At 71.0% G+C, this 55,891-nt stretch carries 50 protein-coding genes; 24 read left to right on the top strand and 26 right to left on the bottom strand.

Annotation, left to right across the window (positions count from 1 at the left end; genetic code table 11):
• Positions 1-97 precede the first annotated feature (97 nt).
• Positions 98-2,548, bottom strand: coding sequence for a GNAT family N-acetyltransferase (locus ABGB12_RS14145; RefSeq protein WP_347677849.1), 2,451 nt, complete (start codon positions 2,546-2,548; stop codon positions 98-100).
• A gap of 183 nt (positions 2,549-2,731) precedes the next feature.
• Between ABGB12_RS14145 and ABGB12_RS14140 the strand changes: the two genes are divergently transcribed.
• From ABGB12_RS14140 to ABGB12_RS14130, 3 genes are all read left to right on the top strand, one after another.
• On the top strand, positions 2,732-3,625 hold the full coding sequence (locus ABGB12_RS14140; protein ID WP_347677847.1) for a sugar kinase: 894 nt from the start codon (positions 2,732-2,734) through the stop codon (positions 3,623-3,625).
• A gap of 109 nt (positions 3,626-3,734) precedes the next feature.
• A complete protein-coding gene (locus ABGB12_RS14135; protein ID WP_347677845.1) occupies positions 3,735-4,061 on the top strand; it encodes a hypothetical protein in 327 nt (108 codons plus the stop codon).
• Positions 4,061-5,212: a DUF6745 domain-containing protein gene (locus ABGB12_RS14130; protein WP_347677843.1), complete on the top strand. Its 1,152-nt coding sequence runs from the start codon at positions 4,061-4,063 to the stop codon at positions 5,210-5,212. Before ABGB12_RS14135 ends, ABGB12_RS14130 begins: the two co-directional genes overlap by 1 nt.
• Positions 5,213-5,390: 178 nt before the next feature.
• On the opposite strand, the gene ABGB12_RS14125 is transcribed toward ABGB12_RS14130, so the two are convergent.
• The 5 genes from ABGB12_RS14125 to ABGB12_RS14105 form a co-directional block, all read right to left on the bottom strand.
• Positions 5,391-6,230 carry an STM4011 family radical SAM protein gene (locus ABGB12_RS14125; RefSeq protein WP_347677841.1) on the bottom strand — a complete coding sequence of 280 codons (840 nt, stop codon included), beginning with the start codon at positions 6,228-6,230 and terminating at the stop codon, positions 5,391-5,393.
• A gap of 109 nt (positions 6,231-6,339) precedes the next feature.
• Positions 6,340-7,635, bottom strand: a complete 1,296-nt coding sequence (locus tag ABGB12_RS14120) for an STM4012 family radical SAM protein (protein WP_347677839.1) — start codon at positions 7,633-7,635, stop codon at positions 6,340-6,342.
• Positions 7,632-8,399 (bottom strand): STM4013/SEN3800 family hydrolase, encoded by a 768-nt coding sequence (locus ABGB12_RS14115; protein WP_347677837.1) that lies wholly within the window; start codon positions 8,397-8,399, stop codon positions 7,632-7,634. Before ABGB12_RS14115 ends, ABGB12_RS14120 begins: the two co-directional genes overlap by 4 nt.
• A gap of 30 nt (positions 8,400-8,429) precedes the next feature.
• Positions 8,430-9,488, bottom strand: a complete 1,059-nt coding sequence (locus tag ABGB12_RS14110) for an STM4014 family protein (protein ID WP_347677835.1) — start codon at positions 9,486-9,488, stop codon at positions 8,430-8,432.
• 17 nt (positions 9,489-9,505) lie between these two features.
• Entirely contained in the window at positions 9,506-10,435 is a 930-nt protein-coding gene (locus tag ABGB12_RS14105) for an STM4015 family protein (protein WP_347677833.1), read from the bottom strand.
• 166 nt (positions 10,436-10,601) lie between these two features.
• On the opposite strand from ABGB12_RS14105, the gene ABGB12_RS14100 reads away from it, so the two are divergent.
• Positions 10,602-12,662: a RecQ family ATP-dependent DNA helicase gene (locus tag ABGB12_RS14100; protein WP_347677831.1), complete on the top strand. Its 2,061-nt coding sequence runs from the start codon at positions 10,602-10,604 to the stop codon at positions 12,660-12,662.
• Positions 12,663-12,713: 51 nt separating this feature from the next.
• Here the strand turns inward: ABGB12_RS14100 and ABGB12_RS14095 are convergent, their stop codons facing one another.
• From ABGB12_RS14095 to ABGB12_RS14075, 5 genes are all read right to left on the bottom strand, one after another.
• On the bottom strand, positions 12,714-13,343 hold the full coding sequence (locus ABGB12_RS14095) for a hypothetical protein (protein WP_347677829.1): 630 nt from the start codon (positions 13,341-13,343) through the stop codon (positions 12,714-12,716).
• Between the two features lie 149 nt (positions 13,344-13,492).
• Positions 13,493-14,104 (bottom strand): response regulator transcription factor, encoded by a 612-nt coding sequence (locus ABGB12_RS14090; protein WP_347677827.1) that lies wholly within the window; start codon positions 14,102-14,104, stop codon positions 13,493-13,495.
• Positions 14,101-15,231 (bottom strand): sensor histidine kinase, encoded by a 1,131-nt coding sequence (locus ABGB12_RS14085; protein ID WP_347677825.1) that lies wholly within the window; start codon positions 15,229-15,231, stop codon positions 14,101-14,103. Before ABGB12_RS14085 ends, ABGB12_RS14090 begins: the two co-directional genes overlap by 4 nt.
• A 209-nt stretch (positions 15,232-15,440) precedes the next feature.
• Positions 15,441-16,007 (bottom strand): ATP-binding cassette domain-containing protein, encoded by a 567-nt coding sequence (locus ABGB12_RS14080; protein ID WP_347677823.1) that lies wholly within the window; start codon positions 16,005-16,007, stop codon positions 15,441-15,443.
• 120 nt (positions 16,008-16,127) lie between these two features.
• Positions 16,128-17,276 (bottom strand): alpha-hydroxy-acid oxidizing protein, encoded by a 1,149-nt coding sequence (locus ABGB12_RS14075; RefSeq protein WP_347677821.1) that lies wholly within the window; start codon positions 17,274-17,276, stop codon positions 16,128-16,130.
• Positions 17,277-17,328: 52 nt separating this feature from the next.
• On the opposite strand from ABGB12_RS14075, the gene ABGB12_RS14070 reads away from it, so the two are divergent.
• A complete protein-coding gene (locus ABGB12_RS14070; RefSeq protein WP_347677819.1) occupies positions 17,329-19,800 on the top strand; it encodes a DNA topoisomerase IV subunit A in 2,472 nt (823 codons plus the stop codon).
• Positions 19,801-19,984: 184 nt separating this feature from the next.
• Here the strand turns inward: ABGB12_RS14070 and def are convergent, their stop codons facing one another.
• Positions 19,985-20,536 (bottom strand): peptide deformylase, encoded by a 552-nt coding sequence (gene def, locus ABGB12_RS14065; RefSeq protein ID WP_347677817.1) that lies wholly within the window; start codon positions 20,534-20,536, stop codon positions 19,985-19,987.
• Positions 20,537-20,581: 45 nt separating this feature from the next.
• Between def and ABGB12_RS14060 the strand changes: the two genes are divergently transcribed.
• The 3 genes from ABGB12_RS14060 (at position 20,582) to ABGB12_RS14050 (ending at position 22,428) form a co-directional block, all read left to right on the top strand.
• Positions 20,582-21,133, top strand: coding sequence for a helix-turn-helix domain-containing protein (locus ABGB12_RS14060; RefSeq protein WP_347677815.1), 552 nt, complete (start codon positions 20,582-20,584; stop codon positions 21,131-21,133).
• Between the two features lie 217 nt (positions 21,134-21,350).
• Positions 21,351-21,677: a hypothetical protein gene (locus ABGB12_RS14055; RefSeq protein ID WP_347677813.1), complete on the top strand. Its 327-nt coding sequence runs from the start codon at positions 21,351-21,353 to the stop codon at positions 21,675-21,677.
• A gap of 523 nt (positions 21,678-22,200) precedes the next feature.
• Positions 22,201-22,428: a hypothetical protein gene (locus ABGB12_RS14050; RefSeq protein ID WP_347677811.1), complete on the top strand. Its 228-nt coding sequence runs from the start codon at positions 22,201-22,203 to the stop codon at positions 22,426-22,428.
• Positions 22,429-22,565: 137 nt separating this feature from the next.
• Here ABGB12_RS14050 and ABGB12_RS14045 read toward each other — a convergent pair whose 3' ends face one another.
• On the bottom strand, positions 22,566-22,928 hold the full coding sequence (locus ABGB12_RS14045) for a nuclear transport factor 2 family protein (protein ID WP_347677809.1): 363 nt from the start codon (positions 22,926-22,928) through the stop codon (positions 22,566-22,568).
• A gap of 92 nt (positions 22,929-23,020) precedes the next feature.
• Here ABGB12_RS14045 and ABGB12_RS14040 point away from each other — a divergent pair, with 92 nt between their 5' ends.
• A complete protein-coding gene (locus ABGB12_RS14040; RefSeq protein ID WP_347677807.1) occupies positions 23,021-23,587 on the top strand; it encodes a thioredoxin family protein in 567 nt (188 codons plus the stop codon).
• Positions 23,588-23,593: 6 nt separating this feature from the next.
• Here ABGB12_RS14040 and ABGB12_RS14035 read toward each other — a convergent pair whose 3' ends face one another.
• Entirely contained in the window at positions 23,594-25,675 is a 2,082-nt protein-coding gene (locus ABGB12_RS14035) for a DNA topoisomerase IV subunit B (protein ID WP_347677805.1), read from the bottom strand.
• 409 nt (positions 25,676-26,084) lie between these two features.
• Here ABGB12_RS14035 and ABGB12_RS14030 point away from each other — a divergent pair, with 409 nt between their 5' ends.
• From ABGB12_RS14030 to ABGB12_RS14020, 3 genes are all read left to right on the top strand, one after another.
• Positions 26,085-27,026 carry an alpha/beta hydrolase gene (locus ABGB12_RS14030; RefSeq protein WP_347677803.1) on the top strand — a complete coding sequence of 314 codons (942 nt, stop codon included), beginning with the start codon at positions 26,085-26,087 and terminating at the stop codon, positions 27,024-27,026.
• A gap of 132 nt (positions 27,027-27,158) precedes the next feature.
• On the top strand, positions 27,159-27,386 hold the full coding sequence (locus tag ABGB12_RS14025; protein WP_347677801.1) for a hypothetical protein: 228 nt from the start codon (positions 27,159-27,161) through the stop codon (positions 27,384-27,386).
• A gap of 124 nt (positions 27,387-27,510) precedes the next feature.
• The gene (locus ABGB12_RS14020; RefSeq protein ID WP_347677799.1) at positions 27,511-28,251 is read left to right on the top strand and encodes a peroxide stress protein YaaA; all 741 of its coding nucleotides are present in this window, start codon (positions 27,511-27,513) and stop codon (positions 28,249-28,251) included.
• 7 nt (positions 28,252-28,258) lie between these two features.
• On the opposite strand, the gene ABGB12_RS14015 is transcribed toward ABGB12_RS14020, so the two are convergent.
• The 4 genes from ABGB12_RS14015 to ABGB12_RS14000 form a co-directional block, all read right to left on the bottom strand.
• Complete coding sequence (locus ABGB12_RS14015) at positions 28,259-29,245, bottom strand: hypothetical protein (RefSeq protein WP_347677797.1); 987 nt, start codon at positions 29,243-29,245, stop codon at positions 28,259-28,261.
• A gap of 150 nt (positions 29,246-29,395) precedes the next feature.
• Positions 29,396-31,012, bottom strand: a complete 1,617-nt coding sequence (locus tag ABGB12_RS14010) for an RNA polymerase sigma factor (protein ID WP_347677795.1) — start codon at positions 31,010-31,012, stop codon at positions 29,396-29,398.
• Between the two features lie 144 nt (positions 31,013-31,156).
• Positions 31,157-33,259 (bottom strand): SpoIIE family protein phosphatase, encoded by a 2,103-nt coding sequence (locus ABGB12_RS14005; protein ID WP_347677793.1) that lies wholly within the window; start codon positions 33,257-33,259, stop codon positions 31,157-31,159.
• A gap of 336 nt (positions 33,260-33,595) precedes the next feature.
• The gene (locus ABGB12_RS14000; RefSeq protein WP_347677791.1) at positions 33,596-34,171 is read right to left on the bottom strand and encodes an HhH-GPD-type base excision DNA repair protein; all 576 of its coding nucleotides are present in this window, start codon (positions 34,169-34,171) and stop codon (positions 33,596-33,598) included.
• A 74-nt stretch (positions 34,172-34,245) separates the two neighbouring features.
• On the opposite strand from ABGB12_RS14000, the gene ABGB12_RS13995 reads away from it, so the two are divergent.
• From ABGB12_RS13995 to ABGB12_RS13955, 9 genes are all read left to right on the top strand, one after another.
• On the top strand, positions 34,246-34,950 hold the full coding sequence (locus ABGB12_RS13995) for a molybdopterin-dependent oxidoreductase (RefSeq protein ID WP_347677789.1): 705 nt from the start codon (positions 34,246-34,248) through the stop codon (positions 34,948-34,950).
• Positions 34,934-35,602: a cytochrome b/b6 domain-containing protein gene (locus tag ABGB12_RS13990; protein ID WP_347677787.1), complete on the top strand. Its 669-nt coding sequence runs from the start codon at positions 34,934-34,936 to the stop codon at positions 35,600-35,602. The genes ABGB12_RS13995 and ABGB12_RS13990 overlap by 17 nt, the downstream gene beginning before the upstream one ends.
• 34 nt (positions 35,603-35,636) lie before the next feature.
• Positions 35,637-37,139 carry a hypothetical protein gene (locus ABGB12_RS13985; protein ID WP_347677785.1) on the top strand — a complete coding sequence of 501 codons (1,503 nt, stop codon included), beginning with the start codon at positions 35,637-35,639 and terminating at the stop codon, positions 37,137-37,139.
• A gap of 101 nt (positions 37,140-37,240) precedes the next feature.
• Positions 37,241-38,344, top strand: a complete 1,104-nt coding sequence (locus ABGB12_RS13980; protein WP_347677783.1) for an SseB family protein — start codon at positions 37,241-37,243, stop codon at positions 38,342-38,344.
• Between the two features lie 5 nt (positions 38,345-38,349).
• Positions 38,350-39,858 (top strand): hypothetical protein, encoded by a 1,509-nt coding sequence (locus ABGB12_RS13975; RefSeq protein ID WP_347677781.1) that lies wholly within the window; start codon positions 38,350-38,352, stop codon positions 39,856-39,858.
• Positions 39,859-40,224: a hypothetical protein gene (locus ABGB12_RS13970; RefSeq protein WP_347677779.1), complete on the top strand. Its 366-nt coding sequence runs from the start codon at positions 39,859-39,861 to the stop codon at positions 40,222-40,224.
• 53 nt (positions 40,225-40,277) lie between these two features.
• On the top strand, positions 40,278-41,036 hold the full coding sequence (locus tag ABGB12_RS13965) for a 5-oxoprolinase subunit PxpA (protein WP_347679167.1): 759 nt from the start codon (positions 40,278-40,280) through the stop codon (positions 41,034-41,036).
• Positions 41,036-41,626, top strand: coding sequence for a 5-oxoprolinase subunit PxpB (pxpB, locus tag ABGB12_RS13960; RefSeq protein WP_347677777.1), 591 nt, complete (start codon positions 41,036-41,038; stop codon positions 41,624-41,626). Before ABGB12_RS13965 ends, pxpB begins: the two co-directional genes overlap by 1 nt.
• A 51-nt stretch (positions 41,627-41,677) precedes the next feature.
• Complete coding sequence (locus tag ABGB12_RS13955; RefSeq protein ID WP_347677775.1) at positions 41,678-42,745, top strand: winged helix DNA-binding domain-containing protein; 1,068 nt, start codon at positions 41,678-41,680, stop codon at positions 42,743-42,745.
• An 83-nt stretch (positions 42,746-42,828) separates the two neighbouring features.
• On the opposite strand, the gene ABGB12_RS13950 is transcribed toward ABGB12_RS13955, so the two are convergent.
• From ABGB12_RS13950 to ABGB12_RS13935, 4 genes are all read right to left on the bottom strand, one after another.
• Entirely contained in the window at positions 42,829-43,677 is an 849-nt protein-coding gene (locus ABGB12_RS13950; RefSeq protein ID WP_347677773.1) for a biotin-dependent carboxyltransferase family protein, read from the bottom strand.
• A gap of 9 nt (positions 43,678-43,686) precedes the next feature.
• Entirely contained in the window at positions 43,687-45,927 is a 2,241-nt protein-coding gene (locus ABGB12_RS13945) for an AAA family ATPase (protein ID WP_347677771.1), read from the bottom strand.
• 207 nt (positions 45,928-46,134) lie between these two features.
• Positions 46,135-46,851 carry a ribonuclease HII gene (locus ABGB12_RS13940; RefSeq protein ID WP_347677769.1) on the bottom strand — a complete coding sequence of 239 codons (717 nt, stop codon included), beginning with the start codon at positions 46,849-46,851 and terminating at the stop codon, positions 46,135-46,137.
• 9 nt (positions 46,852-46,860) lie between these two features.
• On the bottom strand, positions 46,861-48,114 hold the full coding sequence (locus ABGB12_RS13935) for a TerD family protein (protein WP_347677767.1): 1,254 nt from the start codon (positions 48,112-48,114) through the stop codon (positions 46,861-46,863).
• A 221-nt stretch (positions 48,115-48,335) separates the two neighbouring features.
• On the opposite strand from ABGB12_RS13935, the gene ABGB12_RS13930 reads away from it, so the two are divergent.
• The gene (locus tag ABGB12_RS13930) at positions 48,336-49,202 is read left to right on the top strand and encodes an oxygenase MpaB family protein (protein WP_347677765.1); all 867 of its coding nucleotides are present in this window, start codon (positions 48,336-48,338) and stop codon (positions 49,200-49,202) included.
• A gap of 423 nt (positions 49,203-49,625) precedes the next feature.
• Here ABGB12_RS13930 and ABGB12_RS13925 read toward each other — a convergent pair whose 3' ends face one another.
• Complete coding sequence (locus ABGB12_RS13925; RefSeq protein WP_347677763.1) at positions 49,626-50,417, bottom strand: IS200/IS605 family accessory protein TnpB-related protein; 792 nt, start codon at positions 50,415-50,417, stop codon at positions 49,626-49,628.
• An 873-nt stretch (positions 50,418-51,290) separates the two neighbouring features.
• On the opposite strand from ABGB12_RS13925, the gene ABGB12_RS13920 reads away from it, so the two are divergent.
• Entirely contained in the window at positions 51,291-51,818 is a 528-nt protein-coding gene (locus tag ABGB12_RS13920) for a hypothetical protein (protein WP_347677761.1), read from the top strand.
• On the opposite strand, the gene ABGB12_RS13915 is transcribed toward ABGB12_RS13920, so the two are convergent.
• Together ABGB12_RS13915 and ABGB12_RS13910 are read right to left on the bottom strand one after the other, a co-directional pair.
• Positions 51,815-52,720, bottom strand: a complete 906-nt coding sequence (locus ABGB12_RS13915; protein WP_347677759.1) for a MerR family transcriptional regulator — start codon at positions 52,718-52,720, stop codon at positions 51,815-51,817. The genes ABGB12_RS13920 and ABGB12_RS13915 overlap by 4 nt on opposite strands.
• Positions 52,721-52,841: 121 nt before the next feature.
• A complete protein-coding gene (locus ABGB12_RS13910) occupies positions 52,842-53,675 on the bottom strand; it encodes an NAD(P)H-binding protein (RefSeq protein WP_347677757.1) in 834 nt (277 codons plus the stop codon).
• A gap of 89 nt (positions 53,676-53,764) precedes the next feature.
• On the opposite strand from ABGB12_RS13910, the gene ABGB12_RS13905 reads away from it, so the two are divergent.
• A complete protein-coding gene (locus ABGB12_RS13905) occupies positions 53,765-54,709 on the top strand; it encodes an AraC family transcriptional regulator (protein WP_347677755.1) in 945 nt (314 codons plus the stop codon).
• 35 nt (positions 54,710-54,744) lie between these two features.
• Here ABGB12_RS13905 and ABGB12_RS13900 read toward each other — a convergent pair whose 3' ends face one another.
• The gene (locus ABGB12_RS13900) at positions 54,745-55,755 is read right to left on the bottom strand and encodes an alpha/beta fold hydrolase (protein ID WP_347677753.1); all 1,011 of its coding nucleotides are present in this window, start codon (positions 55,753-55,755) and stop codon (positions 54,745-54,747) included.
• Between the last annotated feature and the right edge of the window lie 136 nt (positions 55,756-55,891).

The raw sequence follows: 55,891 nt of genomic DNA, 5'->3' as shown, positions 1-55,891 counted from the left end.
CCCCATCCTGCCCTGTCCCCGGCGCCCGGCGCACCCCGGGAGGGATCGCCTGTGGAGAGTTTTCGCGCTTTCAGCGCGTTTCCCGGGACTCAGACCCTCACAGCCTCCTCGGCTCCAGCTCCGGCCGGTACCCGACGGGCGCGGCCAGGGTCAGCCGGGCGTCCGTGACGGTCACGCCGGTGGCGTCGGCCATCACCGGGTCCAGCTCCAGCCGGGCGGCCTCGGGCAGGTCGGAGGCGAGCAGCGACACCCGGATCAGCAGCTCCTCCAGGGCGGGCAGCGCGATCGGCTCCGAACCCCGGTGGCCGAACAGGAGGGGGGCCATCCGGATGGCGCGGACCATGTCGGCGGCCTCCAGATCGGTGAGCGGCGCGAGCCGGTAGGCGCGGTCGTCGAGCAGCTCTGCGGCCACATCCGCCAGGCGGAAGGAGATCACTCCGCCGAAGGACGTGTCCTCCTGGGTGGCGATGTGCAGGGCCAGTCCGTCGCGGGAGCCCCCGACCTTCACGCCGTAGCAGGAGAGGAGCTCGGCTGCGTCCCCTTGCGCGCCGTCCCGCATCCACTCGGCGACCAGGTCCTTGGCGCGCTCGCGGTCCAGCCCGTCCAGCTCGGGGGTCCGGCCGCGGGGGCGGCGGCGCCAGGACGCGTACCGGGTGGCGTAGGCCAGGGCGCGCATGGCGTCCTCGGGACCGAGGTAGGACGGGACGGAGCCCGGGCCCGGCCCGCCGTCGGGGGTGGGGGTGCGCAGCGCGCGCGGCATGCCCTTGGCGCCCAGGTAGTTGGCCAGGACCGGTTTCTCCGCTCCCCCGGCCAGCCGGACGATCACCTCGGCCACCGGGTCGATGTCCCGTCCGTGGCCGAGGACGAGTTCGGCGCCGCCGATGACGGGAGGGGTGTAGAGGACGGCCACCGAGTCCGTCGACGGGTCGGCGAGGGCCTCGGTGATGGCGCGCTCGTATTCCTGCGCCCCGGCGAAGGGGCCGAGGCTGGCCGAGGCGCGTACCACCAGGCCGAGCGAGGCCGCGGCGTCCTGGGCCAGCAGGCCCAGCGAGTCGGCGTTGTGGATGATCGCGACCCTGTTGCCGGGCGGCAGCGGCTGGTAGGCCAGCAGTTGGGCGACGTCGAACAGCTCCGACAGGTTCTCCACCCGCAGCACGCCGGCCTGTTCGAACAGGGAGCTGACGGCGTGGTCGGGCAGCTGGATCCGGCGGACGGCGTGGCCGAGCGGGACGCCCTGCAGGGTTCGGCCGGTCTTCACCGCGACGATCGGCTTGATCCGCGACAGCCTCCGGGACAGGCGGGTGAACTTGCGGGGGTTGCCGATGGACTCCAGGTGGAGCATGACGGCGTTGGTGGACGGGTCCTCCTCCCAGTACTGCAGGAGGTCGTTGCCCGACACGTCCGCCCTGTTGCCGGCCGAGACGAACGTCGACAGGCCGAGGCCGCGCTCGGCGGTGCGCTGCAGGATCGCGATGCCCAGCGCGCCGGACTGGGAGAAGAAGCCGACGGGGCCGCGTCCGGGCATCACCGGCGCGAGGGTGGCGTTGAGCCGGACGTCCGGGTCGGTGTTGGCGATGCCCAGGCAGTTGGGGCCCACGACCCGCATGCCGTTGGCCCTGGCCAGCCGGACGAGTTCCTGCTGGCGTTCGCGGCCTTCCTGCCCGGTCTCGGCGAAGCCGGAGGAGACGACGATGAGCCCGTGCACGCCCTTGGCGGCGCACTGGTCGAGCACCTCTTTGACCTTGGCCGCGGGGACCGCCACCACCGCCAGGTCCACCTCGTCGGGGATGTCGAGGACCTGGGCGTAGGCGCGGACTCCCGCGACGGCCTTGGCGGTGGGGTGCACCGGGTAGACCGGGCCGGTGAAGTCGCCGCCGAGCAGGTTGCGCAGGACCGTCTGGCCGACGCTGTGCGAGACCCTGCTTGCGCCGATCACCGCCACCGAGCCGGGGAACAGCAGCCGTTCGATCGAGCGCGACTCGGCCCGGTGCTCGCGGGCCGCCATGACCTCGCGGGAGGTCTCGGTGGGGGAGAGGTCCAGGGTGAGCTGGATGATGCCGTCCTCGAAACGCTGCTTGGCCGCGTATCCGGCGTCCCGGAAGACCTTGGTCATCTTGCGGTTGTCCGGCAGGACGTTGGCGACGAACCGCTCCACTCCCCGCTCGCGGGCGGCGGCGGCGATGTGCTCCAGCATGACGGATCCGACACCGCGCCCCTGGTGAGCGTCTTCGATAAGGAAGGCTACTTCCGCCTCGTCCGAGACATTTGTACGGTCATAGCGAACGATGCCCACCATTTGATTGCCAATGGTGGCGATCAAGGCGACACGATCGGAATAATCAACGGTCGTGAAATGTTGAATCTCCCGCTCGCTCAGCCGGGGGCGGGGCGAGAAGAACCGGTAGTAGATCGACTCCGCGGAGACCCGCGTGTAGAAAGCGCGCAGGAGTTCGGCGTCCTGCTCGCGGATCGGACGCAGGTGGGCGGTCCCGCCGTCGGCGAGGACGACGTCGGCCTCCCAGTGGTCGGGGTAAGGATGATCGGTCACGCCCTCGAGCGTAAGCGACATCCGAATGATGGTCACGGGAGGGTCACAGCACCCTCCCGCCCCGTCCGTTACCTGTTTCGCTGCGAGTTCGAGACCAAATCCGAGGGTTGAAGCTGTTACGGTCGACGGCACGCCCAGGCAGAATGGTGCGGACCAGTCAGGTACGAGCGAGGTGACAACGTCATGACACGCGTGGTCGTGGTCGGCGATCTGATGACCGACGCCGTGGCCCGCGCCGCGTACCCCCTGGCCAAGGGGAGCGACACCCCGGCCAGCGTGACGATGCACGGCGGGGGGTCGGGGGCCAACGTGGCGGCCTGGCTCGCCGTCGAGGGGGTCGCGGTCGCGTTCGTGGGCCGGCGCGGTTCGGACGTCACGGGCCGCAACCGGGACATGGAACTGATGGGGTACGGCATCGAGGCCCGCCTCGTCATGGACCCCGAGCGCGCCACCGGGACCTGTGTGGTCCTGGTCACACACAAGGGCGACCGGACCATGATGTCCGACCCCGGCGCCAACGCCGCGCTGCTGCCCGAGGACATCCCCGCGGACCTCTTCACCGCCGGGACGCACCTGCACCTGTCGGGGTACTCGCTGCTGAACGAGGGCTCCCGCAACGCCGCGCTGCACGCGATGCGCATGGCACGGGGCGCGGGCATGTCGATCTCCGTGGACGGCGGCTCGTCCTCACCTCTCAAGCGGGCCGGCGCCGAGCCGTTCTTCGAGTGGACCCAGGGCGCCAAGCTGCTCATCGTCAGCGCCAGCGAGGCCGAGGCGCTCACCGGCCGGGAGGAGCCCGAACTCGCCGCCAAGGTGCTGACCGCCTGGTACCCCCAGGTCGTCATCAAGATGGGCGAAGACGGCGCGCTCTGGTACACCAACGGCCGCCCGGAACCGATCATCGTCCCGGCCGAGCCGGTCACCAAGGTCGTGGACGGCACCGGCGCGGGCGACGCGTTCGCCGCCGGCTTCCTGCCGGCCTGGCTGGACGGCAAGCCGCCCGCCGAGGCGCTCGCCGCGGGCTGCCGCCTGGCGGCCAAGGCCGTCGGCCATCTCGGAGCCCGTCCGGCGCTCTGACGTCCCCCGCTCGGATCTGAAAAGGCGAGGCCCCGTGCCTCGCCTTTTCGCCCTGGCTCCCGGCCGCCGGGAGCCTCTTTCTGTCAGTGGCCTCCGCTACGTTCGGATCATGTTCCGACAGGGAGACATCCTCATCCAGCCGGTCGCCGAGGAGGCCGTACCCGCCTCGACGCGCACCCTGCCGCCCGCACCCCGTGACGGCCGCGGCCGCATGGTCCTGGCCCTGGGAGAGGCCACCGGCCACGCCCACGCCGTACGCGCCCCAGGCTCCCTGCACCGCTCCGGCCATCCCTTCGTGCCCGACTACCTGCACCTGCCGTCGGGCGGCCGCCTCGTCCACGAGGAGCACGCGGCCATCACGCTCCCCACCGGCTGGTACCGCGTCATCCGCCAGCGCGAGTACATTCCCGGAGCCGTCCGAGTGGTCGCCGACTGATGCCGTTCACCGCCCTCCCCGCCGACCGCCCCCGTGCCGAGGCCGGAGTCCGCGCCGCCTACACCGCCGCCGGACTCACCCCACCCGCCCGTTTCCTCTGGGTCTCCTCCCCCGCCGCCGGAGCCCTGCTGTCGGTCCTCCTCCGGCCCGACCGCTCCGCCCTCCGCGTCGTCCTGCTGGCCGCCCCCTCCCTCCGCTCACTGCTGCCCGCCGAGCCTTCCGCGCTCCTCGGGCCGGCGAGCGCCACTTCCTCCGGCGGGCCTGGCCAGGATGCGCCGAGATCCATGGAGTCCTGGCTCTCCTGGCTGTCGGAGACCACGGCCGGGGCGAGCGTGCGCGAATCGGTGCGAACCTCACCGTGGGAGCGGGAACGGGCAGCCGCCCACGCCGAACTGGGCCCCCGCGGCTGGGCCGAGGCCTGGTCCCGTACCGGGGCGTTCACCTGGGACCGGGTGAACGAGCTGGTCACCCGGCTCAGACGGGCCATCGGGGCCCTGGGAGATCCGGAGGACCCGCACGGCCCGCTGCTGCGCGCCGCGACACTCGACGCGGTACTCGGCCAGCACGACGCCCCCTGGCTGGAGCTGTTCGCCTCCCTGGGCCGCTCGCAGCCCCTGCACGGCCTGGCCGAAGTGGCCGCCTCCGCGGGCTGGTGGTGGCCCTACGAGAACCTCGTGATCCTCAGCGAGCGCCCCGCCGAACTCCACCGCGACGAGCCCGGCCGCCTGCACAACGGCGCCGGCCCCGCCCTGGCCTACCCCGACGGCTTCGCCCTGCACGCCTGGCGCGGCATGCCCATCCCCCCGGGCTTCCTGGAAACTCTCTCCGGCCTGACCGCCCACCGGATCCTCGACGAGGAGAACGCCGAACTCCGCCGCGTCATGCTGGAGCACTTCGGCTACGACGACTACCTCAGAGAGGTCGGCGCTCGCCCTCTCCACAAGGACGAGACGGGAGTCCTGTGGCGCATCGACCTCCCCGGCGACGAACCCGTCGTCATGGTCGAAGTCATCAACTCCACCCCCGAACCCGACGGCACCTACCGCACCTACTACCTTCGCGTCCCGCCCCACATCTCCACCGCCCGCGCCGGTGTCGCCTGGACCTTCGGCCTCACCGAGGACGAGTACCGGCCGGTCAAGGAGACCTGATCTCCGGCACGGCAGCGGCCCCGGCGGCCGTCGACGGCCTCGCCCGACCGCTTCCATGGTCGACCGGATGGCCGCCGGAGTGAACCGTGCCCTGTGTCTCGTGCCCGGCAGATCGCAAACCCCGCCGGCCGTCCCTCCCAGAAGGATCGGGAACCCGAGACGGTCGGCGGGACACGGGTCAGAACAGGGTGGGGATGCGTTCCAGGACGCCGTCGGCGAAGACGTCGTAGAGGCGCAGCGGCTCGAAATGGACGTAGCCGATATGGCAGTCGCACCAGGCGTTGGGGCAGGCGGGCGGTTCGGGGGCCGGCCGGAAGGTGCCGTCGTAGAGGTTGCCCAGCGGGGTCTTGGCGAAGTGGCAGCGCGTCACGGTGCCGTCCCCATCGACGGAGACCACGTCATGGCCGGTGCGGCAGGGCAGCCCGAGGGTGCGGTGCGGATGGCGGCTGTAGGAGAACAACGGGTCCAGAGCCGCCCACTCGGCCGCCTCCGCGTCGGTGTAGACCCGGCCCTCCGCCGCGTTGACCCACAGGTAGACCGAGGACGACAGTTCCTCCCTCAGCCGCCGGGCATGGGGCAGGTGCTCCGGCAGGCCGACGATGCCCACGCTGTGCCGTACGCCCCTCTCCGCCAGCTCGCGCGACCTGGCGAGGAACCTCTCGTGCGTGACCTGACCCGGATGGAAGGTCGTCCACAACGCCAGCTTCGCCAGATCAGCCCGCTCCGTCCAGGCCGTCCGGCCGCTGAGATTGGTCTGGATGGCCGCTTTCCGCACCTGGGGCATCCGGCTCAGCTCCACCAGCGCCTCCCGGTACCAGGAGCGCACCAGCCCCTCTCCCCAGGGCGTGAACAGCACGGAGATCTCCCGCTCCTGAGCCGCCACCCAGGAGGTGAACCGCTCGAGCGCCGCCCGGTCCGCCCGCAGCTGCTCGGGATTGTCGCGACGCTTGGCGAACGGGCAGTACGGGCAGTCGTAGTCACAGCTGGCCAGCGGCCCTCGATACAGCAGCGTCAGCATCCGACCGCCTCGCCGCGACTCGTCGTGGCTCTTTCGGGGGTGAGCAGAGGATCGTCATATCCGTCGGCCTTAACAAAGTAAGGACGAAGGAGGCGCGGCGGCAGGGGCATCAGCGGGCCTCATAGGTGTCCATGAGGGCGCGGACCTCGGGCGAGAAAAGGGCCGGACCCAGGGCGTCGGAATACGCCAGGCCCTCGGGCGTGAGGGTGAGGGCGTCAGAGGTCTCCTCCAGCCAGCCGCGGGCGGCGAAGGGGGAGAGATCGAAGTCGGAGAGGACATCGGTGCCGAAGCGGACACGGTAGGCGCGGCGGTCCAGCCCCTCGGCCTGGAGGAGGGACTGGAGGAGATGCCGGCGGCGGCGCTCGCCGTCGGTCATGGTGAAACCGACACGGGCACGGGTGAAGTCCTCGGTACGGACGTAGTCGTCGATGATGGCCCGCACCTCGGTCGCGTGGACCGCGTACTCGAAGGAGTAGTGGAGGCCCGCGGTGTAGGAGCGGGCGCCGCACCCCAGCCCGACCATCCCGTCCTCCTGACAGGAGTGCTCGCCGCCCCCCGCCCCCGAGCCGGGAAGCCGGAACATCCGCATCGAGACCTGCTCGTAGCCCTGAGCCAGCAGATGGTCCCGCCCCAGCCGGTAGAGCCGCGACCGCTGGTCGTCCCAGTCCCCCTCCCGGCGCCCCAGCCCCGTCAGCGGCCGGACGTACAGGGGGTACAGGTAGAGCTCCTCGGGCTTCCACTCCAGCGCCCGGTCGATCGACCTGAGCCAGGACTCGGCCGTCTGCCCGTCGATCCCGTAGATGAGATCGAGGTTCAACGTGGAGAACCCGACGTCCCGGATGGTGTCGAGCGCTCTGACCACCTCCTCGGTCTTCTGCGGCCGCACCGCCGCCCGGGCCTCGTCCTCCACGAAACTCTGCACCCCGATCGAGACCCGGCTCGTCCCGTACTCCCGCAGCACCTCCAGCCTGTCGCGGGTCGCCGTCCCGGGCGACGTCTCCACCCCCAACGGCACAGGCGGCGCCCCCTCCAGGGGTCGGGAGGAGAGGAGACGGACGGTGAGCTCGCAGAGGCGGGTCAGCTCGGAGGCGGTGAGGTAGGTGGGAGTGCCGCCGCCGAAGGCGGCCTGGGAGAAGCGGGCTCGGGGGCCCAGGGCGTCCGACACGGCTTCGGCCTGGCGTTCCAGGGCGTCCAGATAGGCGGTGGTGAGCTCCCCGGGAGCACCGGTGCGGGTGAAGAGGTTGCAGAAACCGCAGCGGATCTCGCAGAAGGGGATGTGGAGGTAGAGGAACAGGCGGGACTTGTCCTCATGACGCCAGACGTCCCGGAGGGCGGGTGCGGGGTCCAGGGGGCGGTAGGCGGTCTTGTGGGGGTAGGAGTAGACGTACCCCTGGTAGGGCTTCATTCGATCACGAACTCCGCGTAGGGCACGGTCCAGACGACCCGATGGCCGAGGCGGTGGCCGGTGTGGCCGTCCTCCCCGTAGGCGGTGCCGTGGTCCGAGCAGACGATGACGAAGGTGGGGCGGCGCAGGGCGGCGAAGAGCCTGCCGATACGCGAGTCGACGTATTCCAGGGCCGCCGCGTGGGTCTCCAGGGTGTCGCCGGACGCTCCGGGGAGATAGTGGTGGTTGGGCTGGTGCAGGGCCGAGACGTTCAGCAGCAGGAACAGCCGCTGCTCCGTCCGCCCGAGGACCTCCACGGCGCGGTCTGTCTGGTGGTCCAGGCTGTCCGGGCAGGTCACCCCGAATTCGGGCTCCCAGTGCGCCTCGGCGAACATGCCCGGCAGCACCGCTCCGAGGGCCGTCTGCCGGTTGAAGAAGCCCACCCCGCCGATGCACGCGGTGTGGTATCCGGCCTGAGCCAGCCCCGCGGGCAGATCCGGCGCGTCATACGTCCAGGTGGACGGGCTCGTCGTCTCGCTTCCGGGAAAGGCCGAGGCGAACAGCCGCGGATGCGGCCCGGGAACGGCCGGCGTAGGAAGGAACCCGGCGAGCATCGCCAGATGCGAGGAGAAGGTGAAGTTTCCCGGCGCGTGCCGCTCCTCCCAGGTGAACCGGCTCGAGAACTCGGGCGTCCGCCCTGCCTCGGCCGAGTGCACCGCCACGTCATAACGCAACGTGTCCAGAGTCACCAGCACGATGTCGTGCGTACCGACGACCTCATTCATGTCCCGCACGGAACACCCCCGCTTCCCGTCTCACCGACGTCCCGCCATCGCGTCCGGCCGGGGATCGGCCAGAGCGGACCGGAGCTGGGCGGAGTAGGTGTCCAGGCCTTCGGCTCTGGTGCCGGGCAGACCCGTCAGGCCCGGCAGGAGATCACCGAAGGCGTTGACCTCGCCGACGGCCAGGCGGCGCCAGCCCAGGCCGACCAGAAGATCGACGCCGACCATGAGGCTGCGGGGGAAGCAGGCCGCGGCGCGGGCGCACACCGACATCGCCTCGTCCCAGTCGATCCGGCTCCGGACGGCTTGCAGGTCGCCTCTGCGGCCGCCCAGGTGGAGGTTGGTCATCGGGGCGGTGCCGGTGCGGACCACGGCGTGGGCGGGCTCGCCGTCGATCACGACGACCCGCAGGTCGAGCAGGCGGCCGTCCAGGGCCGCCTTGGGGAACCACTGCTCGACGTGCAGGCCGTCGGGTGCGAGGGCGTCGATCAGGCGGGCGACCTCGTGTTCGGACGTGTAGGCGCGGACGCGCAGGGAGTTGCGCCAGCCGTCGCCGTCGGGGACCGCCGAGCTCACCGCCTTGACGCGGCCGGGCGCCGTCTGCAACGCGACCACACCCGAGGCCGACGATCCGTGCGCGGGCTTCACGAAGACCCGGCGGACACCCCGCTCGGCCATCCGCTCGCGAAGCTCCCGGTAGCCGCCGACCGGGCCGAGCGCGGCGGGGACCGGGACCTCGGCCGCCTGCAACCGCGCGTGGCAGGCCCTCTTGTCGAACATGACGGCGATGTCGTCGACGTCATTGATCGAGGGGAACGTCCGGAGCCGGCCCAGGCCTCGGAGCAGCGTGCGGTACCAGCGGGCGCCTCCGCCGACCCGCGTCGGATCTCCAGGCCCGCGCATCAGGGCGTCGACCGCGGCATCCTCACCGGGCGAGTCGATCCGCAGCAGCCCGTCCACCTCCAGGGGAACGCCGCCCAGCACGTCCGTCCAGGGCAGGAGCCGGGGCCGGGGCACGCCGAAAGCGGCGCAGGCGGCGGCGAACGCCTCGACCCGGCGGTCCCCCGGCGTCCCGACGACCGTGAAGCCCATGCTCGTCCTCTCCCGCCCTATTCGCCCACGGCCACGTAGCGCCAGTCGTCCGTCTGCAGTTCGCCGAGGTCGACCTCGACGCCCGGGAGCGCCGCGCGGATCCGCTCGGTCATCTCCGCGGACAGGTAGTGGTGGTGCAGGTCGAGCCGCTTCAGGTGGCCGAGTGGCTGGCCGGACAGGAGCGCTTCGGCGCCCTCGTCGGTCAGGACGCCCATCGACAGGCTGAGGGACTCCAGCCGCGCCACGACGGGCGCGCCCGCGACGGCCGCGGCGATCTCGTCCTGGTTCTCGGCGTTCTGGAGCCCGAGGTGCCGCAGCTCCGGGAACCTCTCCCCGCTCAGCAGGGGGCCGAGGTCAGCGACGGTGGTGTCGCCGCCGTACTCCTCCACTCCGAGCCACAATTCCAGCGACCGCAGCGCGGGCAGGTCGGACCCGCCGAGCGCTCGCGCCACCGCGCCGGGCAGGCCGCCCGTCTCCAGCTTCAGCTCGCGCAGCACGGGGTTGCTGATCGGTGACAACTCCATCCCGCTGCCGCCCCTGATGACGACCGTCTCCAGGCCGGGGAAGGCGGTGAACAGCGGGGTGACGTCCCCCTGCTCGATCCAGGAGATCTCCGTCTCCTCCTGCAGCCACTCGCCGAAGAACAACGCCTTCAGAGCCGGGAACCGCTCCGCCGCACCGGTCAGCAGCTCCAGCACCCGAACGGCCGGCACCTCGTAGGTGGCGCCCCAGTTACCCACGATCAGCGCGGTCACGGACGAGGCGTCGACGGCTTCGAGGAACCGGGAGAACAGTTCCTGGAAGGGAGCGAACTCCTCGATGAAGTCGTCGAGCCGCACCCGCCAGGCGACTTCGGACGGCCCGGGCAGGCCGGTCGTCTCGGTCTCCGGGGTGAAGTCGAACACGGGAAGTCCCCCGAAGGCTTCCACGTACTCGTAGTGGGACATCTTCGTCCTCTCGCTGGTCGTTCTCGATGCTCCGCTGTGGTGTGACCGTCCTATCACCACAGGCCGACAACCCGAGAGTCGTCCACAGCCCCTACCGGGAGTCCGCTCCTCCACAGCCCGCCCCGAACCGGACCGGGACGTCGGCCGGCGGTGATAGTGATGGGGCATGGACTTGCGGACGGAAGCCGAACGGTGCCTGCGGGCGCTGGCGGGAGAGCACGCCCGGTTGCGGGAGGACCAGTGGACGGCGATCGCCGCCCTGGTGGAGGAGCGGCGCCGCGCCCTGGTCGTGCAGCGCACCGGCTGGGGCAAGTCCGCCGTCTACTTCGTGGCCACCGCGCTGCTGCGGGCGCGCGGCGCGGGCCCGACGGTGATCGTCTCTCCGCTGCTGGCGCTGATGCGCAACCAGATCGACGCCGCGGCCCGCGCGGGTATCGCCGCCCGGACGATCAACTCGGCCAATCCAGAGGACTGGCGGCAGGTCTACGCCGAGGTCGCGGCGGGCGCCGTCGACGTTCTGCTGGTCAGCCCCGAACGGCTGAACAACCCGGAGTTCCGCGATCAGGTGCTGCCCGAGCTCGCCGCGACGGCGGGCCTGGTCGTGGTCGACGAGGCGCACTGCATCTCCGACTGGGGCCATGACTTCCGGCCGGACTACCGGCGGCTGCGCACCCTGTTCGGGGAACTGCCCGCGGGCGTCCCGGTGCTCGCGACGACGGCCACCGCCAACTCCCGGGTCACCACCGACGTGGCCGAGCAGCTCGGCGAGGGCACCTTGGTGCTGCGCGGCACGCTGGAACGCGACTCGCTGCGCCTGGCCGTGGTCCGGCTGAGAACCGCCGAGGAGCGGCTGGCCTGGTTGTGCGAGCGGCTGGAGGAGCTGCCGGGCTCGGGGATCGTCTACACCCTGACGGTCGCCGCCGCCCACGAGGTCGCCGCGATGCTGCGGGACAGGGGTTTCGCGGTGGCCGCCTACTCGGGCCAGACCGAGCCCGCCGAACGACTGCAGGCCGAACAGGACCTCCTGGACAACAAGCTCAAGGCGCTGGTGGCCACCAGCGCCCTGGGCATGGGTTTCGACAAGCCGGATCTGGGATTCATCGTCCACTTGGGCGCGCCTTCCTCCCCTGTCGCCTACTACCAGCAGATCGGCAGGGCCGGCCGTGGTGTCGAACGGGCCGAGGTGATCCTGCTGCCCGGCCCGGAGGACCGGGACATCTGGTCCTACTTCGCCTCGCTGGCCTTCCCGCCCGAGCCCGTCGTCCGGAACGTGCTGGCGGAGCTCGGTGAACGCCCCCTGTCGACGGCCGCCCTCGAGCCGCGGGTCGACCTGTCCCGCAACCGCCTGGAGATGATGCTCAAGGTCCTCGACGTGGACGGCGTGGTCCGCAGGGTCAAGGGCGGCTGGGTCGCCACCGGCGAGCCCTGGGAGTACGACGCCGACCGCTACGCCCGGGTCCAGGCCGCCCGCGAGCACGAGCAGCAGGCGATGCTCGACTACCAGAGCACCTCCGAGTGCCGGATGCTCTTCCTCCGCCGCTGCCTGGACGATTCCGCCGCCGAACCCTGCGGCCGCTGCGACAACTGCACCGGCGAGCACTGGCCGTCCGAGCCCTCCGCCAAGGCCGTCACCCGGGCCAGGGAACGCATGGCCCGCCCCGGCGTCGAGCTCGCGCCGCGCCGCATGTGGCCCACCGGCCTCAAAGACGAACTCGGCCTTTCAGGGCGTATTCCCCCGGCGTTGCAGGCCGAGCCCGGCCGCGCCCTGGGCCGTCTCACCGACATCGGCTGGGGCTCGCGCCTGCGCGCCCTGCTCGCCGACGGCTCCCCCGACCAGCCCGTCCCCGAGGAGATCGCCGCCGCGGTCGTCCAGGTGCTCGCCGCCTGGGACTGGCCCGAACGCCCCGTCGCGGTCGTCTCGATCGCCTCCCGCACCCGCCCCCTCCTCGTCTCCAGCCTCGCCGAGCACATCTCCCGGGTCGGCCGCCTCCCCTACCCTGGCGCCCTCGTCTCCCAGGGCCCGCCCTCACCGCCCCAGCACAACAGCGCCCAGCGCCTGCGCACCGTCCTGCGCTCCCTCACCCTCGACTTCCCCGTCCCCCCGGGCCCCGTCCTGCTCGTCGACGACCGCTCCGACTCCGGCTGGACCCTCACCGTCGCGGCCAAGCTCCTGCGCGAGGCCGGTGCCACCGCCGTCCTCCCCCTCGTCCTGGCCGTGCCCACCTGACTTCCCCCCGGAAAGGAGTTCTCCCGCAAAGCCGCCTGGACCCGGAGACGATCACAGCTCCTGGCGGACAGGTTCGGGCTGGACCGCGGAAATGCCGGCCTGCGGACGACGGCGAAAAGCGGTGAGGAGGCCTGCGGTGACGGCGCCCAGGAGACCGAGGGCCTCGTCGCCGAGGGTGTCGCGGTAGATGCCGACGGATTCAGGGGTGTCGAGGATGAAAGCACCGTATTCGGCGATCTCCCAGGCGATGGCGGCGATGGCGCCGACGCCCGCCACCAGCAGGACGGTCACCCAGCGGGGCAGGGCGGGGCCGCGCAGGAGCGCCGCGCCCGCGGCGCCGCCGAGCAGCGCCCAGTTGCCGAAGTGGCAGGCGTCGTCGAACCAGCTCACCGAGTCGTACAGGTCGAGGGCGTTACCCGCGACGTCGATGACGAAGGGTGCGGTGAGCAGGGCGTCGACGTCCCAGGGGAACGGACCGGCCCGGCCGAGCCGGCGCCGGACCAGCCAGATCGCGGGCACGAGCAGCGCGGCGAGCGGGTAGGCGACGGCACGGGCGCCCATGGCCTTGTCGGCGAAACGGTCCCACTCGGGGAAGACCAGCGCCAAGACCAGCAGCGCGGCCAGTACGACTTTGAGGAGGATCGCGGTGTGACGCCAGAAAGCGCGGTGTGCCAGTTCCATACGATGCAGCCTGCGCCATCGGCCCTCCCCCGGCCAAGGGGCGGAGTACTCAGCCTCGGAGGCGGATTACTCAATCCGGAACCGGAGCTCTGGCGAAGGGCTCTTCCTTCCGGCCGCGGACCTGAGCGCGGTCGGCCGCGCGGCCGGGATCACAGCCAGCCGCGGTCCCGGGCGGACTGGACGGCGGCGTGGCGGTTGTCGACGCCCAGCTTGGTGACGGCGGAGGAGAGGTAGTTGCGGACGGTGCCTTCGGAGAGGCCGAGGGCACGGGCGATGCGGCTGACGGGGGAGCCTCCGGCGGCGGCGCGCAGGGCGTCGAGCTCACGGGGGGTGAGGGGGCACTCCTCGGCGGCGAGGGCGTCGGCGGCGAGCTGGGGGTCGATGTAGCGGGCCCCGTCGTGGACCTGCCTGATGACCTCGGCGAGGCGGGAGCCGGGGGTGTCCTTGCCGAGGAAGCCGCGGACGCCCGCGGCCATGGCGCGGCGGAGGTTGCCGGGACGGCCGTGGCCGGTGACGATCACGACACGGCAGGACGGCAGTGCGGCGGACAGGCGCTCGGCGGCGGACAGGCCGTCCAGCCCCGGCATGTCGATGTCGAGGATCGCCACGTCCGGGCGGTGCGCCAGAGCCCGGTCGACCGCCTCGTCGCCGCGCCCGACGTCCGCGACGACCTCGATGCCGTCCTCGGTGCCCAGCAGCAGTGCCAGCGCCTCCCGGACGAGATGGTGGTCGTCGGCGAGCAACACCCTGATCGCGGTCAACGCCCCTCCTTCTGTCCCGCGACGGCCTCGGCCAGCGGGACGGTCGCCAGCACCTGGAACGTACCGTCCGCGATCAGCCCGGACTGCAGCCGCCCGCCCACCGCGGCGAGCCGCTCCCGCAGCCCGGCCAGCCCGCTGCCGGCCCCCTCGGAGCGGCGGGCCCCGTCGTTCACGATCTCCAGCCGGGCGTCCGCTCCGTCGGTGCGCAGGGTCATGCTGCACCGGGTGGCCCCGCTGTGGCGCAGCACGTTCGTGACGGCCTCGCGCGCGACCCAGCCCAGCGTCTCGTGCACGTGCCGGGGCAGCCGGTCGGGCAGCGGCGGCGTCTCGCAGGAGATCCCCGCCGCGCGCAGCACGGCCGTCGCCCCGTCCAGCTCCGTGCGCAGCGACGTGACGCGATACCCCCGCACCACGTCGCGCACCTCCTGGACGGCTCCTCGCGCCATCCGCTGGATCTCCGCCAGCTCCTTGGCCACCCGTTCCGGATCGCGGGTGAGTAGCCGCTCCGCCAGCTCCGCCCGCAGGGCCACGGCTTGAAGGCTGTGGCCGAGCACGTCGTGCAGGTCCCGGGCGAAACGCATCCGCTCCTCCCCCACCGCACGGCGCGCCAGCTCCGCCCGGGCGTCACGCAGCTCCTTCACGGCCAGGCTCAGCCAGACCGTCGTGTACGCCGAAAGCCCGGCGACGGGGAAGCTCAGCGCCAGCAGCACCGCCTGCGGCCCGTTCGCCCCCGCCAGCATCGCGACCGCCGACGCCAGCAGGGCCGCGCCTCCCACCAGAGGCACCGACCAGCGCTCCGGCAGGGTCACCGCGATCATCCCGGACACCGCGACCATCGCCGAGAGCCAGGCGACTCCGAGCAGCAGCGGCAGGGGGAAGCACACCAGCGCGATCACCCCGAGCACGACACGGCTGCCCGGCGTGATCTCCCTCCGCGCGGACTGCCACATCAGCCGCCCCTGCAGGCTCGCGACGAGCAGCGCCGCCATCGTCCCCACGACGAACCGCCACGGCTCGCCTCCGGCGGCCTCGATGACCCCCTGCGAGAAGAGTCCGCATGTGGCGACGGTCGACAGGAGCACCACGAACGTGACGATCGTCATCTCGCCGGGAAGCCTGGGCTGCATCGACCACCTCCTCGTCCGGGGGTCCACAGCGTATGCGCTGCCCCGGCGGCCGGGGGCCGTTGTCCCGCAGAAGACGCGCGCCTGACGGCGCCCTATCCGCGGCTGAACGTGCGCTGACGCCCACTGAACGATCCACAGGAAGACGTGCGCCTGACGGCGCCCTATCCACGGCTGAACATGTGCTGGCGCGCGCTGGACGATCCGCACGCTCAAGCCGCGAGCAGGTCGACCGGCGAGTCCAGCAGCACCGTCCGATCCGCCTTCAGCGCCTCGGCGGGGCATCGGGCCGCGATGAGGACGGGGATGCCGAGGGACTTGACGAGCCTCCACACCTGCCGCGCCTCCTCGGGATCGAGCCCGGTGGCCGGCTCGTCGATCACCAGCACGTCCGGCTGGGAGATCAGCACGAGCGTCAGGTCGAACCTGCGCCGCTCCCCCGACGTCAGCCGGGAGTAAGGGACGGACTCCCGGCCCTCCAGCGCGGCCAGGGCGGTGACGGTGTCCCGGTCCAGCGGCCGTGACGACCACCTCCGCCAGGCGCCGATGATCTCGTCGAGGGTGAGCTCCCCGTAGAGCCCGCCGTCGGCCCACAGCGCCCCGACGCTCACCCGCGCCCGCTGCCGGTAGGGGTCCAGACCGCCGACCGTGATCCGCCAGCGCGCGGGGAGCCGGTCCCCGCTGACGGCCTCCAGCAGGGCGGTCGTGTCCCTGCCGCACACCGCGACCACCTCGCCCGCCCGGACGGTGAACGCGACCGGCCCCGACACCTCGATCATCCCGACCTCCTCGGCATTGCTCCTCACCTTGGCCAAGAGTGCCGCGAGCGGGGGCGGGACGGTCAGTGCCGGGCGTCAGGAACCTGTGCTGAGACTTTCACCTGAGTGCGATGACAAATGTCACGCCAGCAGGTCGCGGCCGAGCTCCCCGACCCGGCTCACGCCGCAGAGCGTCAGCGTCAGCTCCAGTTCGGCCAGCAGGCAGCGCAGGACGTGACGCACGCCCGCCTCCCCGCCGAGCCCCAGCCCGTAGGCGTACTGCCGCCCCACCAGCACGGCCTCGGCCCCCAGCGCCAGGGCCTTGGCGGCGTCTGAGCCGGTGCGGACCCCGCTGTCGAACAGCACGCTCAACCTGTCCCCGACCGTGTCGACGATCTTGGGGAGCTGGTCGAGCGCCGCGACGGCCCCGTCCACCTGGCGTCCGCCGTGGTTGGAGACGACGATCCCGTCCATGCCGGCGTGCGCGGCGCGGCGGGCGTCGTCGGGATGCTGGACTCCCTTCACGACGATCGGCCCGGCCCAGCGGCCGCGCAGCCACGCCAGGTCGTCCCAGGTCAGGGACGGGTCCCCGAAGTTGGCGACCCAGTGCAGGATCGCGTCGATGCGGTTCTCCTCCGTGATCTCCCCTCCCAGCGCGGAGAGGAAGACGGGGTCGCTGAAGTAGTTCTGCACGCCGATCCCGCGCAGGAACGGAAGGTAGGCGGTGTCGAGGTCGCGTGGACGCCACGCCAGTTTGAAGGTGTCCAGGGTGACGACGAGTGTGCTGTACCCGGCGGCCTCGGCACGCCGCAGGAAGCTCTCCGCCAGGCCCCTGTCCTTGGGCCAGTACAACTGGTACCAGCGCGGCCCGGCCGCTTCGGCGACCTCTTCCATGGTGCGCGACGCGGCCGTACTGAGAATCATGGGGACGTCCAGGGCCGCCGCGGCGCGTGCGACCGCGACCTCCCCTTCCGGGTGCAGGATCGACAGGACGCCGACGGGGGCGAGCATCACCGGGGCCGGCATCCTCGTGCCGAGGACGTTCACCGAGAGGTCGGGCCGTGAGACGTCGCGCAGCATCCGCGGCACCAGCCTCCACCGGTCGAAGGCCTCCCGGTTGGCGCGCGCGGTGGCGCCGCTCCCGGCCGCTCCGGCGACGTAGCCGAACGCCTGGGGGTCCAGCCGCTCCTCGGCCACCGCCTCCAGGGTGGAGAGGTCTGTGGGAAATTCCGGTCTTACATCCCCCAAACCCCCCAGGTAGATCTCGTTCTGGAAGTCCGAGAGGCTCATGTCTCCCCCTCCTGGTACGAAACTGTCGTCAGGACCCGCGAGAATGGCGAGCATGGCACGTCGGACTGGTCAGACTCCACCCCCGGAAGACTTCGAAGAGAACATCATCGACATCGATGTCGCCGAGGAGATGCGGGGCAGCTTCCTCGAGTACGCGTACTCGGTGATCTACTCCCGGGCGCTTCCGGACGCGCGCGACGGCCTCAAGCCGGTGCAGCGCCGCATCCTCTACTCGATGAGCACGATGGGGCTGCGGCCCGACCGCGGGCACGTCAAGTGCGCCCGGGTCGTCGGCGAGGTGATGGGCAAGCTGCACCCGCACGGCGACACCGCGATCTACGACACCATGGTCCGGATGGCCCAGCCGTGGGCGATGCGGATGCGCATGGTCGACGGCCACGGCAACTTCGGTTCCCTCGGCGGCGACGACGCGCCCGCCGCCATGCGGTACACCGAGGCCCGCATGTCGCCCGAGGCGCTCCTCATGGTCACCGGCCTGGACGAGGAGACCGTCGACTTCAGGCCCAACTACGACGGCCAGGAGCTCGAGCCCGAGGTCCTGCCGGCGGCCTTCCCCAACCTGCTGGTCAACGGCGCGGCGGGCATCGCGGTCGGCATGGCCACCAACATGGCCCCGCACAACCTCGGCGAGGTCATCGCGGCCGCCCGGCACCTGCTGAGCCACCCCGACGCCTCCCTGGACGACCTGATGAGGTTCGTCCCCGGTCCCGACCTGCCCACCGGCGGCAAGATCGTCGGCCTGAACGGCGTCCGCGACGCCTACGCGTCCGGCCGCGGCACGTTCAAGACCCGCGCCACCGTGCACATCGAGAACGTCACCCCGCGCCGCAAGGGCCTGGTCATCACCGAGCTGCCCTACAACGTGGGCCCCGAGCGGGTCGTCGCCAAGATCAAGGACCTGGTCCAGGCGAAGAAGATCCTGGGCATCGCCGACCTGAAGGACCTCACCGACCGCACCGTCGGCCTGCGCCTGGTCATCGAGATCAAGAACGGCTTCCACCCCGAGGCGGTGCTGGAGGAGCTCTACCGGCTCACGCCGATGGAGGAGACCTTCGGCATCAACAACGTCGCCCTGGTCGACGGCCAGCCCAAGACCCTCGGCCTGCGCGAGCTGCTGCAGGTCTACGTCGACCACCGCATCGAGGTCGTGCGCCGTCGCTCGCTGTACCGGCGCCGCCGCCGCGAGGAGCGCCTGCACCTGGTCGAGGGCCTCATGGTGGCCCTGCTCAACATCGACGAGATCATCCAGGTCATCCGCAGCTCCGACGACTCCGCGCAGGCCAAGTCCCGACTGATCCAGGTCTTCGAGCTGTCGGAGATCCAGGCCCAGTACATCCTGGACACCCCGCTGCGCCGGCTCACCCGCTACGACCGGCTGGAGCTGGAGAAGGAGCAGGAGACCCTCCGCAAGGAGATCGCCGCCCTCACCGAGATCCTGGAGTCGGAGAAGAAGCTGCGCTCCCTGGTGTCCAAGGAGCTCGGCGAGGTCAGCAAGAAGTTCGCCACGCCTCGCCGCACCGTGCTGCTGGAGGCCGACGGCGCGCCCAAGCCGGTGATCCCGCTGGAGGTCGAGGACGACCCCTGCCTGGTGCTGCTGTCCACCACCGGCCTGGTGGCCCGCACCACCGACGCCTCTCCCCTGCCGGACGACGGTCCCCGAGCCCCGCACGACGTGCTCCATTCGGTGATCGCCACTTCCGTGCGGTCGGAGTTCGGCGTCGTCACCTCCGCGGGACGGCTCCTCAAGGTCGAGGTGGTCGACCTCCCGCTGCTGCATCCCTCGGACGCTCCCCCCTCGCTGGCGGGCGGCGCCCCGCTGGAGGAGTACGTCACCCTCGCCGAGGACGAGCAGGCCGTGGGCCTGGCGAACCTGTCCGAGGAGGGGCCCGGCCTGGCGCTCGGCACCGAGCAGGGCGTCGTCAAGCGGGTCGCCAACGACTACCCGGCCAACCGCGAGGAGTACGAGGTCATCACCCTCAAGGAGGGCGACAGGGTCGTGGGCGCGGTCCAGTTGGAGTCCGAGGAACAGGACCTCGTCTTCATCACCGACGACACCCAGCTGCTGCGCTACCCGGCGTCCAACGTCCGTCCCCAGGGCCGTCCCGCGGGCGGCATGGCGGGCATCAAGCTCGGCCAGGACGCCAAGGTCATCTGGTTCGGCGCGGTCGACCCGTCCCGCCCCTCCGTGGTGATCACCGTTTCGGGCTCCGCCACCGCCCTGCCCGGCACCCAGGCGGGCAACGTCAAGGTCAGCGACTACGCCGACTACCCGCCGAAGGGCCGCGCCACCGGCGGCGTCCGCTCCCACCGCTTCCTGAAGGGCGAGGACGTCCTGATCGCCGCCTGGGCCGGGCCCGCCCCCGCCAGCGCCACCGACATCGCCGGCGAGCCCGTCGACCTCCCGGAGGACCTGGGCCGCCGCGACGGCTCCGGCACCCCCCTGCCCTCCCCCATCGGCGCCCTGGGCGGCTCCATCGGCCCCCGCATCGACGAGACGGGCTGACCCGCCGCGGTCTCTTCAGAGCCGGTGCCCTTCATGTCTTCGCGGAGGGGTACCGGCCGCTCCACCGGGTCGTCACTCGGGTTCGCAGCGGCTCGCATGGTGCTCTCTTTTCCCGGCCTAAGCGGCGACGAACCCCAACGGACACGAGGTGGAACCACGGCCGCGTTCGTGGCGGGACGGTGCCCTACCTCCAGCCGTAGGGGGATCCCCCGCCATGGGGGTCGAGTTTGACGCGGGGCGGGGTGGAGAACCAGGGGGCCTCGCGGATCGCGCGCAGGGCCGCCTTACGGCGGGCGGTGTCCATGCGGTCGAGGAAGAGGACGCCGTCCAGGTGGTCGGTCTCGTGCTGGAGGCAGCGGGCCAGGTGTCCTCTGCCGACGACCTGCAAGGGGCGACCGTGCATGTCGTAGCCCTTGGCCACGACGTTCTGGCGGCGTTTGGTGTCGAAGTACAGGCCGGGCATGGACAGGCAGCCTTCGGGGCCGTCCTGCTCCTCTTCGTCCGGGAAGTGAAGGACGGGGTTCACGAGATGGCCCGAGGCGTCGTCATCGTGGAACGCGAACACACGCAGGCCGACACCGAGCTGGGGCGCGGCCAGACCGGAGCCCCGCTGCTCGGTGAGGGTGTCGTCCAGGTCCTTGACGAGCTTGTGGAGCTGGGCGTCGAAGTCCACGACCTCGGCGGCGGGTGTGGTGAGCACCGGGTCTCCGAACAGGCGGACCGGCATGACGGTCATGGAGATTCCTCCTCACGGATCTTTGCAAAGCGTACACTTTGCAAAGTGAATGAAGCACGTCATCCGATGAGCGCGCACCCCGTCCGCGCAGCCCTGCTGGAGCTGATCGGCCGCGAGGGCGCAGTGACGGCCACCGACGCCGCCCGCGAACTGGGCGGCAACACCGGCCTCTACTCGTTCCACCTGCGCCGGCTCGCCGAAGCCGGGCTCGTCGAGGAGGTGCCCACCTCCGGCGGACGTGCCAAGCCCTGGCGCCTCGCCGAGGCTCCCACCGAGACCGCGACCGCGGCACCCGTCGGCCCGTCCGCTCCCTCCGACAGCGAGATCACCCTCGTCACCCGCGGCCTGGAGGACGAGAGCTACCGCCAGTGGCTCGAACAGCGCGACGAGGCACCCGAGGAATGGCGGCATGACGAGGCGTTCAGCCAGGTCGTCTACCTGACACCCGAGGAGATTGCGGGCGTCGCCGAGGTGATCCGCGCCGTCATCGCGCAATTCCGGTACCGCGAGACCACCCCGTCCACCCGGCCCGAAGCCGCCAGGCCGGTGGCCGTCATGGCACGGCTGTTCCCTCTGCTCCGACCCGGATCCGAGTGAAATCCCCACCCGAGAACCATCATCCATATCCGACTTGCTGGAAATCGGAGACTTCCCAAGCCTTTCACCAGAACTCGGAATCCTCCTTTCAATCACTTGACCCGATCTTTCTTTTGTCCTAAAAGAATCGGGAGTGACGAGGCGAATCCGACTGACTAATCTGCTTGACAGTCGGTTGTCGACAAGGGCACCCGAATACACAACGGGGGAAGACTCAATGCGATTCACCGCCCGGGCGCTCGGCGCCCTCGCCGCTGCCGGAATACTTGTCATCACCCATCCAGGAGCCGCTTTCGCCTCAGACGGATACCTCCGCATCGGCAAGAGGATATACGGAGAACCGAACAACGGCGACTGCCACGGATACAACCGAAACCTCATCAAGAACGCCACCGACGGATACGTCGCCATCTACTCCGGCTACGGATGCAAGCGTAAGATAAAGGCAGTCCTCACGCCATATTCCTACGCAATCGGCATCTCAGGCAAAAGCGTCTGCTTCTTCCAGGGCATGCCAGAAAACCGCAATGAAAAGTGCGAATAACCCGGAACAGGCAGAAAAGGAATCAAATTGAAGCCGAAGCACCCCTCAGCTATCGGTAGATAGTACAGAGCGGATGCTATGCGGCCGGATCTCGCTGGTCACCGGGGTCAGCAGAAGGCAGGGCACCGGATTCGCCATCACGCGGCGGCCGGCCATGATGGGATCCAACCTGTTCCTCATCCGCTTCCAACCGCATGACGCATTGCAGCCGTGGGGGGCCGCTGAGCTCCCCACGCTGCTGGCGGAACCGAAGGACGACGTTCCTTCGGGGACGGCCATCGCAGACATGGGCACCGGCCTCGACGAAGCTCTGGCCTGTCAGGCGACCGTCGGGGCCGCGGTCGAGCGGGTTCTGGCACCTCGACATCCCGGTCTGCAGCCATGCGCAGCGGCGGGGACGGCTCGCCCCTGGAACTGACGCCGAAAGTCCGGATGAGTGCTGACGCGTCAACACACGTGCGACGTCGCCGCCCACCCGGGCTTTCGCGCATCATGACAGGCGGCCCGGAGGCCAGGTCATCTGATGACCTCCGGGCAGCGTCTCAGCCCGAGCGCGGAAAGGTCGCCTACTCGGGCTCTGGCGGAAGTGCTCGCCACCGTCTCCGACAAGACCATCGACTGCGGCATCCTGGTGAACGCCGTCAATCCCGGCTCCGTGAACACCGGTTACCTGAACTCCGAGACCTCCGACCGCGACCAGAGCATTCTGGACGAAATCATGGCTGCGTTCCCTCAGGTGCGGCGAGCCTGACGACCCGGACCGTCTCGTCGCCTGGCCGGTCTCCGACGAGGTCCGCTGGGTCGCCAGGCAGGTCATCGACTCCGAAGGCGGTTTTCGGCGTTCCCGCCGGTGAGCCGAGAGACGGCGGGCCGACCCGGTCTGCCCGGTCAGCCCTGGATGAGGTCGTCGGGGCCCCAGTAGGCGCGCATGCTGGTCACCTTGCCCTCGTCGTCGAAGGTGAAGGCGTCGATCACGAAGATCTTCATGCCGGGCATCTCGACGGTGAAGGCCATGGCGGCCGACGAGCCGTGGGAGCCGCGGATGGGGCCCTCGAGGATGAGCTTGGCGCCGGCGCCCACGGCGTTGCGGTAGAACTCGGCGATCTCCTCGCCGCGCTTCTCTGGGGTGCCGACCGGGTCCTCGACGACGGCGTTCTCGGCGAAGAGGGCGATGACGGACTCGGCGTCGCCCTTGGCGAAACCGTCGACGTAGGCCTGGAGGGCCACTTTCATCTGCTCCTGGCTCGGCATGGGGTCTCCTTTCGAGGGGTGGATCTGCAGGCTACCAAGCGTTAGAGCAAACGATCTCGAGCGGGGACGGGACCCGATGACACCATGGGGGCATGGCCATTTCCTCGTTCCTCGTCCCGCTGGGGACTCCCGCCCCGGACTTCACGCTGCCCGCGACCGACGGAACACCGGTTTCTCCGGGCGACTTCGCCGACGCGCCGGCGCTGCTCGTGGTCTTCCTCTCCAACCATTGCCCTTACGTCCGGCGTGTCGAGAACGCCCTCGGGGCTCTGACCGCCGAGTACGCCGCCAAAGGACTGGCGACGATCGGGATCGGCTCCAACGACGTGCAGAACTATCCGGACGATTCCCCGTCCAACCTGGCACAGCAGGCCGAGCGGGCCGGTTTCGCCTTCCCGTACCTGTACGACGAGTCCCAGGACGTGGCCCGCGCCTACCGTGCGGCCTGCACACCCGACTTCTTCCTGTACGGAGCCGACCGGAAGCTCGCCTACCGGGGCGAGTTCGACGGCGCCCGGCCGTCCAACGACGTCCCGGCGGACGGCGCGAGCCTGCGCGCCGCCCTCGACCTCGTCCTGGCGGACAGGCCCGTGCCCGAACCGCACAACCCCAGCCTGGGCTGCGGCATCAAGTGGCGGCCCGACCCGCTCGAGGACTGACGCGGCTCAGGTGTCGATGCGGCTCTCGTCGATCTCCGAGGCGCCGGCGATGATGAACTGGCGGCGCGGCGGCACCTCGCTGCCCATGAGCAGGTCGAACATGCGGTCGGCCTCGGCGGCGTCCTCGATGCGGATGCGGCGCAGGGTGCGGTGGCGCGGGTCCATGGTCGTCTCGGCCAGCTGGTCGGCGTCCATCTCGCCCAGGCCCTTGTAGCGCTGCGGGGGTTCCTTCCAGCGCACGCCCTTGCGCTCCAGTTCCACCAGCTTGCGGCGCATCTCGGCGTCGGAGTAGCAGTAGATGTACTTCTCCTGGCCCCGCTTGGGGTTGATCAGCTGGATGCGGTGCAGGGGCGGGACCGCGGCGTAGACCCGGCCCGCCTCGATCATCGGCCGCATGTAGCGGTGCAGCAGGGTCAGCAGCAGACAGCGGATGTGCGCGCCGTCGACGTCCGCGTCGGCCATCAGGATGATCTTGCCGTAGCGGGCGGTCTCCACGTCGAACGTGCGGCCCGAGCCGGCCCCGACCACCTGGATGATCGCCGCGCACTCGGCGTTCTTCAGCATGTCGGCGACCGACGACTTCTGCACGTTGAGGATCTTGCCGCGGATCGGCAGCAGCGCCTGGAACTCGGAGTTGCGGGCCAGCTTGGCGGTGCCCAGCGCCGAGTCCCCCTCGACGATGAACAGCTCGCTGCGGTCGTCGGTGGTGCGGCAGTCCACCAGCTTGGCCGGCAGCGCCGAGGACTCCAGCGCGGTCTTGCGCCGCTGGGTGTCGCGCTGGGTGCGGGCCGCGATGCGGGCCTTGGCCGCCGCGACGATCTTCTCCAGGACGGTGCGCAGCTGCTGTTTCTGCGCCCGGCCCGGGTTGTCGAAGATCTCCTTGAGCTGCTTTCCGACGACCTGGTTGACGATGCGGTTGGCGTCGGAGGTGCCCAGGATCTCCTTGGTCTGCCCCTCGAACTGCGGCTCGGGCAACCGGACCGTCACCACGGCCGTCAGGCCCTCGAGGATGTCGTCCTTGACGACGTTGTCGTCGCTGTTGCGCAGCAGCTTGACCGCCCGCAGCTGCTCGTTGATCACGCGCAGCAGCGCCTTGTCGAAGCCCTGTACGTGGGTGCCGTGCTTGGGGGTGGCGATGACGTTGACGAAGCTGCGGACCGTGGTCTCGTAGCCCGTTCCCCAGCGCAGGGCGACGTCCACCTCCAGGTCGCGTTCGATGTCGGTGGGCACCAGGTGGCCCAGGTCGTCCAGGACCGGCACGGTCTCGGTGAAGTGGCCCCGGCCCTGGATGCGCAGGACGTCGCAGATCGGCGGGTCGGTGGCCAGGAAGGTGGTGAACTCGCTGATGCCGCCGTCGAACCGGAACCGCTCGTGCAGCGGCTGCTCGGGGCGCTCGTCGGTGACGGAGATCTCCAGCCCCGGGACCAGGAACGCCGTCTGGCGCATCCGGTCGAGCACCAGGTCGGTGGAGATCGTGGCGTCCTTGAGGAAGATCTGGAAGTCCGGCCAGAACCGCACCCTGGTGCCGGTGCGGGTGCGGGGGATCTCGGCGCCCTCGCGCACGCCCGACTTCTTGCGGAACGAGGCGGTGGGGCCCTCGCCGGAGAAGACGCCGGGGAGGCCGCGCCGGAAGGAGATGTGGTGGGTGTTCCCCGATCTGTCCACCTCGACGTCCAGCCTGGCCGACAGCGCATTGACCACCGACGCGCCCACGCCGTGCAGACCGCCCGAGGCGGTGTAGGAGACCCCGCCGAACTTGCCGCCCGCGTGCAGCCGCGTCATCACCAGTTCGACGCCGGGCAGCTTGGTCTTGGGCTCCAGGTCCACCGGGATGCCGCGCCCGTTGTCGGCCACCGAGCAGGAGCCGTCGGCGTGCAGCACCACCGCGATCTTCGTGCAGTACCCGGCGAGCGCCTCGTCCACGCAGTTGTCGACGATCTCCCACAGACAGTGGATCAGGCCTCTGCTGTCGGTGGAGCCGATGTACATGCCGGGCCGCTTTCGCACGGCCTCGAGCCCCTCCAGCACCGACAGGTGCCGGGCGGAGTACCCGGTCGCGTCCACGTTTTCCTCGACAGCGGTGGTCAACGGTGCTCCTCAACACATTCGAACATGCTTTGCAGTGTTCGTCGCAAGACTGTACCCCGTCGGACGGACACAGGAGCGTCTGAACGGGGCTCAAGGCGCATCCGATACGGGGCTCATGGCATACCCGGCGGGCTCCGGCGCTTTCGTCCTACGTTGCACCCTATGGCCATCGCACGTTTCAAGGACCTGTGCATCGACGCCCTCGACCCCGTTCTCCTCGGAGGCCTCTGAGCCAAGGCCGTCCGAAGACGGACACCACGAACTGCGGGACGTTCCAGGAACCCCCTTCTCCATGGCCTTCCGAGCCTCTCGGGGCCCAAGGGAGTTCTGCGCCTTCCTCCCCTGAGGCCCGCCTTCCCGGACTCTGTGATGATGGTCTAGACCGCTCACCCCCCGGAAGGACGAGCCCGTGGCCCTCGATCCGCTCTCCCAGAAGATCGTCGACGTGATGAGCGCCGGTTTCCCCAGGTTCGGTGAAACGGTGTTCGACGCCGCCGAGGCACGGGCCCGCCTCGCGGCCCTGCCGAAGGCCGAGGTCCCCCGGACCCCGGTCGCCCGGGTCGAGGACCGGACGGTCCCCGGTGCCGCCGGGCCGATCCCGGTCCGCCTGTACTGGCCCGGCGAGGACGAGCACGGCCTGCCGATCGTCGTCTTCTTCCACGGAGGCGGCTTCGTGCTCGGCGACCTCGACGGCCACGACGCCATGGCCCGCGACCTGTGCGCGGGCGCCGGCGTGATCGTGCTCTCCGTCGACTACAGGCTCGCCCCCGAGCATCCCTGCCCGGCCGCGGCCGACGACGCCTACTCCGCGCTGCTGTGGGCCCACGAGAACGCCGCGTCGCTCGGCGGCGACCCCGCCAGGATCGGCGTCGCCGGGGACAGCGCGGGCGGCAACCTGGCCGCGGTGACGTGCCTGCGCAGCCGGGACGAGAAGGGCCCTGCCATCTCCCACCAACTGTTGATCTACCCCGTGCTGGACTCCGCCCAGAACACCGCCTCCTACTCCGTCCACGCCGAGGACGGGTTCCTCACCGCCAAGGCGATGGCCTGGTTCTGGGAGCAGTACCTGGGCCCGGCGGGCGACGGAGGTCACCCGTACGTCTCCCCGCTGCGCGCCCCCGACCTGTCCGGGCTTCCCCCGGCCTGCGTGATCACCGCCGAGCACGACCCGCTCCGTGACGAGGGCGAGGCCTACGCCATACGGCTCGCCGAGTACGGGGTCGGCGCCGAAGTCCACCGTTTCGACGGCGCCTTCCACGGCTTCCTGTCCGTGAGCCATATCCTCGGATACGCCCGCGAGGCCCTGAGTCTCGCCGCTTCAGCCCAGCGCAAAGCACTGGGCATGGAGTGATCATCAATGGGTGTGACCTGGGTCACGTCCCGGGGCGTTCTGCTGTCGGCGTAGCGGAAGAGGTTTTGGGAACGCCCAGGTCGGGTTAGATGTTCTCCTAAGTACCGACCCCCGAGTACAGAGGAAGGTGCCGTGACTGGAACCCTTGCCCCGACCAAGCCGCTCACCGCGCAGGACCGCTGCGACCGTTGTGGGGCCCAGGCGTATGTTCGCGCGACTCTCTCCGGTGGCGCCGACCTGCTGTTCTGCGCTCACCACGGCCGCAAGTACGCGGAATCGCTCCGCGCTTCGGGGGCTGAGATCTACGACGAAACCGACAAGCTAACCGAGAACCGGCTCCGCGGCGAGGACCACGCTTGACCGCTCCGACCTCGTAACGAAGAGTGACGATGGAGGGTCGCCCCTGAGGGGCGGCCCTCCATCGCCTGTTCCCAAGCCGTCGACTTCACCTCTCACCAGGACCGGAGCCCGGCATAATCACCGGGTGCTCATCCTGCTTCCCCCCTCCGAGGGCAAGGCCTCCGCCGCCGACGGCCCCCGCCTCGACCTGGGATCCCTCTCCCGTCCCGTTCTGACGCCCGTACGGGAGCACGTGCTCCAAGCCCTCATCGACCTCTGCCGGGGCCCGGAGAAGACGGCTCTGGAGGTCCTGGGCCTCTCCGAAGGACAGAAGGACGCCCTGGCCCGCAACCGGGAACTGCGCGAGGCCCCCGTCCTGCCGGCCCGCGAGCTCTACACGGGCGTCCTGTACGACCACCTTCGCCTGAACGAGCTCGACGACGCCGCGCGCGCCAAAGTGGTGATCTTCTCAGGGCTGTGGGGGGTGCTGGGCGCGGACGATCACGTGCCGCCCTACCGGCTGGCGATGGGAGTGAGACTGCCGCCTTCGGGGGCGCTGGCGAGCGTGTGGCGTCCCGCCCTGACGGAGGCGCTCGAGCCCTCCGGGCTGGTCGTCGACATGCGCTCCGCACCGTACGCGGCCGCGTGGAAACGGCCCTCCGTGGGCGTACGGGTGCTGAGGGAGCGGGTCGTCGACGGCGCCGTCAAGCGCTCGGTGGTGAGCCACATGGCCAAGGCCACCCGCGGATCCATCGCCCGCGACCTGCTGGCGCACGGAATCGAGGCGCGCACCCAGGAGGAGCTGGCCAAGGCGCTGGGGGAACTCGGCCACACGGTGGAGTCGAACCGAATTGGAACGATTGAAGTAATTATCAGCGACGAGTGATGCTCGGTCAGTGATCGATGATGTTGAGGTGCTTACACGCCTTGACGTACTGATCGGTCTCGTTGCCGCCCAGGTAGGTCCACGGCAGCGAGGAGGGCCGGCCCTGGGTGCGCAGTAGGTGGTTGCGGGCCGGGCGGCGGGCGTCGGCCAGGTGGAAGGCCGCGCCGAAGAGGTTGTGCGCCTCCAGCGTCCGGGGATGCGGGCGGTGGCCTTCGTGCCAGCCTCTGGCCGCGGCCTCGACGTCCCGGATCTCCTCCACGCTGAACCACGAGGACGAGCCCTTGATCAGCCCGGAACGTTCCTGGACGAAATACTCGAAGTAGGCGAGCGGCACCAGTGCGGCCCTGGGGTCCTCCCGGCTCGACATGCTCATCGCCACCCGGGCGAAGTCGAACATCTCCTCGGCGAGCCCGCCCCACTGGGGCGAGAGGCTGATGACCCGGGCGACGTGCGCCCCGTAGAGGGTGGGCCAGCGTTCGGACGCCCGTCTCCAGAGCGTTTCCTTGTCCGCGGCGTCGGTGTCCAGGCCCAGCGCCAGCCACTGCATGGACTCCCAGGGCACCGGATCGTCCTTGAACAGCTCCGAAGCCGTCTTCAGCGGCTCCCTCGCGTTGTGCAGCGCCTTGGTGAAGGCCTGGTAGCCCCCGGCCTGCTGCGACCGGGAGCGGGCGGCGGGACGGATCCGCCAGGCCTCCTCGATCAAGGTGCGGCCCAGCCAGAGGTGCAGGTCGGGGTTGTGGGGATCGGTGGCCAGCAGCGCCTCGATGCCCTTGCTCAGGCCGACTGCGGCCTTGGCCAGGTACTCGACGCGGAGCGAGCGCAGCTCGAAATCGGTTCGGGTCTCCCAGAGGACTGGGATCGCGACTCTCAGGTAGCGTTCGCGGACGGCGTCGCAGGCCCGGTCCAGTGCCGGGTCCCGCCAGGGACGCCCGCTGATCACGCGTGCCGCGCGGGGGCGGTGGCCACCCGTCGTCAGCACCCGGTCAACCTCCATCACTCCCATGTTCTGGAGAGTAGGGAAGGACGACGCAGCGGTAGCTACCTCTAGGTAAATACCATGTTAAGTGGCGACATTTCGGGGGCAAAAGCAGTCAAAACACGACGGACCGTCGCAAGAGACGGCCCGTCGTGCTCACATCGTGTTCTAGTCCAGATAGTCGCGCAGCACCTGGGAGCGCGACGGGTGGCGCAGCTTCGACATGGTCTTGGACTCGATCTGCCGGATCCGCTCACGGGTCACCCCGTAGACCTTGCCGATCTCGTCCAGCGTCTTGGGCTGGCCGTCGGTCAGGCCGAACCGCATCGACACCACGCCCGCCTCACGCTCCGAGAGCGTGTCGAGCACCGAGTGCAGCTGCTCCTGCAGCAGCGTGAAGCTGACCGCGTCGGCCGGGACGATCGCCTCGGAGTCCTCGATCAGGTCGCCGAACTCGCTGTCGCCGTCCTCGCCCAGCGGGGTGTGCAGCGAGATCGGCTCCCGGCCGTACTTCTGGACCTCGACCACCTTCTCGGGGGTCATGTCGAGTTCCTTGGCCAGCTCCTCCGGAGTGGGCTCGCGGCCCAGATCCTGGAGCATCTGCCGCTGCACGCGGGCCAGCTTGTTGATCACTTCCACCATGTGGACCGGGATGCGGATGGTCCGCGCCTGGTCGGCCATGGCCCGGGTGATCGCCTGCCGGATCCACCAGGTGGCGTACGTGGAGAACTTGTAGCCCTTGGTGTAGTCGAACTTCTCGACCGCGCGGATCAGACCGAGGTTGCCCTCCTGGATCAGGTCCAGGAAGAGCATGCCGCGGCCGGTGTAGCGCTTGGCCAGCGAGACCACGAGCCGGAGGTTGGCCTCCAGCAGGTGGTTCTTGGCGCGGCGGCCGTCCTCGGCGATCCACTCGAGGTCTTCCAGGTCCTCCTCCGAGAGCCTGCCTGCCTCGTTGGCCAGCCGCTCCTCGGCGAACAGACCGGCCTCGATGCGCTTGGCGAGCTCGACCTCCTGCTCGGCGTTGAGCAGCGGGACCTTGCCGATCTGCTTGAGGTAGTCCTTGACCGGGTCGGCGGTGGCGCCGGCCGCGACGATCTGCTGGACGGGGGCGTCCTCGTCGTCGTCGGTGTCGGTGAGGACGAAGCCCTCCTCCTCGGAGGCCCCCCCGGCGGCGCGGGGCTTGGGCACCTCGGCCTGGGGCTCTTCCTCTTCCTCGGTCTCGTCCTCGACGACCACGACGACGGGGTCGTCCTCGACCTCCAGGTCCTCGAGGTCGATCTCCTCGATCTCCTCGAGTTCTCCGGCCTCGTCGTCCACCGCGCCCTTCTTGGCGGGGGCCGCCTTCTTGGCGGCGGGCTTGGCAGGAGCGGCTTTCTTCGCCGCGGCGGCGGGCTTGGCCGCCGCGGTGGCCCGCGGCTTGCGGGCGGCGCGCGCGGGTGCGGCGGAGGCCTCTTCCTGGCCCTCCTCCACCACCGTGGTCACCGTCTCCGGCTTCTCCTTGGCGGCGGCCGCGGTCTTGGTCTTGGATCGGCGCGGGGCGGCGGCGGTCTTCCGCGGGCGTTTGGGCGCCGCGGAATCAGCAGCTGTCACCATGACGGTCACACCCTCCTTGCTGAGGCTCCGCAGGATGGCGGGGGCTTTCGACACCGGAATGTCGGCCTCCTCGAAGGTTCGGCGTACATCATCGGCCTCGATGTAGCCCTGCGTCCTGGCACGTTCGAGGAGCTGCTCGATCACGAGGTCGTGCAGCTCGGACGGCTTCGAGGTAGAACTGGCAGGCGACACAAATACCTCTCGAACGAACGTGTGGCTTCTACGGCCCGACCCCCGGGGCAGGGGGCGCGAGTCTCAGGCCCGTAAGGGAAGGAGCATCGTACCCGGAGCCCTAACACAACACCTTAGGGGGAGTCCAGTGGTCCTTCGTACGGACTACGCCGAGTTTCTGGGCGGAACATGGAGCGCGAGTACCGTGACGTCGTCGTCCTGGTCGTACCCGGCGAGCATCTGATCGACCAGATAGTCCACCAGAATCTCCGGATCCCTGACCACTTCGGACGGGGCGTTCCCGGCTACCGCGACCAATTCGTCGAGGCCCGCGTCCACCCCGCGACGACGGTTCTCCACCAGTCCATCGGAGTAGAACACCACAGTGTTGCCGGGTTCCACGGAAAAACTTGACTGTTGTCTCTGACTGGGCCATCCCAGCGGGGTCCCGGGCTCGGAGAGGCCGAGCGTCGGCGGCCCGTCCGGACGGACCACCAGGGCGGGCGGGTGGCCGGCGTTGGACACCACGGCGGCCCCCGTGTCGGGGTTGATCACCGCGTAGGCGAGGGTCGTGAACTGCTCCTCGTCCTCCGTGGCGCTGAAGACGCGGTCGAGCCCGGCCAGCACCGCGGCCGGGCGCGGGTCGTTCAGGGCGAGGGCGCGCAGGGCGTTGCGGACCCGTCCCATGACCGAGGCGGCCAGGACCCCCTTGCCCATGACGTCGCCGACGGCCACCGCGAGCCGGTCGTCGGCGAGCTTGAAGGCGTCGTACCAGTCACCGCCGACCTGGACGTGCCGGGTGGCGGGGTGGTAGCGGGCCGCCAGCTGCATCTCGGCGAGCTGGGGCAGGCTGTCGGGCAGCAGGCTGCGCTGGAGCTGTTCGGCGGTGTTGTGCTCCTGCTCGTACAGGGTGGCGCGACCCACCGCCAGGGCGCACTGGCCGGCCAGCGCCTCCAGGAAGACCCGCTCCTCCTCGGTGATCTCCCGGGGCCGGGTGAAGGCGAAGCGCAGCGCGCCGATCGCCGAGCCCGCCATGAGCAGCGGCAGGCCCACCCAGGCGCGCTCATCGGTACGCTCCAGATAGCGTTCCAGGTCCTCCTCGCCGCCGAGCTGGCGGCGCAGGCTGTCGGGCGTGGCGGCCAGGAACGGACGGCTCTCGCGCACCGCCACCGACATCGCGGTCGCGGCGCTGACCGGGACGACCTGGGAGTTCTCCCCCTCCTGCTCGGTCCCGGGCGTGATCACCGTGAGCTTGAGGCGGTTGTGGTCCAGCAGCGCGACCGCCGAGCGGTCGGCGCCGATCGCGGAACGGCCCACCTCGGTGATCACCGAGACGACCTGGCCGACGGTCAGCGCCTCGGCCAGCATCGAGGTGGCCTGCTGCAGCCGCGCGGTGCGCAGGGCCGCCGCGGACAGCTGCTCGGTCAGGCGCCCGCGCATCTCGTCGGCCTCGCGCTGGCCGGTGACGTCGGTGTTGGCACCGACCCACTCCACCACGCGCTCGCCTCGCTTGATCGGCACGGCCCGCACCTCGTACTGCCGGTAGGCGCCGGTCCTGGTGCGCACCCGGTAGCCGGTCTGGAAGGTCCGCTCGTCCTGCAGGCACTCCTGCCACTCGGCCCCGACGCGCTGGCGGTCCTCCTCATGCACCACCGCCAGCCAGCCGCCCTCGCGGTAGTCCTCCAGGCTCTGGCCGGTGATCGCGCGCCACTCGGGCGCGTCGTCCACGGCCTCGCCGGACGGGGAGGCCACCCACACGACCTGGGAGCTGGCCTCCACCAGGGAGCGGTACCGCTCCTCCTTGCGCCGGATCTGCTCCTCGTCCAGGCGCCGCTCGGTGACGTCCACGGCGATCAGGGCGACGCCAAGGATCTTGCCGTCGGCCCCGTGCGAGGGGAACCAGCTCGTCGCCCAGCAGCGGGTCTCCGGGGCCTCCCCCTGTTCACCGCCCCCGTCCGGCGGGGGCGCCGCGAATCTGAGGTCCTTGTCGGCCACCGAGCGGTCGGTGGAGAGCACCTCGCGCAGGTAGCCGCTCACCGCGGCGGCGGTCTCCGCGGGCAGGATCTCCTCGGGGACGCGGTCGACCAGTTCGGCCACGGGCCTGCCGAGCAGGCCGGCCAGCGTGTCGTTGATCCGGTGACAGCGCAGTCCGGTGTCGAAGAAGGCGAAGCCCATCGGGGCTTCCTTGATCAGGGTCGCGAACAGCGCGGAGTCCGAGGCGGCCAGGCCCGAGACACGCGGGCCGGGCACGGACGTATCAGTGCTCATCGCCGCCACCTCCGGCGCCCCTCAGGCCCTACTGCGAGGCAAATGGTCATCACTATGGGTGAATGGGAGCAGGCTAGTGCCCCCGCCTCCATCACAACAGCGGTCGGAGTCAGGTCTCATCATTCCGGGGGCGACACGGTTTCCACAACCGTCTGCCCCCTTCAGCTCAGCCTGTAAGGAACACCCTATGCGTCCCCTTCTCCAGGCGTCCATGGTGCGAGCCGCCCCGAGATCCTAAGGGCTCGGACCGCGCCGTGGACCCTAACTCGCCGGTATCCCTTTCCCCTCCTGCGGGCCGGAGACGGCTCACGGTCGCGGAACCTCCCTGGGGCAGGGCTATTTCGCGGCGGCGGCGGCCTTGGCCGACCTCTTGTACTCCCGGACCTTCACCAGCGCCTCGGGCCCGGTGATGTCGGCGACCGAGCGGTAGGAACCCTCCTCGCCGTAGGGCCCCGCGGCCTCCCGCCAGCCCTCGGGGGCGACCCCCAGCTGCTTGCCCAGCAGGGCCAGGAAGATCTGTGCCTTCTGTTTGCCGAATCCCGGCAGCGCGTTGAGCCGCTTGAGCAGCGTCCGGCCGTCGGGCACGTCCTTCCAGACCAGCTCGGCGTCGCCCTCGTAGTGCTCCACGAGGTACCGGCACAGTTGCTGGATCCGCTTGGCCATCGATCCCGGGTAGCGGTGGATCGCGGGCTTCTCCGACAGGAGCGCGGCGAACGCCTCCGGATCATGGGCGGCGATCTCGTGGGCGTCCAGGTCCGGCCTCCCCAGTCTCCGGGCGAGGGTGAGCGGCCCCGCGAACGCCCGCTCCATCGGGACCTGCTGGTCGAGCAGCATGCCCACGAGGGCGGCCAGGGGGCTGCCCGCCAGCAGCGCGTCGGCCTCGGCGTCCTGGGTGAGTCTCAGTTCCGGCATGCGGACCATTATGGATCCCTTACGGGTCCGTGCACCCTGTGGTCAGAGGGGTGTCCACCTGGTGGAATGCGAGGGTGGACGCAGAGGAGACGGAACACGGGAAGGGCGCTCCGGTCGGGCGCCGGATCGTGCTGGGCATGCTGGGCCTCGGCGCCTTCGGCGTCGCGGCGGGCGCGTACCTGCAGGAAGGCGTGAACGAGGCGCTCGAGCCGATCAGCGACTTCGTGCCGGTGGGCGGCGGGTTCCGGTACTACTCGGTGGTCTCGTCGGTGCGGCGCCGGACGGCGCGGGACTACCGGCTGAAGGTCTCGGGGCGGGTCTCGCGGCCACGGACGTTCACCATGGCCGAGCTGGCGGCGCTGCCGCAGACCTCGCTGACCCTGGACTTCCAGTGCGTGACCGGCTGGCGGGTGCCGGACGTGCCCTGGAGCGGGGTGGCGCTGCCCGACCTGCTGGAGGCCTGCGGCGCCGATCCGGCGGCCAAGGCGCTGACGATCACCTCCTTCGACGGGGCCTACACCGAGTCGCTGACCATGGAGCAGGCCCGACGCAGAGACGTCCTGGTCGCGACGTCCATGTACGGCAAGCCGGTCACACACGACCATGGCGGGCCCGTCCGGCTCTACGTGGCCCCCATGTACGCCTACAAGTCCCTGAAATGGCTGGGGGGCATCGAGGTGGTCGACGAGGTCGAGCCGGGCTACTGGGAGCTGCGGGGCTACGACGTGGACGCCTGGGTGGGCCGGTCGAACGGGAGGACCGATGCGCCGACTTCCTAGGTTCGGGGCGCCGGAAAGGGCGGTCCACCACGTCACGGCCCTGCTCATGTTCGCCTGCCTGGTCACCGCGGTGTGCCTTTACTTCCCCTCCGTCTCCACGCTCGTCGGCCGCCGGCATCTGCTGAAGACGATCCATGTATGGGCGGGTTTCGCATTGCCCGTTCCGATCCTCCTCGGCCTGCTCTCACGCGGCTTCCGGGAGGACCTGCGGCGCCTCGACCGGTTCACCCCCGTCGACCGGCAGTGGCTGCGCCGCCGCGACCGCCGTGACGTCCGGGACGGTACCGGCGTGCTCCCCGTCGGGAAGTTCAACGCCGGCCAGAAGATCAACGCCGCCTTCGTCGCCGGATCGCTCCTCGTCATGCTGGCGACCGGGACGATGCTGGCCTTCCCCGGCCCCTGGCCCGTGGACCTGCGCACCGGGGCGACCTTCGTCCACGACTGGCTGTTCCTCGCCGTCGCCGTGATGACCTGCGGACACCTCTGGTACGCCCTGCGCGACCGCGAGGCGATGGCCGGCATGCTCACCGGCTCGGTGACCGCGCGGTGGGCCGCCGAGCACCACGCCGGATGGCTCGCCGAGGAGACCTGCCAGACGGACCACGAGGAATCCCCCCGGAACGAACGGCCATCCGGGCCGGTTCGTCCCTAAGGGTCCCCGCTGCGTGCGGGTAAGGTGGCTGAACGTGAGTCCGCGCCCCGCCAGGGAGATCTCCGGGATCTTCGACGACATGCTCCTGCACGCACGGGAACTGCTGGCCGTCCGCAGCCCCCTGGACGCCGAGCTGATCGTCAGTGAGATCCTCGGCGCCTGGTACGGCCGCAGGACCGGGAACGGCGACGTCGAGGAACTCGTCGGTGAGGCCCTGCTGGAGTACGCCTCCGGGCGGGGGACCCCGGCCGCGCTGGCGCTGCTGGCGGGAGTCGCCTACCTCGGCACGCCCCGGCAGGCCGCGATGGCCGAACGCGACGCGCTCCGGCTGATCGACGAGGGCGTCGCCCGCCCGCCGTGGGCCGACAGGGTCGGCCTAGTCCAGGCCGAGGAGTGCTACGTCTCCCGCGACGTCTACGGCGACCAGGACTCGGTGATCTGCACCTACACCTACGCGGGGAGCGAGCGCCACGCCCTGGTCGTCGTGGTCGACAACAACCTCGGCGGACGCTGGGACGTGCCCTGCGAGAGCGGCCTCGTCCGGGACGCCTGGGTCACCTCCAAGGTCGACAGGCTGCTCGACCACTGCCGCACCGAGGCGGCGGGCGAGCTCACCGAGTTCACCGAGCTCGACCCCGCGCAGGCCAGGGCGCTGCTGGAGCCGGCGCTCGCGTTGACCGACTCGCTGGCCGACGCCCCGGTCGGCGACACCTTCGCCTCCTACCACGCGTTCCTGCGCGCCCGGGTGCGGACGCTCCCGCCCGGCGGGCGCAGGCCGCCGATCCCGTCCTACGGCACCGACCGGCGGGCCACCCTCGCCGCCCGCTTCCTGGCCTCCCGCGAGGCCGAGGAGCTGTCGGACCTGTCGGCCGCCGGCAAGTGCGTCGACCGCATCATCGACTACGGCTGCGCCCGCGACTTCGGCAGGCCGCTGCGGGTCAGCCCCGTCAAGTGCGAGATGTTCCTGCTGGACTGGCTGCCACGGAAGATCTTCCTCACCCCGCCCGAGCAGGACGCCATGCCGCACGTGCTGGCCGCCTGGGTGCGCTGGGCGGGCCGCCGCACCGGCCTTCCCGAGGTCGGGATCCGCGCGACCCTGGACGCGGTGTGGGACGCCACCAACAAGTTCGGCGAGGCCTACCGCGACCCGGTCACGTCCGGACTGGACCGCGCCCTGGTGGAGAAGCTCCTGCCGGACGGCGACCTGGAGGCCCTTCCGCGCCGGGCGTTCGCGCTGCCCTTCCTGACCGGCTCCCTGGCCTCGCTCGACCCGTCCGACCCCGCCGACCGGCGGGAGCTGCTGGCCTTCGAGCACCCCGGCGCCACCGAGGCCGAACTCGACGGCTACGAGCGGCTGGCGGTCCGGTTGTGGCGCGGCGACCCGCCCGACCTGTGGGAGACCGCCCAGCACCTGCTCGACCGGGGAGCCGAACGCCACCTGCTGGTGCACCGGCTGATGCTGCTCGTCGTGGAGCACGACCGGAACCGGCGGGCCCTGTGCAGAGCTCTTCGAGACCTTCGCGCCGACGGGCTTTAGACTGTGTCCCCTGCCCGTCCTCTGTTTGCGAAGGGACGGCAGGGCAGGGATCATGCGCAGGCAGGCCGGGGGCTCCCCGCGACGGAAAGTGGAGTTTCACCTTGGAGTGGTCGGAGTTCGCCCAGCGGTTCGCCCTCGAGCTCGCGAACCTCGACCGCGACACGATCCTGATCGTCCGGGAGCGTGAGGAGAGCAGGCATTACGTCCAGGCGATGCGCGAGCCCGACCGGCTGTACGCCGAGGCGGTGAGCAACAACTTCCTGGAGGGCCCGCTGCTGCTCGGCCCCTCTGACGAGGAGGTCCTCACCGAGGCCGGATGGCGCCCGCCGACCCCCGACTGGTCACCCGCCAACTGGTGGACCGAGCTGCCGCCCGACGCCGGGCCCGCCGGGTTCGCGCTGCTCTCCGACATGATGGTGACCGCGCTGCGCGACGTCCAGGGCGTCCGGCGGCCGCTGGACCTGGTGTACGAGTCCTTCCACCGGCAGGGGGCCGGGCTGATCGAGCTGACCGGTTTCGGCATCGAGCCGGCCGACCCCCGGCGGGTCGCCGACCGCAGGCCCAGCCCGATCGCCGCGCCGGTGAACGACTCCCCGCCGTCCGTCCCGCCCACGCTGGAGGACCGGCTCGCCGACGCGCGGACGCGCGGCGACCACCTCGGCTACTTCGACCTGCTGCTCGGCGCCGAGCTGCTGCTCCCCGCGGGCGGCCCGGGCACCGACGGCATGGTGTCGGCGGAGTTCCAGACCGTCCAGCGCGACGGGGTCGTCCATGTGCTGGCGTTCACCTCCGTGCAGGCGCAGGGCGCCGCCGGGTACGCCGGTCTTCACCGCCGGACGACGTTCGCCGCGCTCGCCAAGGCCTGGCCGGACCCGTCCTGGTACCTGACCATCAACCTGGACCTGCCCAGCGAGATCCAGCTGGACGCCGCGATGATCCTGCGCCTGGACACGATGCACCGCACGTCCCCGCAGACCACGCTGGTGGAGCCCGTCACCGTCCCGCCGGCGCCGCCCGCGCCCGTCGCCTCGGTCCCCGCGGCCGAGTCCCCCGCCCCGCCCGCGCCCGTACCCTCCGCTCCCGCTCCCGCGCCCGACCAGGCGATCAGGCTGCCGCACGGCGCGCAGCTGTGGTCGGCGCAGGGCCTGCTCGCGGTGTTCGACGCCGTGAGCGGCCGGTGGGCGCCGGCCGGCCGGGCTCTCTGATCACCATGGACTGGGCGGACTTCACCGAGCGGCTGGCCCGCGAGCTGGCCGGGCTCCACCCGCAGATGGTGCTGGTGGTGCACCGCAGGGTCCAGGGCAGCCACTACGTGCAGGCGTTCCGGACCGGGGACAACGTGCACGCCGAGGCGGTCAGCAGCGAGGTCCTCGTGGCCGACCTGCGGTTCGACCCCGTGAGCGAGGACCGGCTCGCCGAGCTGGGCTGGCAGCGGCCCGAGGCGTACGGGAACTGGACGTTCGACCTGCCGTTCGGCTCGCCCCCCGAAGCGTTCCGGCGGCTCGCCTCGATCATGGTGATCGCGCTGCGGGACGTCCAGGGAGCGGGCCTGCCGTCCGAACTCGTCTACGAGGCCTTCCGGGACACCGTCTTCCTCGACCTGGCCGATCTGGGTCTGGAGCAGTCGGATCCGCTGCGGCCGGCGGAGAAGCACGTCTCACCGCCGCTCGCCCCGGTGCCCAAGCCCACTCCCCCGACCGAGCCCCCGCCGCTCGCGCTGCAGACGCAGCCCCTGCCGCCGGAGCGGTTCCCGGCCGAGCCTCCGCTCGCGCCGGTCCCGGTCCTCGAGCCGGAGCCGGAGCAGCCCCTCCAGCCTCCGCCGCCCGAACCTCCGCCGCTCCGGCCGCAGCCCGCCGAGCCCGTCCCGTACGGGTTCGCCCCTGGAGAGCCCGAGCCGACGGCTCCCCCCGCCGCGGAGTCCGGGCCCGGCGCGTCCGGGTCGGCGCGGTCCCGGCTCAACAAGACGGCGATCCGGCTCGCCGAGGCCAAGGCCAACGGGGACAGGGAAAGCTATCTGTCGGTCCTACTGAAGGCCGAGCTGTACGTCGCGGGCACCGTCGTCTACGGGGACGGCGTCTACGTGCGGGCGTTCACCGCGCCGCCGCCCGAGCCGCACCGGGTCACCGACCTGCAGACGCTGGCGAACTCCTGGCCGCAGCCCCACTGGCAGCTGGCGATCGACGACGGCCATCCGGACGCGGGCTACCTCGACCCCTTCACCATCGCCAAGATCGGCGGCGCGCCGGTCCGGTCCGTCATGCAGAAGGTGCTGCCGCATCCGCTGGTCGTGCACTACCTGGAAGGGGGATACGACCGGGTAGCCGGGTATGTCCACCGGGTGTCCGACGTCCTCCAGCTCACCACCCCCAAGCAGATGTACGCCGCGCTCGGCCTCGGCCACCGCGGCTCCTCCTTCTCCCCCGACGACGAGTCCGTGCACGTGCTGCGCTGGCACGCCCGGTTCGCCGAGACGCTGCGCCCGCCCTACGGCGGAGTGGACGAGACGGCGATGGCGGCGATGCCCGGCGGCTGGGTGATCGAGCACCCGCCGTTCGACGGCACCGGGTTCGCGCCCGGCACCGGCCTGGCCATCCCCGAGTTCAAGGTCGACAGCCAGCGACTGCCGCACGCCGCGGAGATCTACCGTTTCGACAGGTCGGGGCGGCGTAAGCTGGTGGCACTGTTCGACGCCGATGGCACCCGATGGGTGGCGGTCTGAATGAGAGACGGCTACTACGCCCGGTGGAGGGGCGAGGAGTTCCCGTGCGGCCCGGACCACGAGGAGGTCAGGCTGTACTCGGCCGACCCCCGGATGGGATTCGTCGCCGCCGAGCCCGGCAGGTTCGTGAAGGTCGTCCCGGCGGCCGAGGTCGAGCAGCTCTACTACGTGGTGACCCGCTGCCGGTGGCGCGACGAGCCGTTCCTCATCCTCGGCGAGCACGAGGGCTGGCTGCGGGTGGAGTACACCGGCGGCCGGGCCCCGGTGGCCGAGGCTCTCGGCCTCGAGCACTTCGACCGCGGCGTCTACCAGGCCTGGGCGCCGGTCACCGAGGTGCGGGACGTCCGCGAGGAGGTGTACCGATGATCGACCGGCTGGTCGCGGGGCCCTCCATGGAGTCGGGAAGGAGACCCACCGTCATGGACCTGCGCACCATGGATCTCAACGCCGACCTCGGCGAGGGCTTCGGCGCCTGGCAGCTGGGCGAGGACGCGGCGCTGATGACGGTGGTGACCAGCGCGAACGTCGCCTGCGGCTTCCACGCCGGAGACCCGCTGATCATGCGGATGACCTGCCGGGCCGCGGTCGCCCGCGGGGTGGCGATCGGCGCCCAGGTCTCCTATCGCGATCTGGCCGGATTCGGGCGGCGGCCGATGGACGTGCCGTTCGACGAACTGGCGGCGGAGATCCTCTACCAGCTGGCCGCGCTCGACGGGATCGCGCGCAGCTGCGGGGGCCGTGTCGCCTACGTCAAACCGCACGGCGCGCTCTACAACCGGATCGTCCACGACCCCGAACAGGCCGCCGCGGTGGCCGAGGCGGTGCTGTCGTTCGACCCGTCCCTGCCGGTGCTGACCCTCCCGGGCTCCGCCCTGTTCGACACCCATGAGGAGCTTCAGGTCGTCGCCGAGTGTTACGCCGACCGCGCCTACACCCCCGAGGGCACGCTGGTGCCGCGCCGTTCGCCGGTCGCGGTGGTCCAGGACCCGCAGGAGGTCGCCGAGCGGGCCGTGCGGATGGCGGTGGCCGGCGAGGTCGAGGCGATCGACGGGACGATCGTCCCGGTCAGGGCCCGGTCGATCTGCGTGCACGGGGACACCCCCGGCGCGGTCGATCTGGCCAGGTCCGTGCGCAAGGCGCTGAACGACGCGGGCGTGAAGCTCATCCCGTTCGTCTGATGGAGATCCGGCGGGCGGGCGACAGGGCGCTTCTGGTGGAGACGACGCACCCGCACGCGCTGCGTTCGGCGATCCTGGCGGCCGGGCTGCCGGGCATCGCCGAGGTCGTCCCGGGCGAGACGACGGTGCTGGTCGTCGTCTCCGGGCCGCCCGAGCCGGTGGAGCGGCGGCTGCGCTCGCTGGAAGTCGACGCGGCGGAGTTCTCCGGGCGGCTGGTGGAGATCCCCGTCGTCTACGACGGGGACGACCTGGCCGAGGTCGCGGAGCTGACGGGCCTGGCGGTGGCCGAGGTCGTCGAGCGGCACAGCGCCACCGAGTACGCCGTGGCCTATCTGGGATTCTCTCCCGGCTTCGCCTATCTGACGGGCCTCGACCCGGTCCTGCGGGTGCCGCGGCGGACGTCTCCCCGGACGGCCGTGCCCGCCGGGTCGGTGGCGATCGCCGGGCCGTACGCGTCGGTGTACCCGTCGGCCTCGCCGGGGGGCTGGCGGCTGCTGGGACGCACTGCGCTGGCGCTGTGGGACGTGCGCCGGGAGCCGCCCGCGCTGCTGGGCCCCGGCGACAGGGTCAGGTTCGTCCCCGGTCGATGACCTTTTCCGACCGTCCGTGGAATGTCGGTGGGGCGGCGTAGTGTCGCGGGCATGCGGAACGTGAGCCGATCACAGGTCCTGGCCTGGCGGATGCGCCGTCAGTTCCTGCTCGAGCCCGAGAAGAACGGCGACCCGGTCGCGGTCGCCCGGCGGCTGGGCGGGGCTCAGGCCCAGGTGGCCTCCGCCGCCGCGCTCACCCTGGCGATACGCGGCGCGGCCCCGCCCGGCCCGCCGGACGGGGCCGGTCTGATCGGGCCGGGACTGATCAGGACCTGGGCGATGCGCGGCACCCTGCATCTGCTCCCCCGCGACGAAGCCCCCGCCTACCTGGCGTTGTGCGCGACCGTCCGCAACTGGGAGAAGCCCAGCTGGATCAAGGCCTCCGGCGCGACCCCCGCGGATCTGGAGGCGATCGCCGGGGTGGCCCGCGAGGTCCTCGACGGGGCCGCGCTCACCCGCGAGGAGCTCATCGAGGCCGTCGTGGAGCGCACCGGCTCCGAGCACCTGCGCGAGGCGCTCGGCTCCAGCTGGGGCCCCCTGCTCAAACCGCTCGCCTGGTGGGGCGTGCTCTGCCACGGCCCGTCCCGCGGCTCCAAGGTCACCTTCACCTCGCCCGGCTTCGGGCCGCTCCCCGCCGCCGAGGAGGCCGCCAGGGTGGTGGTGCGCGCCTACCTGGGCGCGCACGGCCCCGCCACCCCCCTCATGTTCGACAACTGGCTCATGCGCAGGACCAGCCGCAAATCCGACCTCAAGCGCTGGTTCGCCGCCCTTGACGGCGAGCTGTCCTCCGTGGCCGTGGAAGGCGAGGAGATGTACGTCCTCACCGAGCACCTGGACGAGCTGGCGGACACCGAGCCCTCCCCCTCCGTCCGCCTGCTCGGCCCCTTCGACCAGTACGTCCTGGGCGCGGGCACCGACGCCGCCTATCTGATCCCGCCGGCCCACCGCGCCGAGGTCAGCCGCACCGCCGGCTGGATCGCCCCGGTCGTCCTGCACGAGGGCCGGGTCGCGGGCACCTGGGATCCGGGGACGAAGGAGACCTCCCTGTGGGAGGAGGTGCCGGCCTCCCTCCTGGCAGAGGAGCTGGAACGCTGGCGGCGCCTCACCCTGTCCTCCTGATCAGCCGGGGCGGAACCGCGCCGCGGAGTCCGTGACGGCGGTGGCCCGGCCGGAACTCGGGGCATCCCGTCCGGCCTTTCACCTCAGGCGAGACGGAAGCGGAGGCGGTCGCCGGGGCGGAGCTGGGCGGCGAGCGGGAGGTCGTCGGTGACGACGACGGCGATGACCGGGTAGCCGCCGGTGGTGGGGTGGTCGGCCAGGAAGAGGATGGGCAGGCCGCTCGGCGGGATCTGGAGGGCTCCGGTGACCATGCCCTCGCTGGGCAGCTCGCCCTCGCGGCGGCGGGCGAGGGCGGGGCCGGCGAGGCGGACGCCCACCCGGTTGCTCTCGGCGGTCGCCTCGTAGCGGGAGCCCGTCAGCAGGCTCAGCGCGTCGGAGGCGAACCAGCCGTCGCGGGGGCCGGGGATGACGCGCAGGACGGGTTCGGCCGGCGGGCCGGGCACGGCCGCCACGTCCACCTCGGGGAACCCGCCCGCCTCGTCGCCCAGCGGCAGGCGGGTGCCGGGGGCCAGCGGCGCCGGGCCGAGGCCGGACAGCAGGTCGGTGGCGCGGCTGCCCAGGACGGGCTCGACCGCGATGCCGCCCCGGACCGCCAGATAGGTGCGCAGGCCCCGGGACGGAACGCCGAACTCCGCCGTCGTCCCGGCGGGGGCGAAGCAGGGGGCGTTGCACGGCCGCGGGCTCCCGTCCAGGGTCCAGGGCGCGGGGGCTCCGGTCACCGCGATCCATGACGGGCGGGTGAAGCGCAGGCACGCGCCGCCGAAGGTCAGTTCCAGGGCGGCGGCGCCCTCGGGGTTGCCGACCAGCCGGTTGGCCAGGGTGAAACTCCTGCGGTCCGCGGCCCCGGAGCCCGGTACGCCCAGCGCCGCCAGCCCGGGGCGTCCCAGGTCCTGGACGGTCGTCAGCGGGCCGGGCCGCACCACTTCGAGCATGGTTCGAGGTTAGTCCTGGTGGATGTCGGGCTGCGTCAGGGTGATGAGGTCGGCGGTGGTCGGGGTCTTCTGGGAGGAGACCCGCACATCCCTGGAGGTGCACGCCCGCTCGTAGACGCTCCTGGCGAACCGGGCGTTGCCGAGGCCGTCGATCGCGCCCCGGCCGCAGGCGCGCTGGAAGAGCAGCGCCAGGTCGTCCAGCGCGTCGTCGTCCCAGCGGTCGCCGTGCTCGGCTGCGATCGCGACGGCGATCCGCAGCAGTTCGTCCGGACCGTAGGAGGGGAAGGGGATCCGGGTGTCGAAACGGGAGGCGAGCCCGGGGTTGGCCGCCAGCAGCCGGTCCATGTCGGCCGGGTAGCCGGCCAGGATGACCACCAGCCGGTCCCTGTCGTCCTCGGCCCGTTTCAGCAGGGTCTGGACCGCCTCCTGGCCGAAGGCGTCGCCGCCGGAGTAGCCGGTGCCGACCAGGCCGTAGGCCTCGTCGATGAACAGCACGCCGCCGAGCGCCGAGTCGATGACCTTGTTGGTCTTGATGGCCGTCGCGCCCAGGTGCTCGCCGACCAGGTCGGCCCGGGAGACCTCGATGACGTCGGGGCGGGCCAGCAGGCCCAGCGCGGCGAAGATCCGGCCGAGCACCCGGGCCACCGTGGTCTTGCCGGTGCCGGGCGGGCCGGTGAAGACGAAGTGCCGCATCGGCGGCTGGGCGGGCAGGCCCTGAGCGGTGCGCAGCCGCCGGACCTGGAGCTGCGCGGTGATCTCGCGGACCTGCTTCTTGACCGGGGCCAGGCCGATCATCGCCTCCAGCGACGCCAGCGCCTCCTCCAGCGTGGGCGTCTCGGCGTATCCGCGGTAGCGGGCGGTGAGTTCCTCGTACGCGGTCCGCATGTCGGCGGCGCGGACCGTCACCAGCTCCGTCGCCGACGGGTGCGCGTCCCGTGAGACCACCCGCAGGTCGCGGGCCCGCGCGGCGCTCTCGGCCAGCGAGCGCACGAACCGCCCGTTGCCGAGCTGGTCGACGATGCCGCGCCGCTGGATCTCCTCGAAGCAGGATTCCAGGTAGGACCGGGCGTCGTCGGCCAGGACGTCGCCCCGGGCCTCGACGTTGGCCCGGCAGATCTCCAGCAGTTCAAGCGGCCGGTAGCCGGGGAAGAGGATCCGGGTGCCGAAGCGGGAGGCGAGCCCGGGGTTGGAGTCGAGGAGCTCCTCCATCTCCGCCTCGTATCCGGCGAGGATGATCACCAGCCGGTCCCGGTCGTCCTCGGCGCGTTTCAGCAGGGCCTGCACCGCCTCGTTGCCGAAGCGGTCGGGCTGGCCGTCGCCGGTGTTGACGAGCGAGTACGCCTCGTCGATGAAGAGCACGCCGCCGAGCGCGGAGTCCACGACCTGGTTGGTCTTGATCGCGGTCGCGCCGAGGTACTCCCCCACCAGGTCGGCCCGGTGCACCTCGACGACCCGGGCGGAGGGAAGCAGCCCGAACGCGTAGAAGATCTTGGCCAGGGTGCGGGCGACCGTGGTCTTGCCCGTCCCGGCCGGGCCAGTGAAGACCAGATGCCGCAGCGGCTTCTCGATCGGCACCCCCGCCTCGGCCCGCAGGTGCGCCGCCTCGATCGAGGCGGCGATGGAGCGGACCTGCTGCTTGACCGGGGCCAGGCCGATCATGTCCTCCAGTTCGGCCAGTGCGGCGGCCGCCGACGGCGGAGGTTCGGCCTCCGGCTCCGGTTCGGGCTCCGCCGGGGGGCGTGGCGCCGGGCGGGGGGCCGGGACGGGCTCCGCCACCGGTGGCCCGGCGGGCACGGCGGTCTCCTCCACCCAGCCCGAGTCATAGGCGTCGGCGGCGGTCATCCGCCGCGCCTGGTCCCACCGGTAGGCCAGCACGAGCAGGGCCGCCACCCAGGCGGGCGCGACGTGCAGCCGGGGAGCGGGGTGGGCCAGCGCCGCGGTCGTCAGCCCGGCGAGACCCAGCGCCCACAACGCGCTGCGCCAGGGGACGTAGCCGCGCAGGTGCAGGGAGGCCAGGGCGACGGGCGGGCCCAGCAGGGCGAGGAAGGACGCCTGGTGGGCGGGCTCGGGGAACAGCCGGGCGAGCGGGACCGTCGCGGCGAGCCAGCAGGCCGTCACCGCGAGGACGGCGATCCCCGCCGGGGAGCGGAACGTCAGATCGACCACCACCAGCAGCAGGAGGGCGCCGGCCAGGACGTGCCCCGCCGGCAGCCCGGCCACCACCGCGCCGGTGAGGGTGAGCGCCAGCAAGAAGAGCCCAGCAAGTCGCCTTATTCCAGAATGAATCTGAAAATATCCGGCTCGCGTGCGCTCGAAAAGCTCCCGCGCCGCGAATGTCGGCGGCGGGTTCTTCGGACGTCCCGACGCTTGCATCTTGAAGGAAGAGACTGACCGGTGAAGGGCGCCACGTCCAGGGTCCCGCCCGGATCGACGGATGAAATTCCGGAATCAGGAACCTCACAACAGGCTCAGTTGGCCCTCTCCGGCCAGCGGATCACGATGTTTCCGCAGGTGCCGCCAGCGCGGCAGGTCGTCCAGGTAGGACCAGGAGAGCCGGTGGTGCTCGGTGGGCCCGAGCCGTTCCAGCGCCGCCTGGTGGCGGGGCGAGGGATACCCGGCGCATTCGGCGAAACCGTATTCGTCGCAGCCCGTGAGATCCGCCATCCGGCGATCACGGTGGACCTTCGCGAGAACCGACGCCGCGGCGACCGAGACGCAGGTGCGGTCGGCTTTGATCTCGGTGCGCACCCGCCAGGGAGAACCGAGGAAATCGTGTTTACCGTCGAGAATGATCACATCCGGTGGTTCGGGCAGCGCCTTCAACGCCCGTACCGCCGCCAGCCGCAATGCCCCGGTCATGCCCAGTTCGTCGATCTCCGCCGCGCTCGCCTCCCCCATCGCGTGGGAGTGCAGCCAGCCGGGCAGCAGCTCGGCGAACGCCTCGCGGTTGGCGGCGCTCAGCAGCTTGGAGTCGGTGAGGCGGACCGGCCCGCGCCGACGTTCCAGCTCGGGAGGCGCGCTGAAGTCGGTGACCGCCGCGCATACCGTGACAGGACCGGCCCAGGCGCCCCGCCCGACCTCGTCCACCCCGGCGATCCGGACGGCGCCCGCGGCCCGCAGCTCGTCCTCGATCTCGTAACCCGCGTGACCGGCGGATCCTGGAACTGCAGCCATGGAAGCAGGCTACTTGCCGCGGCTGACCGTCCAGCGGAAACCCCAGCCATAGGCCTCGTCCGCCAGCTGTTTGCTGCCCTTGCGCCCCTCGTTGGCGAAGTAGCGGCCCTCCCGGGTGACGACCAGCTCGCCGCCGACGTTGTCGATCCGGGCGATCACGGCGGTGCGGGCGCCGGGAAGGTCGCACTCGTCGAGGAACATCTCGATCGGCGCGCCCTGCTGCGGGTGGAGGGTCGCGGTGGCGTTCAGGCCCACGAAGCTGTCGGCGCCTTCGTAGATCGTGGCCAGCACCAGCAGGCGCCGGAACTCTCCGCCGTGGTCGAGGTTGATCGTGAGGTTCTCGCCCTCGGCCCGGGCGCCGGTCCGGTCGTCGGCGTCCAGCAGTACATAAGGGGGCTTGTCGAAAGCTCCGAAACTCCTGGCCAGCGGGTCGATCATGCCCTTCCTGCCGTCCTGGAGCTCCCACATGCAGCACAGGTCGAGATCGAGGTGGCGGGTGACGCCCAGCGAGGCGAACCTGCCCTTGCGCGGCGAGCTGACGCCCTGGACCATCCAGTTGAGGTTGACGCGCATCGCGCCGGACGTCGCACCGCGCTTGGTGAGCGACACCGAGGGGGCCTGCTTGGTCAGGGTGAGCTTCTGCAGGCTGACCGTGGGAGCCGGCGGAGGCGCCGGGGCGTCGTCCACGGTGATGCCGAAGTCGGTGGCCAGCCCGGCCAGGCCGCTGTCGTAGCCCTGGCCGACGGCCCGGAACTTCCACGCGCCCTGCCGCCGGTAGAGCTCGCCGAGCACGAAGGCCGTCTCGGTGGTGGCGTCGGACGGGTCGAAGCGGGCGAACTCCGTGCCGCCGCCCGCGTCCAGCACCCGGATGTGCAGGTTCCGGTACTGGCTGAAGGTGCCGCGGTCAGCCGAGGCGACGACGGCGATCGTGTCGATCTGGGGCTCGACCCTCGCGAGGTCGACGAACATGGTGTCCACCGCTCCCCCGCCGGGCGCCGGGCGTTTGCCCTCGTGCCGGACGGCTCCGGAGGGGTGCGACGGCTGGTTGTAGAAGACCATGTCGTCGTCGCCGCGGACCCGTCCGCCCGCGAGCAGAAGGGCGGTGGCATCGGCGTCGGGGCCCGACGTCCAGCTCAGCTCGACCCGCACCGAGGATGCGGGGACGGGGACGTTGGCTCCTTTGGACAGCGGCATCGCGGGCTCCAGTGGCGGGGGCGGGGTCACGGCGAACTGGGGAGCGAAGGGGACAGGGGGCGCGGACACCCACGCCCCCCACAGCCAAGCCCGGAACCGAAGCGCGCCATGCACGATCCCGCGCCTTCGGGGAGAATGGTACGCCTCATCCCTCCGACTCCGCCGTAACGACACTCCCTCGCAGAGCGATCTCTGTGATGCGGGACATGTTGAAAGTAACTGGTTACTTATGTAACCGTAAGCGAGATGGCAACGGCGCAATCCACCCCCGCGCATGAAGTGAGGCCCCCATGACGAGCGCAGTGGCACCCACGCCCCCCGAGCAGCGCAAGACCTTTCAGGACGAGCCCATCCCGAAGGTGGCCCGGGATACCCTGAACTGGTTCTCCATCGCCCTCGCCATGTCCAACGTCCTCATGCAGCTGTCCAACATCAAGGTCGGCTACGGGGTGGCCGAGAGCAAGGTCGAGAGCGGCCGGCTCGACAAGCACCCTCTCAAGCGGGGACGCACCACCCTCACCTTCCTGGCCATCGCCAGCAATGGGACGGCGGCCGAGCGCGAGTACCTGCGCAAGGAGGTCAACCGCGCGCACCGCCAGGTCCACTCCGCTCCCGGCGCACCGGTGAAGTACAACGCCTTCTCCCCCGACCTCCAACTGTGGGTCGCCGCCTGCCTCTACAAGGGCGCCGTGGACCTGGCCGAGGCGCTGGACCTCCCGCTGAGCCGACAGGACCGGGAGGACTTCTACCACCACTCCGCCCGGTTCGCCACGACCCTCCAGGTCCCCCAGGAGATGTGGCCGGCCGACCGCGAGGCCTTCGAGAAATACTGGCGCAGCGAGGTCGAGAAGCTCGAACTCGACGACTACGCCCGCGAGTTCCTTCACGACCTCGCGAGCATGGCCTTCCTCCCCACTCCTCTCCGCCAGACCGTGGGTCCCGTCATCTTCTTCCTGAGCGCCGGCTTCCTCCCCCAGGAGTTCCGCGACCTGCTCGGCATGAAGTGGAACCGTCCTCGCCAGTTCCTCCTCGACCGCGTCATCCGCACCGCCGCCGCCGTCAACCGCGTCATGCCGGCCGTCGTCCGCGAGTTCCCCTTCAACTTCTACCTCTGGGACTTCCGCCGCCGCATGCGCAAGGGACTCCCCGTCGTCTGACCGCCTCCCTCACGCCGAAGGGGAGCCGAGTTCCCTCGGCCCTCCTTCGCCTTTCCCTCAGCCGCCGTCCGTGCTCATACGCGCGCCTCCTCGCGCTCGGATGCCCGCAGGACCACCGCGAGCAGGACCGCAACGGCGCCCGGCACGTCCGGACGCCGCCCGCGCGGGCACGGTGCGTCTGATCGAAGCGATGACCGACGTCCCCGCGGTCATCATGGGGCGCCGCACCAAGGTCCTGGCCTGGAACCGCCTAGGCCACGCGCTGCTGGGTGGCCACTACGACTTCACCGCGCCGACAGGCCCGCCGACCGGCCCAACCTCACCCGCATGCTGTTCCTCGACCGTTCCTCAACACTGTCCAGGAGTGACCCTGTGATCAGTGCGCCTGCCCCGAACGGTGCTGGGCAGGCTGGTCCCCTGCTTTCACACACCCGGCGGATGCACGGATCGCATCCGTGCAGCCTTGCGGGTGGGGCGGGTTCCCTCGCGCCCCGGGACGCAGCGTTCGGCCTGGACGGTCCGATGCCCCGCACCATCACTCCGGTGGTGCGGGGGCGGTGCCGTCCGACGCCGGGCACCGTGGCCCAGGGCGCGTCGCCCGATCACCAGGCTCGCGGCCTCGTGCCGGGTGGTCTTGCGCGTGGGAGTGCTGGTGGGCTTCTGCCAGTACTTCACTCCCCACACGCTGGTGTAGGCCGGATCCACCGCCACCACAGCGATGCCGCACTCAGCCGCCATCGACACCAAGCGGGCCTTCAACCGGCTGGTGGGGATGCCGGAGATGACCTGGCGGAAGCGGCGGTTGCGGCCGTGCTTCTCGCGGGTCTTGGAATCGGCGAAGTCCAGGTCCTCCACCGCGATCGCTTTGGCGCCGGTGCGGCGGGTGTAGTGCAGCAGCCGGGTGAGTGCGTGCCGCACCTGGGCGTCGCGGTGCTGTGCGGTACCGGACAGGTCGTAGTCGAAGCGTTCCGGTGCGCCGACGGGGTTACCGTGGACGTCCAGGCGCCAGGCGGCCAGGTGGTCGGCGTTGGTGTCCACCGCCACCACCCCGCCCCCGCGCGCCGCCTCAAGCGGGAGGAGGCGCACCGCCGAGCGCTGCCAGGAAGCGTCCACATACCAGCGCCCCCGCTCGGCGTCCAGGTGCAGGCGGTAGGCCACGGCCCGGTCGGCGGCCACCCGGTCCGCCCACTCCCCGCCCCGGTGGGCGAAGGACACCTTCGCGGCCAGGACGTAGCGGCCGTGGGGGCGTTGGCGAGGTCGGTCAGGGGTGCGGGGAGTTTGAGGCTGGCCTGTCCGTCGGGGGTGATGCGCAGGGTCTCGTTGCCGTACCGCTTGCCGCTCTCGCCGTCGGCCGACAGGAACCAGCGGGCCGCTTCCCACCGCTGCCGCCACTGCTCGGCGGTGAGGTCGGCTTCCTGCAGGTGGTGGCGGGTGCGGGCCAGGGCGCGGCCGCCGCGCACCACGTGTACCCTCCCGGCGGCGAAGTCGGCTTTGACCTTCTCGCGGCGCTGTTTCAGCAGGGCCAGGCGGCGGGACTTGTGAAACCACTCGCTCCTGGAGTGGTAGCCGCCCGGGGCGCGCTTGCTGCCCTTCTCGCCCAGGGGCAGGGCCAGACGACGCTTGATCGTGTCGATGGCGGCGTCCAGGTCGGTCAGGTGGGCGGCCTGGGAGCGCCGGGACAGCGCCCACTGGTCGTGGGTGGCCTTGGTGATCGCCCCCGCCCACCGCGACGAGGATGCACCGGTCAACTCCCGTTTGCGTTCCGCCCACCGCTGGGAGGTGTGGGCCAGGCCGTCAGCGCAGCGGACGGCCAGATCACGGCCCGCCAACGACCCCAGGTGCGCGCCCACCCGGCACAGCACCTCCTCGTCCCGGGGAGTAAGACCTTTGAGACGGGTGCGGACCGACACGCCCTGGGGCTGAGCGACGACGAACGGCGGGGTGATCAGCCGCAGCGGCCTCACCCGCTCAGCCATGCCGGGCCATCCGCGAAACCGAGCGGCAGTCATGGATCGCCGACATGCCGCACCCCTTCTCACCTGCCCGAGGTCACCGGGTGTGACCGCAAGACAACCTACTCTCGGTGTGGTGGGCGCGGACGGGAAACCCGGAAACCTTTTCAAGCATCCGGAGAGACCAACGGCGGATACCCGGCCGCCGAGACCGACCGCACGGGATATACCCGAGGTCCACGGACGACCAGAGGAACCCTCATGGACACTCCTGAACACTCAACCGGCAACAGCTCATACCCCCCACACCCGGGAGCTGTACGCCCGCTGGGACGAGGAGGCCGCGCGCGCCGTCGCCTCCCTCCGCCTGGTCGCCGGCCGCTACCGCGACGACCGGGCGCTGGCCGACCTGGTCGGCGAGCTGACCCTCAAGAGCGACGACTTCGCCGGGCTGTGGGCACGGCACCCGGTCCACACCTGCCAGTCCGGCCGAAAATGGTTCCGCCACCCGGAAGTCGGCGATCTCGACCTCGAATTCGAGGTCCTGCATCTGCCCGACGACACCGGCCACCGCATCCAGACCTACACCGCCCTTCCCGGAACGGCGTCCGACGCGGCCCTACGCGTCCTCGCCCACCAGACGGCGTCCGTCCTCCTGCGCTAATGAGCTCGCAACGCCGCGATCAGCCACTCGAAGACCGGGACGGCCGGAGGTCTCGGCTGCTCGCCGTTGATGACCGCCAGCAGATGCCAGTAGCGCTCGACCCTCGCATCGGTGAACGTCTCCAGCCCTTCGAGCATCCGGGCACGCTGCTCGAGTGGAACATCCGGGTCGACGACACGGTCCAGGACCGACCGTCCTGCTTCCGAGGCGGGGTCGACGCCCTCCGCCAGCGCCCGTCCGGCGTGCTCGAAGACCCGTTGGTAGTCGAACCCGTGGTCGAGTTCGCCGGTTTCCTCTCCTGCCACCGCCATAGCGCGGACCTTCTGCCGGAAGCTCTCGTCGGTGACGAGTTCCCCGAGTTCGATCCAGGCGTCGACCTGTTCGGGCGCCGGGTCGTCCGGCAGCTCCGCCGGCATCCGCCGCATGCTCTGGACGACGCCCATGGCGGGTGAGTCCGAGGCGATCTCCTCGGCCACCTCGGTCAGGAATTCGTCGATCAACTGCTGCCGCTCCTTCGCGGACAGCTTGGCCAGTCTGTGCATCAGCATCGTCTCCTCGATCGTGCTCTCCCGCGCGGCGACCGTGCTGAGCACCGCCCGGCGCAGCCGCAGCACGCGGATCTCGACGTCCAGCGCCGCGACATGGGTCCTGGCGACCTCGGCCACGGTGGTGCCGCGTGCCAGCACCGCCTTGACGGCCTCCAGTCCCAGACCCAGTTCCCGCAGCGTCCGTACGAGCTCGAGCCGGGCCACCGCCTCGGCGTCGTAGAGCCGGTAACCGCCCGCTGACCTTCCGGCCGGCGGCACGACTCCCAGGTCGGACCAGAACCTGATGGTCCGCGCCGCCAGCCCCGTACGGCGGGCGAGCTGCCCGATGGTGAACAACTCCGTGCTCGTGCTCATGCACCGAGCTTCCACCTTCCATCCGCTGGAAGGTCAACCGGAAGCTCGACGAACTGGGTGAGTGATGGAGCCGCCCAGCGGCGGCTGTCGGTCTCGTGTTCCCCCGATGACGCCCCCTGCCTCACGACCAGGCCCCGGACGCGGCGGCGCGTGCCGCGTAGTCGGCCAGGCTGACCGGGTCGCGTCCCAGTAGCCGCTTCACCCCGTCCGTGGGTTCGGCGCTGACCCCGGTGCGCATCAGGGCGAACAGCGCGTCGTGGTCCTGGACGGCGTGCTCCGGCCAGCCCTCCTCCCGGAGCCCGGCCCGGTACTCCTCCGGGGTGAGCTCCACATACCGGATGGTCCGCTTCGCCGCCGCGGCGATCACCTCGACCACCTCGCCGAAACTCAGCGCCGCGGGACCGGACAGCTCATGGACGCCGTCGTGGTGCTCCTCCGCCGTCAGCAGGACGGCTGCCGCTTCGGCGATGTCCTGGGCATCGATGAAGGGCTCGGGGGCTGAGCCGATCGGCAGGGCGAGGCGGCCGGACCTCAACGGCTCCCGCCACAGGCCCTCGTCGAAGTTCTGGTTGAAGTTGTTCGGGCGGAGGACCGACCACGGCACACCGGAGTCCCGCACGGCCTGTTCCGCGGCGGCCATGCCTTGGAAGAACTCCCCGCTGACGCGGTCCATCCCGCGTCCTGACATCGCCACGAAGCGTCCCACGCCGGAGTCCGCGGCCAGCCGGACGAACTCATGGACCGGGGCGGGATCGTCCGGCGCCACGAGGTAGACCGCGGAGGTTCCTTCCAACGCGGCCCGCCAGGTCTCCGGCCGTGTCCAGTCGAAGCGCACCTCGCTCGAGCGGGAGGCCGCCCGCACCTTCTCGCCCGCGTCCCGCAGCCGCCGTACCAGCCGGCGCCCGGTCTTGCCCGTCGCGCCCAGCACCAGGATCTCGTTCTGTTCTTTCGTCATGCCACCGAGTCAACCCGTCCGGATCTCGGGGAGCCATGGCCGACCGTTCACCGGACATGTGTGATCGTTCGGTCTCCTAAGGTGGCGTCATGGACCCGTTCGACGATCTCCTGCGAGGCGTGCGCGCCGACGGCGCCGTGTTCGGACGGTCGGTGCTGTCACCGCCATGGGCGCTGCGGTTCACCGATGGCGCGTCCCTCACCCTGTGCGTGCCGATGCGGGGCGAGGGCTGGATCCTCCTTGAGGGCTCCGAGAAAACCTGGCCGGTGAGGACCGGTGAGGCGGCGATCGTGTGCGGGCCGGAGCCGTTCGTGTTCTCCGACCGCCCCCTGACGGATCATCCACCGGACCGTGTGCGAGAGGTCTGCTGCGGCCGCGTGGGACACGCCGAGCCCGCGAACGCGAACCTGGCGGACGGCACGGTGCTGTTGGCCGGCGCCTACCACGTTCGAGGAGAGGTGCCCCGGCGGCTGGTCCAGGTGCTTCCACCCGTGCTGGTCGTACCCGACGAGCACGACTGCACCTCGATGCGCGATTACCTGGAGGCCCAGCTCTCCCTGGAGCGGCCGGGCCGTCAGGTCGTGCTGGACCGCCTGCTGGACTGGCTCCTGGTGTGCACGCTGCGGGACTGGTTCGACCGCCCGGACACGGTCTCTCCCCCTTGGTACCGGGCGCTGGCCGACGACGTGGTGGGCCCGGCGCTGCGCGCCCTCCACGAGGAGCCGGAGAGGCGGTGGACGCTCGCGGCGCTGGCCCGAGAAGCCGGGGTGTCCCGCACCAGGCTGGCCACACGGTTCACCGAGGTGATGGGCGAGCCGCCGCTGGCCTACCTGACGGGCTGGCGCATGGCCTTGGCCGCCGACCTCCTCGCGGAGTCCACCACGACGGTCGCCGCCGTCGCCCGCCGGGTCGGATACGCCGACGCGTTCGGCTTCAGCACCGCCTTCAAACGTCTCCACGGCACCAACCCCAGTGATTACCGCAGGTCCGTCCGGGCGGAGAAAGAGAGGGCGGCCCGAGCCCTCTCTCCCTGATCAAGCGATCAATGGTCGTCCGGGGCCCGGGCGGGTCAGTGCCTGGCGATCCAGGCGTCGATGAGCGAGAAGGACTGAGCCGCCGTGGTGTGCAGGGTGAGGTCGTGTCCGGTGGCCGGGATCGTCTCCGCGGTGAGCGACGCCGCGGAGGCGAAGTAGGGCCGCTCGTGTTTCAGGAGCGCGGAGGCGTCCGTGCAGACGACGAGCGGCCCGCAGACCGCGGCGTCCTCGGCGCCGACGACGATCAGGACCGGTGCCGTGATGCGGGCGGACTCGTTCAGGGCGGGAGGGATCATCATCCCGGCCACCGAGTCGACCTGCTCGATCAGCGACGAGACGTCCTTGGTCTCCTCGTCTTGGGCGATGACCTTGGGATCCGCGGCGGGGGCGTGGAAGAACGGGGCCGCGCGGGTGCCGGGACGCGTCGTCACGTAGCCGGGCCCGTATCCCCGCCCGGCGAACAGCGGATCCGCCGAGGCGGGGTAGAGGCCGCCGAGAAGCGCGAACACCTTGCGGCCGAAGGGCCCGGGGTGCAGCATGCCCGTCAGCACCAGCCTGTCGACGCCGGGGTATCGGGCTGCCGCGGCCGTCGCGATGATCGAGCCGAGCGAGTGCCCGACGAGCGTGACCTCGCCGAAGTCCTTGCGGCGCATCCACCGCAGAAGCTGGTACGCGATGTAGGCGTCGGCTGCGACGTTCACCTCCGACGCCGCCGGACGGCTGCTCGTGCCGGTGCCCGGCCTGTCGTACGTGAGCGCGGCCCGTCCGGCGCGCACCGTCTTGCGCACGTAGGAGTAGGTCTCCGGCTGGAAAGGCCAGTCCCAGTAAGAGCCGTTGTACGTGGCTCCGTGCACCAGCACGTCGACGCCGTTCACCTTCCCCGAGGGAACGCAGAGCTTCGCGGAGATCGTCCAGGTCTTCGCCCTCCCCTCCTCGGGGGAGACGCTCAACCGGTGAGAAGTACACGTCATGCCCGCTTGAGCAGGCGCCGCGACACCCATCGAGCAGACCAGCGATGCGATGACGAACAAAGCCCGCGCGACCATGGAGCGCCCTCCGTGGGAGACGCCGGAACCGACCCGCCGAACCTAACAGACGCTCTTGTCTTTTTAAACCCGCCGATCAGCGCCGAGCAGGGCGGGCAGGCGAGCGGGGATCCCGCCCGAGGCCCGCGACCCCCGC

The sequence above is a fragment of the Actinocorallia sp. B10E7 genome, from assembly GCF_039871655.1.
GTDB lineage: Bacteria > Actinomycetota > Actinomycetes > Streptosporangiales > Streptosporangiaceae > Actinocorallia.
Note: the sequence above shows the minus strand (reverse complement) of the source record. Positions and strands in the feature narration are given on the sequence as shown.

Bases quoted from the DNA above. Each gene is read 5' to 3' on its own strand.
- ABGB12_RS14140 (WP_347677847.1), top strand. From the start codon at position 2,732: ATGACACGCGTGGTCGTGGTCGGCGATCTGATGACCGACGCCGTGGCC.
- ABGB12_RS14135 (WP_347677845.1), top strand. From the start codon at position 3,735: ATGTTCCGACAGGGAGACATCCTCATCCAGCCGGTCGCCGAGGAGGCC.
- ABGB12_RS14130 (WP_347677843.1), top strand. From the start codon at position 4,061: ATGCCGTTCACCGCCCTCCCCGCCGACCGCCCCCGTGCCGAGGCCGGA.
- ABGB12_RS14125 (WP_347677841.1), bottom strand. From the start codon at position 6,230: ATGCTGACGCTGCTGTATCGAGGGCCGCTGGCCAGCTGTGACTACGAC.
- ABGB12_RS14120 (WP_347677839.1), bottom strand. From the start codon at position 7,635: ATGAAGCCCTACCAGGGGTACGTCTACTCCTACCCCCACAAGACCGCC.
- ABGB12_RS14115 (WP_347677837.1), bottom strand. From the start codon at position 8,399: ATGAATGAGGTCGTCGGTACGCACGACATCGTGCTGGTGACTCTGGAC.
- ABGB12_RS14110 (WP_347677835.1), bottom strand. From the start codon at position 9,488: ATGGGCTTCACGGTCGTCGGGACGCCGGGGGACCGCCGGGTCGAGGCG.
- ABGB12_RS14105 (WP_347677833.1), bottom strand. From the start codon at position 10,435: ATGTCCCACTACGAGTACGTGGAAGCCTTCGGGGGACTTCCCGTGTTC.
- ABGB12_RS14100 (WP_347677831.1), top strand. From the start codon at position 10,602: ATGGACTTGCGGACGGAAGCCGAACGGTGCCTGCGGGCGCTGGCGGGA.
- ABGB12_RS14095 (WP_347677829.1), bottom strand. From the start codon at position 13,343: ATGGAACTGGCACACCGCGCTTTCTGGCGTCACACCGCGATCCTCCTC.
- ABGB12_RS14085 (WP_347677825.1), bottom strand. From the start codon at position 15,231: ATGCAGCCCAGGCTTCCCGGCGAGATGACGATCGTCACGTTCGTGGTG.
- ABGB12_RS14080 (WP_347677823.1), bottom strand. From the start codon at position 16,007: ATGATCGAGGTGTCGGGGCCGGTCGCGTTCACCGTCCGGGCGGGCGAG.
- ABGB12_RS14075 (WP_347677821.1), bottom strand. From the start codon at position 17,276: ATGAGCCTCTCGGACTTCCAGAACGAGATCTACCTGGGGGGTTTGGGG.
- ABGB12_RS14070 (WP_347677819.1), top strand. From the start codon at position 17,329: ATGGCACGTCGGACTGGTCAGACTCCACCCCCGGAAGACTTCGAAGAG.
- def (WP_347677817.1), bottom strand. From the start codon at position 20,536: ATGACCGTCATGCCGGTCCGCCTGTTCGGAGACCCGGTGCTCACCACA.
- ABGB12_RS14055 (WP_347677813.1), top strand. From the start codon at position 21,351: ATGCGATTCACCGCCCGGGCGCTCGGCGCCCTCGCCGCTGCCGGAATA.
- ABGB12_RS14050 (WP_347677811.1), top strand. From the start codon at position 22,201: ATGACCTCCGGGCAGCGTCTCAGCCCGAGCGCGGAAAGGTCGCCTACT.
- ABGB12_RS14045 (WP_347677809.1), bottom strand. From the start codon at position 22,928: ATGCCGAGCCAGGAGCAGATGAAAGTGGCCCTCCAGGCCTACGTCGAC.
- ABGB12_RS14040 (WP_347677807.1), top strand. From the start codon at position 23,021: ATGGCCATTTCCTCGTTCCTCGTCCCGCTGGGGACTCCCGCCCCGGAC.
- ABGB12_RS14015 (WP_347677797.1), bottom strand. From the start codon at position 29,245: ATGGAGGTTGACCGGGTGCTGACGACGGGTGGCCACCGCCCCCGCGCG.
- ABGB12_RS14005 (WP_347677793.1), bottom strand. From the start codon at position 33,259: ATGAGCACTGATACGTCCGTGCCCGGCCCGCGTGTCTCGGGCCTGGCC.
- ABGB12_RS14000 (WP_347677791.1), bottom strand. From the start codon at position 34,171: ATGCCGGAACTGAGACTCACCCAGGACGCCGAGGCCGACGCGCTGCTG.
- ABGB12_RS13990 (WP_347677787.1), top strand. From the start codon at position 34,934: ATGCGCCGACTTCCTAGGTTCGGGGCGCCGGAAAGGGCGGTCCACCAC.
- ABGB12_RS13975 (WP_347677781.1), top strand. From the start codon at position 38,350: ATGGACTGGGCGGACTTCACCGAGCGGCTGGCCCGCGAGCTGGCCGGG.
- ABGB12_RS13970 (WP_347677779.1), top strand. From the start codon at position 39,859: ATGAGAGACGGCTACTACGCCCGGTGGAGGGGCGAGGAGTTCCCGTGC.
- ABGB12_RS13965 (WP_347679167.1), top strand. From the start codon at position 40,278: ATGGACCTGCGCACCATGGATCTCAACGCCGACCTCGGCGAGGGCTTC.
- pxpB (WP_347677777.1), top strand. From the start codon at position 41,036: ATGGAGATCCGGCGGGCGGGCGACAGGGCGCTTCTGGTGGAGACGACG.
- ABGB12_RS13955 (WP_347677775.1), top strand. From the start codon at position 41,678: ATGCGGAACGTGAGCCGATCACAGGTCCTGGCCTGGCGGATGCGCCGT.
- ABGB12_RS13950 (WP_347677773.1), bottom strand. From the start codon at position 43,677: ATGCTCGAAGTGGTGCGGCCCGGCCCGCTGACGACCGTCCAGGACCTG.
- ABGB12_RS13940 (WP_347677769.1), bottom strand. From the start codon at position 46,851: ATGGCTGCAGTTCCAGGATCCGCCGGTCACGCGGGTTACGAGATCGAG.
- ABGB12_RS13930 (WP_347677765.1), top strand. From the start codon at position 48,336: ATGACGAGCGCAGTGGCACCCACGCCCCCCGAGCAGCGCAAGACCTTT.
- ABGB12_RS13915 (WP_347677759.1), bottom strand. From the start codon at position 52,720: ATGAGCACGAGCACGGAGTTGTTCACCATCGGGCAGCTCGCCCGCCGT.
- ABGB12_RS13910 (WP_347677757.1), bottom strand. From the start codon at position 53,675: ATGACGAAAGAACAGAACGAGATCCTGGTGCTGGGCGCGACGGGCAAG.
- ABGB12_RS13905 (WP_347677755.1), top strand. From the start codon at position 53,765: ATGGACCCGTTCGACGATCTCCTGCGAGGCGTGCGCGCCGACGGCGCC.
- ABGB12_RS13900 (WP_347677753.1), bottom strand. From the start codon at position 55,755: ATGGTCGCGCGGGCTTTGTTCGTCATCGCATCGCTGGTCTGCTCGATG.